Source organism: Pseudogemmobacter faecipullorum, assembly GCF_020539525.1.
Classification (GTDB): domain Bacteria; phylum Pseudomonadota; class Alphaproteobacteria; order Rhodobacterales; family Rhodobacteraceae; genus Pseudogemmobacter; species Pseudogemmobacter faecipullorum.
Map to the genome: position 1 here is coordinate 1 of NZ_JACDXX010000020.1, position 52786 is coordinate 52786.

Consider the following 52786-nt stretch of genomic DNA (forward strand, 5'->3'; position numbering starts at 1 on the left):
CGTAGCCTTTGAAGTCACCAAAATATTTGGTGATCGCAGCGGTCAGCGTGGTTTTGCCGTGGTCAACGTGGCCGATGGTGCCGATGTTGACGTGCGGTTTGTTCCGTTCAAACTTTGCCTTTGCCATTTGGCAACTCCTTCAAATCATTCGCCGCGCCTCGCGCGGCAGCGGTGGGGGAAGGTGGGCGTTCCCGCCCACCGCCAGATCAGGCGTACTTCTTCTGGATCTCTTGCGAGAGATTCTCAGGCACTGCGTCGTAATGGTCGAATTCCATCGAGAACACGGCACGACCCGAGGACATCGAGCGCAGAGTGTTGATGTAGCCGAACATGTTTGCCAGCGGGACCATAGCGTTGATCACATTGGCATTGCCGCGGGTGTCCTGACCCTGAACCATGCCCCGACGCGAGGTCAGGTCGCCGATGATGCCGCCGGTATATTCTTCCGGGGTCACCACTTCGACTTTCATGATCGGCTCAAGCAGTTTCGCACCTGCTTTACGCAGGCCTTCACGCATACCGGCGCGGGTCGCGATCTCGAAGGCGAGCACCGAGGAGTCGACGTCGTGGAAAGCACCGTCGATCAGAGCGACTTTGAAGTCGATAACCGGGAAGCCTGCCAGCGGGCCCGAGTCCATAACGGACTTGATGCCTTTTTCGACGCCGGGGATGTATTCCTTCGGAACCGCACCACCGATGATCTTCGACTCGAACGAATAGCCTTCGCCCGGCTCGGTCGGGGTGATCACCAGCTTCACGCGTGCAAACTGGCCGGTACCACCGGTCTGTTTCTTATGCGTGTAGTCGATCTCGGCTTCCGTCGAGATGGTCTCGCGGTAAGCCACCTGCGGAGCACCGATATTCGCCTCGACCTTGAATTCGCGACGCATACGGTCGACGAGGATATCGAGGTGAAGTTCGCCCATGCCCTTCATGATGGTCTGACCGGATTCGAAATTGGTCTCGACGCGGAAGGAAGGGTCCTCAGCAGCCAGGCGAGCCAGGGCCATGCCCATCTTCTCCTGGTCAGCCTTGGTTTTCGGCTCAACAGCGATCTCGATCACCGGCTGCGGGAAGGTCATGGTTTCGAGAACCACCGGCTTCGCCACGTCGCAGAGGGTGTCACCGGTGGTGGTCTCTTTCAGACCGGCCAGCGCGATGATGTCGCCTGCGAATGCCTCTTCGATCTCTTCACGCTGGATCGCATGCATGACCATCATCCGGCCCACGCGCTCTTTTTTGCCTTTGGTGGCATTGAGCATCGTGTCGCCTTTTTTCAGCACGCCCGAATAAATGCGCGTGAAGGTCAGCGAGCCGACGAAGGGGTCGTTCATGATCTTGAACGCGAGCGCCGAGAAGGGATCCTCATCGCGCGCATTACGCTCGATGTTGCGGGTCTCGGTCTCATCGCCCGGAGCGAAGCCGACATAGGCCGGAACGTCGGTCGGTGCCGGCAGGTAATCCACAACAGCGTTGAGGACCATCTGCACGCCCTTGTTCTTGAAGGCCGAGCCAGCAAGAACCGGGAAGAAGGCCATCGACAGCGTACCCTTACGGATCAGCCGGCGCAGCTCGTCCTGCGAAGGCTCATTGCCTTCCAGATAGGCTTCCATGGCAGCATCGTCCTGCTCAACGGCAAGCTCGATCATTTTGCCACGCCATTCAGCGGCCAGGCCCTGCAGCTCGTCACGGATCGGCTGACGGGTCCAGGAAGCACCGACGTCTTCGCCGTTCCAGACCCATTCTTCCATGGTGACGAGATCGATTGCGCCTTCGAGGTGATCCTCAGCGCCGATCGGCAGAGCCACCGGGCAGGGAGTCCCGCCGGTGCGGTCTTTGATCATGCGAACGCAGTTGAAGAAGTCTGCGCCGATCTTGTCCATCTTATTGACGAACACGATGCGCGGAACTTTATAGCGGTCAGCCTGACGCCAGACGGTTTCGGTCTGCGGTTCAACGCCGGCATTGCCGTCGAGAAGGCAGATCGCACCATCGAGAACCGCCAGCGAACGCTCAACCTCAATGGTGAAGTCAACGTGGCCGGGGGTGTCGATGATGTTGAAGCGGTGCTTCTTCGAGGCATCCGGGGTATATTCAGCGTCGACGTGACGCTCCCAGGTGGTCGAGGTTGCAGCCGAGGAGATGGTAATGCCGCGCTCGGCTTCCTGCTCCATGAAGTCCATAGTGGACGCACCGTCATGCGTCTCACCCATTTTGTGGTTCTTACCCGTGTAGAACAGGATGCGCTCAGTCGTGGTCGTCTTGCCAGCATCAATGTGAGCCATGATGCCGAAGTTACGATACATTTTGAGCGGGAATTCGCGTGCCATCGGGCCCCCTTACCAGCGGTAGTGGCTGAACGCTTTGTTCGCGTCTGCCATCTTGTGGGTGTCTTCGCGCTTCTTCACTGCGGTACCGCGGCCATTGACGGCATCGGACAGCTCAGCAGCCAGACGCTCTTCCATGGTGTTCTCGTTGCGCTTGCGCGCAGCGGTGATCAGCCAGCGGATGGCGAGGGCTTCGCGGCGCTCGGTGCGGACTTCAACCGGAACCTGGTAGGTAGCACCACCGACGCGGCGCGAGCGCACTTCGACGGAAGGCTTAACGTTGTCGAGCGCTTCGTGGAAGGCCTCGATCGGAGCGCGCTTCAGCTTGCTCTCAACGCGGGTCAGTGCACCGTAAACAATGCCTTCTGCGGTGGATTTCTTGCCATCCAGCATCAGGTTGTTCATGAACTTGGTCAGAACGCGGTCGCCATATTTGGCGTCCGGGAGAATTTCGCGCTTCTCTGCGGCGTGACGACGTGACATGTCTCTTTACCCTCCCAGGATCACTTCGGACGCTTAGCGCCGTATTTCGAACGACGCTGGCGACGGTCTTTAACGCCCTGGGTATCCAGCACACCGCGCAGGATGTGGTAACGGACACCCGGAAGGTCTTTTACACGGCCGCCGCGGATCAGAACAACCGAGTGCTCTTGCAGGTTGTGCTTCTCGCCGGGGATGTAGGAGATCACTTCGAAGCCGTTGGTCAGGCGAACCTTCGCAACTTTACGCATAGCCGAGTTCGGCTTCTTCGGAGTGGTGGTGTAAACGCGGGTGCAAACCCCACGCTTCTGCGGGCAGGATTCCAGGTGCTGCGACTTGGATTTGCTCGGCTTCGCTTCCCGGGGTTTCCGGATCAGCTGCTGAATCGTCGGCATTAACGTTCCTCGTTTCGATACTCGCTCCCTATGCCTGGGGAGCGCTGCTTCTCGAGTGGATTGCGCGAATCGCAAAACACCAAATTGCCGCCGATATTCCCGGAGAAATATCGCGACAAATCCAGAGGATCAGGGGCTTATGACCCGGACCGTGCCAATGAAGGTTCTCTGATCCCGGGGTGAGGACGGACCTCTCCCATGAGATGGAGCGGGCTATAGGAGGAATTGGCGGAAGTGTCAACCTGCGCGGCCTGCCCGGACCCGGGCGCGGCCCGGCGCAGTCCCTGCCGGAGGCCAGGAAAATAAGGGCTTTAGCCCTGCCTCTCGTGTCCGGCTCGGCCCCCGCGCCTGAGCCCCCCGCCCCAGCGTCGCCGCTCTCCGGGGAGGCCGCCCCGGGGGGCACGCTGCCTCAGCGGCTGAGCCGCGCCTCGCGCAGCAAGGTGAAGATACCGGAGGCGACGATCAGCGCCGCGCCGCCGAGCGTGATCAGATCCGGAAAATCACCAAACAGCAGCCAGCCGAACAACAGCGCCCAGAGCAGCTGCGCATAGCGCAGCGGCGCCGTCGCCGACACATCCCCCGCCTTCAGCGCATTGACGAGGCTGAGAAAGGCCAGTGACATGAAGACCGCACTGACCGCGATGCCAGCCACCGCCTGCAGCGGGACCGGCTGCCAGACGATCGTCAGCGACCAGATGCCCGCAAGCGTTGTCACCATCCCGGCCGCGCCGAGCGCCACCAGCGGCGCCGGAATATCGCGCGGCAGCCGGCGGGTCACCAGATCACGGGCCACGACGAAGACCACCGAGACCAGGCCGATCAGGGTATAGTGATCAAATCCCGAAGGCCCGGGCCGGATCACGATCAGCACACCGATAAAGCCGACAGAGACGGCCAGGGCACGCCGCCAGCCCACTGTCTCCCTCAGAATGAGCGCCGCAGCAAAGGTGGCGACCAGCGGCACCGATTGCAGCACCGCGGTCAGATTGCCAATCGGCATATGCTGCATCGCGGTCAGGAAGCTGAGGGTCGCCATCACCTCCATCAGGCTGCGCAAAGCCAGCAACCGGCCATGCGCAGGCTGCAACCGATAGCGGAAACTGCCATCAATCGCGGCAATGCTGAGCATAAACAGACAGGCCGGAATTCCGCGCATCACCAAAGCCTGGGGCAGAGGCAGGCTTTCCAGCGCCATTTTCATAAACGTATCGCTCAGCGCGAAAGAGAACATCGCCACCAGCATAAAGCCGATCGAACGCTGACGCAGGGTCCGGAACATTCTGAAATTCCAACTGTCCCAGGGCCGACCTCGGCCATGGCTCCCCCCTCCCTATGCCGGGGCGCGGCAAAGAGGAAGATCACGCATGACGAGGGCGCGCTAAAAGAAAAACCCGCCGGAGCAAACCGGCGGGTTTTAAGGCAGTCACTGCGGAACCCGGTCCTGCCCCCCCAAAGAAGGGAGGCAGGGATCAGATCAGGCGCGGCTGTCGGTGTCGTCGCTGACCGGGCTGGCCAGGTTCGGCTCGCTCACCGGCGCCGGAGCGGCCAGCGTCACGGCAACCTCGGCCTCATCGCGGCGGGCCGCGATCACGCTCTGGTCACGCTCGGTCGCAATCGCCTTGACGCGACGGGTCGCGCCACCGGTACCGGCCGGAATCAGACGGCCGACGATGACGTTTTCTTTCAGGCCCACCAGCTTGTCGCGCTTGCCCTGAACCGAAGCCTCGGTCAGCACCCGGGTGGTTTCCTGGAAGGAAGCCGCCGAGATGAACGAGCGGGTCTGCAGCGAGGCCTTGGTGATCCCGAGCAGGACCGGCTCTGCTTTCGCTTCGCGCAGACCGCGGCCACGGGCCTTGAGGTTTTCTTCCTCAAGTTCCTGACGCTCGACCTGCTCGCCTTTCAGCAAAGTGGTATCGCCCGAATCCAGCACTTCCAGCTTCTGCAGCATCTGACGAACGATAACCTCGATGTGTTTATCGTTAATCTTCACGCCCTGCAGACGGTAAACGTCCTGGACCTCATCGATCATGTAGTTCGCCAGCGCCTCGACACCCATGATGCGCAGGATGTCGTGAGGAGCGGGGTTACCGTCCATGATATAGTCGCCCTTCTGGACGAAATCGCCTTCCTGCACCGGAATATGCTTGCCCTTCGGCACCATATATTCCGCAGCCTGAAGCGTTTCATCCACCGGCTCGACGGTGATGCGGCGCTTGTTTTTATAGTCCTTGCCGAAGCGCACATAACCATCGGCCTCTGCGATGATTGCGTGATCTTTCGGGCGACGCGCCTCGAAGAGTTCCGCCACGCGGGGAAGACCCCCGGTGATGTCCTTCGTCTTGGTGCCTTCGCGCGGAATACGGGCAACGATATCGCCCGGGCGCAGCTCCTGACCATCTTCCAGCGACAGAACGGCGTCCACCGACATCGGGTAGAAGATCGGATTGCCATTGTCGCCACGCACCGGCTCGCCGGTTTCCGGATTCACCAGAATGATCTCGGGCTTGAGATCCGAGCCACGCGGGGCCGAACGCCAGTCAGAGACCACTTTCTGCGTCATGCCGGTCGCATCATCGGTATCTTCACGGATCGAGATACCGTTGATCAGGTCCTTGAACCGCGCCACACCGGCCTTTTCAGCCACGATCAGCAGGTTGAAGGGGTCCCATTCAAACAGCTTATGGCCACGCTTGACCTGCTCGCCGTCCTGGACGTGCAGTTTTGCGCCATAGGTCAGTTTGTGCGAGGCCCGCTCGGCACCATGCTCATCGATGATCGCGATGGTCATGTTCCGGCCGATCACCACCTGCTCACCTGCCACATTATGCAAGATGTTGGTGTTGCGGAACTCAATCCGGCCCTCTTGCGAGGCTTCGAGGAACGACTGCTGGCCACCCTGAGCAACGCCGCCGATGTGGAAGGTCCGCATCGTCAGCTGCGTGCCCGGCTCACCGATCGACTGTGCGGCGATGATGCCGACAGCTTCGCCGATATTGACCTGGGTACCGCGGGCGAGGTCGCGACCATAGCACTGGGCGCAGACGCCTTCCTCGGCCTCACAGGTCAGCGGGCTGCGGATCCGGACCGAAGGCACGTTCGCTTTGCCGACCAGGTCAGCCTTGCGCTCGTCGATCAGCTCGCCTTTGGCGACGATGACTGCTTCGGTGGCCGGATCGAGGATATCCTCAGCCGCCACACGACCCAGCACGCGCTCGGCGAGCGGTGCGGTTTCGGTGCCCTCTTTGATCGCAGCCGAAGCGGTGATCGCATTCTCGGTGCCACAATCATGCACGCGAATGATGCAATCCTGCGCCACGTCAACCAGACGACGGGTCAGGTAACCCGAGTTTGCGGTCTTCAGTGCGGTATCCGACAGACCCTTACGGGCGCCGTGGGTCGAGTTGAAATATTCAAGAACGGTCAGACCTTCCTTGAAGTTCGAGATGATCGGCGTCTCGATGATCTCGCCGTTCGGCTTGGCCATAAGGCCGCGCATCCCGCCGAGCTGTTTCATCTGAGTGACCGAGCCACGCGCCCCGGAGTGAGCCATCATATAGACCGAGTTCGGCTCTTTCTCAGCGCCATCTTCGGTATATTTGACTTCCGAGATCGTCGACATCATCGACTCGGTGACCTTGTCGTTGCACTTCGACCAGGCGTCGACAACTTTGTTGTACTTCTCGCCCTGAGTGATCAGGCCGTCGAGATACTGCTGCTCAAAATCGGCAACCTGGGCTTTCGTCGAATTGACGATTTCCCATTTGTTGTCGGCGATGACCATGTCGTCTTTACCGAACGAGATACCGGCACGGAATGCTTCGCGGAAGCCAAGCCCCATGATCTGGTCACAGAAGATCACCGATTCCTTCTGACCGCAGTAGCGGTAGACGGTGTCGATGACGGTCTGCACGTCTTTCTTACGCAGAAGACGGTTCACCAGTTCGAACGGCGCTTTGGCATTCTGCGGCAGCAGGTTGCCAAGACGCAGACGGCCCGGGGTGGTCTCGTAGCGCTTCCAGACGATATTGCCTTCCTCATCGACCTGCTTGAGGCGGGCGGTGATTTTGGCATGCAGATGCAGCTCGCCGGCGGCGAGAGCATGTTCAACCTCGTCGATATCGCGGTAGACCGACCCCTCGCCCTTCATGCCGTGACGCTGCATGGTCACATAATAAAGGCCAAGGACCATATCCTGCGACGGAACGATGATCGGTGCGCCGTTGGCGGGCGACAGAACGTTGTTCGTCGACATCATCAGGACGCGGGCTTCCAGCTGGGCTTCGAGCGACAGCGGCACGTGAACGGCCATCTGGTCGCCGTCGAAGTCAGCGTTGAACGCCGAGCAGACCAGCGGGTGCAGCTGGATCGCCTTGCCTTCGATCAGGATCGGCTCAAAGGCCTGGATGCCCAGACGGTGCAGCGTCGGCGCGCGGTTCAGGAGCACCGGATGTTCGCGGATCACCTCATCGAGGATATCCCAGACTTCCGGACGCTCTTTCTCCACCAGCTTCTTGGCCTGCTTCACGGTCGAGGACAGACCCTTGGCTTCCAGACGCGAGTAGATGAAGGGCTTGAACAGCTCGAGCGCCATCTTCTTCGGCAGACCGCACTGGTGCAGCTTCAGCTCCGGGCCGGTCACGATGACCGAACGACCCGAGAAGTCGACGCGTTTACCCAGAAGGTTCTGACGGAAGCGGCCCTGCTTACCCTTCAGCATATCCGACAGCGACTTCAGCGGGCGCTTATTGGTCCCGGTGATGACGCGGCCACGACGGCCGTTGTCGAAGAGCGCATCCACAGCTTCCTGCAGCATCCGCTTTTCGTTGCGCACGATGATATCGGGCGCACGCAGTTCGATCAGGCGCTTCAGACGGTTGTTGCGGTTGATCACCCGACGATAGAGGTCGTTGAGGTCAGAGGTCGCAAAACGACCGCCATCGAGCGGAACCAGCGGACGCAGTTCCGGCGGGATCACCGGCAGAACGGTGAGGATCATCCATTCCGGACGGTTACCCGACTCGAGGAAGGACTCAACGATCTTCAGACGCTTGATGATCTTCTTCGGCTTCAGCTCGCCGGTGGCTTCTTTCAGCTCTTCGCGAAGCTGCTCGGCGGTCTGCTCGAGATCGATCGCAGCCAGCATCTCACGGATCGCCTCAGCGCCGATATTGGCGGTGAAAGCGTCAGCGCCATACTGGTCCTGAGCGTCGAGATATTCATCCTCGGTCATCAGCTGACCATAGGTCAGATCGGTCAGACCCGGCTCGATAACCACATAGTTTTCGAAATAGAGAATGCGCTCCAGATCCCGCAAAGTCATATCGACCATCAGGCCGATCCGGGAGGGAAGCGACTTCAGGAACCAGATATGTGCGACCGGAGCGGCCAGTTCGATATGGCCCATGCGCTCACGGCGGACTTTCTGCAGCGTGACTTCGACGCCGCATTTCTCGCAGACAACGCCGCGATATTTCATCCGCTTATATTTGCCGCAAAGGCATTCATAGTCTTTGATCGGCCCGAAGATCCGGGCGCAGAACAGACCGTCGCGCTCGGGCTTGAAGGTCCGGTAGTTGATGGTCTCAGGCTTTTTGATCTCGCCATAGGACCACGACAGGATGCGCTCGGGGCTTGCGAGCGAGACCTTGATCTCGTCGAAAGTCTTCACCGGAGCGATCGGGTTGAACGGATTATTCGTCAGTTCCTGGTTCATCTTGCTTCCCAAATCAGGAGGTTGCGGTCAGAGGGCGGAGAGGCGCGAACGCCTCTCCCGAGCGGTTTCGCTGCCGCTCACTCCTCTTCCGCATCCAGGAGTTCCATATTCAGGCCGAGGCCGCGGACTTCCTTGACGAGAACGTTGAAGCTCTCCGGAACGCCTGCTTCGAAATTATCCTCGCCCTTGACGATCGATTCATAGACCTTGGTCCGGCCTGCCACGTCATCCGACTTAACGGTGAGCATCTCCTGCAGGGTATAGGCGGCGCCATAAGCCTCGAGAGCCCAGACCTCCATCTCCCCGAGACGCTGACCACCGAACTGCGCCTTACCACCCAGCGGCTGCTGAGTGACGAGCGAGTAGGGACCGGTCGAACGGGCGTGCAGCTTGTCGTCCACCAGGTGGTGCAGCTTGAGCATGTATTTCACGCCCACGGTGACCTTCCGCTGGAACTTCTCGCCGGTACGGCCGTCGAAGACGTCAGACTGACCCGAAGTGTCGAAGCCTGCGCGACGCAGACTGTCATTCACATCGGCTTCTTTCGCGCCGTCGAAGACCGGGGTGGCAATCGGAACACCGCGGGTAACGGTCGCTGCCGATTCCAGCAGACGCTCATCCGACGCATCGCCGAAGGCCTCGTCATAGGTCTCATCGCCGTAAGCCAGACGCATCGCTTCCCTGACCGGGGTCAGGTCGCCATGACGACGATAGTCCTGCAGCGCCTCGTCGATCTTCAGACCAAGGCCGCGCGCAGCCCAGCCCATATGGGTCTCGAGGATCTGACCAACGTTCATCCGCGACGGCACGCCGAGCGGGTTCAGCACGAGGTCAACCGGGGTACCGTCAGCCAGGAAGGGCATGTCCTCAACCGGAACAACCTTCGAGATAACACCCTTGTTGCCGTGACGGCCTGCCATCTTATCGCCCGGCTGCAGCTTACGCTTCACCGCCACGAAGACCTTGACCATCTTCATCACGCCCGGAGGCAGATCGTCGCCGCGACGCACCTTCTCGACCTTGTCGTCGAAACGGGCATTCAGGGCGCGCTTCTGCACTTCATACTGATCGTGCAGTGCCTCGATGTCCTTGGCGACCGATTCCTCGGCAACCGCCAGCTGCCACCACTGACCACGCGACAGCGTGCCGAGCAGTTCCTCATCAATGGTCGAGCCGGCGCGGACGCCTTTCGGACCTTTGACCGCCTCACGGCCGCTGATGAGAGCCTTCAGACGCTTATAGATGTTGCGCTCAAGGATGATCATCTCGTCGTCGCGGTCCCGCGCCAGACGTTCGACTTCCTCGCGCTCGATCTGCAGCGCCCGCTCGTCTTTATCGACGCCGTGACGGTTGAAGACGCGCACCTCAACGATGGTACCATAAGCCCCCGGCGGCAGACGCAGCGAGGTATCGCGCACGTCCGAAGCTTTCTCGCCGAAGATGGCGCGAAGCAGCTTCTCTTCCGGGGTCATCGGGCTTTCACCCTTGGGGGTGATCTTACCGACAAGGATATCGCCCGGCTGCACTTCGGCGCCGATGTAGACAATGCCAGCCTCGTCGAGGTTGCGCAGTGCTTCTTCACCGACGTTCGGAATGTCGCGGGTGATCTCTTCCGGCCCCAGCTTGGTATCGCGGGCGGCGACTTCATATTCCTCGATATGGATCGAGGTGAAGACGTCATCCTTAAGGATACGCTCAGAGATCAGGATCGAGTCTTCGTAGTTATAGCCGTTCCACGGCATGAAGCCGACGACCACGTTACGACCCAGAGCCAGTTCGCCCATATCGGTGCAGGGACCGTCAGCCACGACTTCGCCGCGGATCACGGTATCGCCCACTTTCACCAGCGGACGCTGGTTGATGCAGGACGACTGGTTCGAGCGCTTGAACTTGCGCAGACGGTAGATGTCGACGCCCGGCTCGCCCGGCTCCAGCAGTTCGGTTGCCCGCACAACGATACGCTGTGCATCGACCTGGTCGATGATCCCGGCGCGGCGCGCCATGATCGCCGCACCCGAATCGCGGGCCACAACGGCCTCGATGCCGGTGCCGACGAAAGGTGCGTCCGACTGCAGCAGCGGCACGGCCTGACGCTGCATGTTCGAGCCCATCAGAGCGCGGTTAGCGTCGTCATTCTCGAGGAACGGGATCAGCGATGCCGCCACCGAAACCAGCTGCTTCGGCGAAACGTCGATCAGATCGATCGCATCCGGCGGGTTCAGCATGAATTCGCCCGCTTTACGCGAGGAGATCAGCTCATCCTGGAACTGGCCGGCTTCGTTCTGCGTCGCGTTTGCCTGAGCAACCGTATGACGCATTTCCTCGGTCGCGGACATATAGACCACGTCATCGGTGACGGCGCCGTCAACGACCTTGCGATACGGGGTCTCGATGAAGCCGTATTTGTTCACGCGGGCGAAAGTGGCCAGCGAGTTGATCAGACCAATGTTCTGACCTTCCGGCGTTTCAATCGGGCACATCCGGCCGTAATGGGTCGGGTGAACGTCGCGCACCTCAAAGCCGGCACGCTCACGGGTCAGACCGCCCGGCCCGAGCGCCGAGAGACGACGCTTATGCGTGACTTCCGACAGCGGGTTGGTCTGGTCCATGAACTGCGACAGCTGCGACGAGCCGAAGAATTCGCGGACAGCCGCGGCTGCCGGTTTGGCATTGATCAGATCCTGCGGCATGATCGTATCGATCTCGACCGAGGACATACGCTCTTTGATCGCGCGCTCCATGCGCAGCAGGCCGACGCGGTACTGATTTTCCATCAGCTCGCCGACCGAGCGCACCCGGCGGTTGCCGAGGTGGTCGATATCGTCGATCTCGCCCTTGCCGTCGCGCAGTTCCACCAGCGCTTTGATGCACTTGATGATATCGTCGCGGTCCAGCGTGCGCTGGGTGTCGGGCTTGTCGAGGTCGAGACGCATGTTCATTTTCACCCGGCCAACAGCCGAGAGATCATAGCGCTCTTTATCGAAGAACAGGGTGTCGAACAGCGTCGAGGCGGCCTCGACAGTCGGCGGCTCGCCCGGACGCATCACGCGATAGATATCCATCAGCGCGGTGTCGCGGCTCCAGTTTTTATCCGCCGCCATGGTGTTACGCATGTAGGGGCCGACATTGATATTATCGATGTCGAGAACCGGGATTTCGAGAATGCCCTGGTCGAGGATGGTTTTCAGGCTGCCGCCCTTCACCTCGCCGTCACGGTCCAGCTCCCAGGTCAGCTCTTCGCCGGCCTCGGCCCAGATCGCGCCATTCTCTTCGTCAACCATATCATTGGCGACATAGCGGCCGACGATGTGATCGAAGGGCACCAGCAGTTCGGTGATCTGTGCTTCGTCGATCCACTTGCGCACCATGCGCGGCGTGGCTTTCTCGCCGGCTTTGAGGATGACCTCGCCGGTGGCCGCATCGACCAGATCCCAGGTCGGACGGGTGCCGCGCACACGCTCGGGGAAGAACTTGGTGACCCAGCCCTTGTTGCGCAGATATTTGAACGTGACCGTGTCGTAATAGGACGACATGATCTGATCCTGGGTCAGACCCAGAGCATAGAGCAAAGTGGTGACCGGCAGCTTACGGCGGCGGTCGATACGCGCGAAGACGATGTCTTTCGCGTCGAATTCGAAATCGAGCCAGGAGCCGCGATAGGGGATGATCCGGCAGGCGAACAGCAGTTTGCCCGAGGAATGGGTCTTGCCCTTATCATGATCGAAGAACACGCCCGGGGAGCGGTGCATCTGCGACACGATCACCCGCTCGGTGCCGTTCACGATGAAGGTACCGTTCGGGGTCATCAGGGGCATATCGCCCATATAGACGTCTTGTTCTTTGATATCTTTGACCGAGCGGTTGCCGGTGGTCTCATCAATATCGAAAACGATCAGACGCAGCGTGACCTTCAGCGGCGCAGCATAGGTCAGATCGCGTTGCATGCATTCATCGACATCGTACTTCGGCTTTTCCAGCTCATAGCGCACGAATTCGAGAACTGCCGTCTCGTTGAAATCCTTGATCGGGAAAACCGACTGGAACGTGCCCTGGATGCCTTCGCCATCCAGCGGCTTGTCACTGTCGCCCGATTGCAGGAACAGGTCGTAGGAAGATTTCTGAACCTCAATCAGGTTCGGCATCTCGAGAACTTCACGAATCTTACCGTAATAACGGCGGACTCGCTTCTGGCCAACGTAAGCTTGCGCCATGCTCGTGGTCACCTTTCATCGTTTCGCCGGCGCGCGTCCCGTCGGGGCCGGGCACACGCCAACTGGCGAGAGGGGAGGGAAGGCTCCATACCTGCCACCTGTCCCGTCAGGTGGCTCCCGAGCCTGTCATCGCACCCGGAAAGAGGATTTCACAAAATCATCTTTCAGGACGCGAATGGCAGGAGGCGGAAAAATCCGCCCCCTGCCTGATTTTCAGCGCTGCGGGAAGACCCGCACCGGAATTACTTGAGCTCGACTTTCGCGCCAGCAGCTTCAAGCTTCTTCTTGATTTCTTCAGCGTCAGCTTTGGTGGCGCCTTCTTTGACTTTGCCGCCAGCTTCAACGAGGTTCTTAGCTTCGACCAGGCCGAGACCGGTGATGCCGCGAACTTCTTTGATCACGTTGATTTTGTTAGCGCCGGCTTCGACGAGAACGACGTCGAATTCGGTTTTCTCTTCAACTGCCTCAGCTGCAGCAGCCGGGCCAGCCATGACAACAGCGCCGCCAGCAGCCGGCTCGATGCCATACTCATCCTTCAGGATGGTTTTCAGTTCCTGAGCCTGCAGGAGGGTCAGGCCAACGATTTGTTCGGCGAGAGCTTTAAGATCAGCCATTTTTCACATTCCGTTCAGTTAAGATGGGGTCCAACGACGATTGGATCAACCCTACGAAAGACATTGGGCAGAGCGTACAGCCTGATCAGGCTGCTGCTTTGTCCTCGATGGTCGACAGGATGCCAGCGATGTTCGAAGCAGGCGCGCCAATTGCACCAGCGATGTTCGAAGCCGGAGCGCCAATCATCGACGCGATCTGAGCAAGCAGCTCTTCGCGCGACGGCATAGCGGCAACGGTCTTCACACCAGCCTGGTCCAGCACAGTGCCGCCCATTGCGCCGCCGAGGATAACGTATTTATCGTTTTCCTTGGCATAGGCGTCGGAGATCTTGGCCGCAGCCACGGGATCTTCCGAGAAGGTCAGCACAGTCATGCCCGTCAGCAGGTCAGCCATCTTAGCAGAGGACTTTCCTTCAAGGGCGATTTTGGCGAGCGTGTTCTTGGCAACGCGAACGGACCCGTTAACGCCACGCATACGCGCGCGAAGGTCCTGCATCTGTTTAACCGTCATGCCTTCGTAATGGGCAACCACTACGACGCCAGAGCTTTCGAAGATCTGGCCGAGTTCCTCGACCATTTTCTCTTTCTGGGCTCTATCCACAGTTTCACTCCAAGATTTGGGGTTTCCCCCGGCTCATCATTCTCCCGGTCCGGGGATAAGCCCTGACCGGAAGGTCGGGTCCGATAAGGTTCCCGAGAAAATCGCCCGAGGAAAACCCCGGAATTCGTCTCAGTTCCCATCTCAGGCAGGAAATTAAGCCAGAGGCACCCACCGTCTCGGACGATGCACGGAACTCCGCGAGAATCGCAGCGCTCTGTACAGAGGCGTGCTATAGGCCGCGGCGCAGCAATTGCCAAGAGCGGTTCCGCCCGATCACAGCAGATTTATGCTGCGACAGGCCTTTAGCCGGAAACCAGCCCCTGAACCGCGCCCCCTGCCCCCTCTGGCCGCGCCTTCGTCATGCGGCCCAAAAGAAAACCACCGGCCCCTTTCAGGGCCGGTGGCAGATTTCAGAACCGCAGCTCAGGCTCAGGCAGTTGCTGCCGAAGCGAGGTCGAGCGAGACGCCCGGACCCATGGTCGAAGCCAGCGAGACTTTTTTGACATAGGTGCCTTTGGCGCCAGCCGGGCGGGCCTTGGTCACTGCGTCAACGAAAGCGCGGACGTTCTCAGCCAGCTTCTCTTCCGAGAAGGAGACCTTGCCGATACCAGCATGGATCACGCCGGCTTTTTCGACTTTGAACTGCACTTCACCGCCCTTGGCGTTCGACACTGCGGTCGCAACATCCATGGTCACCGTGCCGACTTTCGGGTTCGGCATCAGGTTGCGCGGGCCGAGGACCTTACCCAGACGGCCGACCAGCGGCATCATGTCCGGGGTTGCAATGCAGCGTTCGAAATCGAGCATGCCGCCCTGGATTTTTTCCAGCAGGTCTTCTGCGCCAACGATCTCTGCACCAGCCGCCTTGGCTTCATCAGCCTTGGCGCCACGGGCGAAGACAGCAACGCGCACGGTTTTGCCGGTGCCGTTCGGCAGCTGGACAACACCACGAACCATCTGGTCAGCGTGACGCGGGTCAACGCCCAGGTTCATCGCGATTTCGAGGGTTTCGTCGAACTTGGCCGAAGCTGCCGATTTGATCAGCGCCACAGCGGCTTCAACAGCAAGCAGATCCTTGCCGGCGAAAGCTTCCTGAGCTTTCTTCACACGTTTTGCGAGCTTTGCCATGATGTTCAGCCCTTCACTTCGATGCCGCAGGATTTAGCCGAGCCAAGGATGATCTGCATCGCCGCTTCCACGGAATTGGCGTTCAGATCTTTCATCTTGGTTTCAGCAATCTTGCGCAGCTGAGCCGCGGTGATCGAACCGGCAACGGTGCGACCCGGCTTGTCCGAACCCTTGGCGCGGTTACGCTTGCCAACCGGCTTCAGGCCAGCAGCTTCTTTCACCAGGAACGAAGCCGGCGGGGTTTTCAGCTCGAGGCTGAAGGACTTGTCCGCATAATAGGTGATGACGGTCGGGATCGGGGTTCCAGCCGGGAAGTCAGCCGACTTCGCGTTGAATTCCTTCACGAACATCATGATGTTCAGACCGCGCTGACCCAGCGCCGGACCAACCGGCGGCGACGGGTTCGCCTGTTGTGCTTTCACCTGCAGCTTGAGGCTGCCCATGATCTTCTTGGCCATCTGGCCTTCTCCTTTTTCACGGCGCCTTCCTCATGAAGACGCGGTTTAGCGGTCCGGCTTGTCACCTTCGGGTCAGTGCCCGGGGCGCTTGCCTCCCGCGCGATGCACGCAGATCAGCGAGGGCGGGCTCAGAGCCCGCCTTTGACAACCTGGGTGAATTCCAGTTCCACGGGCGTTGCGCGCCCGAAGATCGAGACCGAAACCTTCAGGCGGCTTGCGAGCTCATCAACTTCTTCGACCATACCGTCAAAGCCCTCGAACGGGCCGTCGGTAACTTTAACCTTCTCACCAATCTCGAAGCGGATCAGGTTGCGCGGCGCGACCTCGCCCTTCTCGGCGGTGCGGTTCAGCATATTGTTCACTTCGGCATCGCGCATCGGCATCGGCTTGCCCTGCGGGCCGAGGAAGCCGGTCACCCGGTTGATCGACGAGATCAGGTGATAGCCGCGCGAGGTCATTTCCATATGCACCAGCACATAGCCCGGCATGAAGCGACGCTCAGAGGTCACTTTCTTGCCACGACGAATCTCGATCACCTCTTCGGTGGGGACCAGAACTTCGTCGATTTCTTCCTGCAGACTGGCCTCTTCCACAGCCGTGCGGATCTGCTCAGCCACCTTTTTCTCGAAATTCGAGAGGACGCTCACAGAATACCAGCGTTTTGCCATGGTCTCGATTCCACTTTCTGCCTGGGGACGGCAAGCCGCCCTTTATGCACCTTTTCCGGAGTGTTTTCCGGAACAAAAAACAGCGCGCACCCCGAATCGATGCGCGCCGGTCCTGCTGCTCTCCGCGGGGATTACCGGCTAGGCCGCTGCGGATCAAGCCTAAACCGAGCCGCAAGGCCGGTCAGGCCCCCTCCTCCGGCGCCCTGCCCCACCCGGGACAGACCTGCAACCTCAGGCCGGGGAGAGGGGCAGTTACGCGCCGATGACCAGATTCAGCCCGGTGCGGATCGCATAATCCACAAGGCTGAAGAAGGTCGCAAACAGCGCTGCCAGGATGAACACCATGACCGTCGTCAGAACCACTTCGCGGCGCTTGGGCCAGTGGATCTTCGCGACTTCGCCACGAACCTGCTGAATGAACTGAAGAGGATTAATCGCGGCCATTTTGCCTGTCCGTTGTTCTGGTCGGGTGCTGACCGAAGCCAGATACGGGTTTACCCCCGGAAACACAACCCCGCACACCCTGCCCTGCGGCATCGGCCGAAGCAAGGCATCCGGTGACGCAGCCCGCATTTGCGTGCACTGGTCAGATCCGGCAATGAAGTGAGAAATGGCAGGGGCAGCAGGGCTCGAACCCGCGACCTACGGTTTTGGAGACCCCTGTCCGCCATTGTTTTTATTAAGTTAATCCTCCAAACGGATCATAAATCACTAAAGCCGCATCAATGGGTTATGGCTATTTCCCCAACTGGTTTTAGCGCCCCATCTCGGCCTGCAGCCGCTCCAGTGCCTCGATCCAGCCGTCATAATTGCTGCCAGCCTTCGGGTGCTCATCCCTCATGCGCCGATAAAAGGCGAGCCAGTGCTCAAACTCAGCAACCGGATAGGTGTTCGACCATTGGCTGCCGGTCAGCGTGAAGGTCTGTGTGTCGGGATTGTATGTGGCAGTCTTTTTCATGGCACCGCTCTATGCCCGATTGCCCCCGGCTGAAACGTAAAAAGAACGCCCCCAGCCGAAGCCAGGGGCGGGTGATGTGCCGGGGGCCTACTGCCACCAACCCCAGAACCGCAGCCGGTAATTCGGCGCCAGACGCTCACGCCACGCCAGCACGACCGAGACCGCTCCGACGATCTGCATGATGCCCTCGATGGTCTCAGGCTCACCCGCCCAAGCCACCGGCAGGCCGAGCTGCGGCCCGACCATGGCGACGATTGCGAGCAAGGTCAGCCAGAACGAGCGCGCGGCCCAGAACGGCAGAGCGGGCAGCACATCGCCCATGTGGAGGTTCGTTCCATTGTTCGCCATGATCAGGCCTCCTTGAGCCATTTCGGGACATTGAAGCCGGGGCACGCCTTCGCAGCGTACTGGTTATGCCCCGAGATTTTGGTGATGCCGGTCCGGCCACTGATGGCCGCGATCAGCTGGCGCAGCGCCAGATCCTGCGCTTTGGTGAAGTGCCGGGCGAACAGGTCGCCCTCAGCCGAGCCGTGACCGCCGATCAGGCAGATGCCGATGGTTCCGGCGTTATGGCCAGAGACATGCGAGCCGATCTCATGCTCGCCCCGCCCGGCCGTGACTGAGCCGTCGCGGTCGATGAGCCAGTGATATCCGATGTTTTTCCAGCCATTTCCCTCGACGTGCCAGCGGCGGATCTCGGCCCGCTTTTCGGCGAGGCTGCGGTCTTTCATCCACTCAGGCCGGGTGGCGCTGCAATGGACGATGATCTCGCGGACAGGATGCCCGGCGCTGCCCTGATGGATCATCGCGCCGGGTCTGGTCTGCGCTGGCTTCACCGGTGCAGTGACAGGCTTGCCAGCTGCCGCCAGCAGGCTCTGAAGCGCGCTGGCAGTCTTCGGCCCCCAGAGGCCGTCAGCGGGGCCAGGGTCATGCCCCAGCCCCTTCAGGCCGGTCTGTACCAGACTCATGCTCTCGCGGCTCATTGCGCAACCCCCGCAGCAGCCTGCCGGGCGGCGTCGGCGGCGATGGTCGCCAGATCGGCGGCGCGGTTGATCTGCTCAGGGGTGAGCTGGTCGCAGGCCGAGAGAGCGATCAGGGCTGCGAGAATGGCGAGTGCTTTCATGGCGGTTCTCCATATGAAAAAGCCCCGCACGCTGGCGGGGTCATAGGCACGATTGCCTAACGGGTTTCGGGGGATTGGCCGGGCTCAACCGGCGGGGTAAATCTGCTGGCCGCGGGCGAGGGACGCCCTGCTTTTTTCATCCGTACATTTTAACGAGTGCGCCCCGGGTAGAGCGAGCCCGGGGCGTTTTTACTTCGTCTCCAGCAGCCGCTCGATCCGGGATAGGGTTGCAGAAATGGACCGCAGATCGGACGCCTGCCCCGCGATGGTCAGCTCGGCGGTGCGCAGGCGGCCCTCACGCCCGGCGGCATCAGACCGGATAGCTGCGACCTCGGTGGCGAAGAAAGCCTCGATCCGCTGCTGGTCCGCCGCGAGCTTGCGCAGATCGGCCTGGATCCAGATCACCGCGCAGAGGGCTGAGACAAACATCGCCCCGGCTGTGAGGAAATGGCCCGCGTTGATCGTGCCGTCATATTTGAGAGCCATAGCGCCTCCTGCGCATGAAAAAGCCCGCGCGAGGCGGGCTGAGATGGTGCGGTGAGCCAGTCGTCAGGCGGGAAGGCTGACCCCAAGAACGACCAGCGCCGCGGTCACATCGCCACCGATCACAACCGCGATGCGATCTGGCATGGCGTAGGGCTCTGCCTCCAACTCGGTCGGCTGCCAGACCGCGACCAGCGCCTGTGCTCGGGTGGCCGCTTCCATGTCAGCGCCCCATTCCGGCTCATGCAGGGGAGCGAGGGCAGCCTCCGCATAGCCATCAGCGACCATCCCAGACGCAACGCGGTAGAGCGCGCCATCACCGCCTTGCATCAGCGCCCCATCGTGGAAAGTCTGCTCATCTGCAGGGCCATATCCAGTAGCGCGGGCGAATTGGGAGGCATCCGCCAGATGCGCCACCGGGCAGGCAATGGTGATCCTGATCATTTATAACGCGCCTCCCAATAAGCGGTAATGCTGGCAATTTCTGCCGCCGAAAACGCGCCCTGACGCAGGATCATGTCGGCTTGACGGGTGGTCATCAGCGCGTTGACAGGGTTGACCACTGTATCCACCGTCACCGCGCCGAGATGATCGACAAAAGCGCGACCGTATGTTCCGGTGGGAAGCGTGACCGGGAGGCTGTCGCCGCCATCGTTGAACAGGTGCCAAACGTCCGGAACGCCCGGTTCGGTCACATCGTTTGCAGACGTGACTAACTGCCCACGCGTGGCCATCCCCCCAATTTCAAGCTGTAAAAAACCAGCCAATATTTGCCCGGGGGAAACTCCTTGACGCCAGAACTGTACCACAGTGCTCAAGGCCTCGGTAAAGGTCAAAGTCGTGGTCAACTCTATGCGCCAAATGCTCCCGGAAACGTGCGTAACTCTGTAGGAAGGCATAGAGAAATAGGCGGCAGACGTACTCGGGGATGTGATAATGGGGGCTTGCCCGGGAACGGGGACATATACTCGGACCGAGGCTCTGTATGACCCAAATACTCCTACAGAAAACTCTATGTTTACATCAAAAGGTGTATTGGTATCTATGAGCGCCGACCCAGTAACCGTAGTTCCGGGCGTAATGGACGCACTAATCGTTGCGACGCGTGCCCCATGTGAAGGCAGGGAAACGCTAAACCACCCGGGGTCTTCCGCCACGGGGGTAGCCACCCCCGAAGATACCGCGCTTAAGGTTGTGTTTATAGCCACGTTCCGCCGCCCGCCCTTCGGCCACCTCACCAGCGTCGGCCGCGACAGGGCCGTGGCCTGGCTGGCGTCAACAGTCCCAGCCGCCCGCCTGATCAGTCCGACCGGCTGACCCGGCAGGGTTGCAGGGATAGTGCCAGCCGCGTCTTGAAACATGTGGGTCATGATGAAACTCCGTATCCGCCCGACCAGTGCCCGGCCTGCCCCATCGAAAAAAGCGCGGCAGGGCTCCATGCGGCGCCAATCAGCCCCGCAGAAGTCAGGGAAAGCATGAGCCCCAGCATCACCACCACCCCACGACGATTGCCGTGGTGCCGGTCGCATTGATCCGCCGCGGCGAGAACGGCAGGATCTGACCGGCGGCCATGGTGTAGCTGATCACCGTACCAGCATCATCGACCAGTGCGACGCTACCGGCAGCCTGGCACATAATCACGCGCGGACGCTCGCCGGACACGGCCAGGTCAATCGTATCGCTGGGCGTGATCGTGCGGTGGCGCATGCCGGGCGCAGTGCGGCCAACGGCATGCGAGCGGAAGGGATCGGACATAGCGTTCTCCGTCGATCAAGGGTTGCCTGTGAAAGTGGGGGCGTATCCGCCCGACCAGTGACCCGGCTGCCCGCCGGCAAACAGCCTGGCCGGCGACCAGTCCCATAGGAGCGCCTCGCCGCGATAAATCCGGGACAGAGGCTGCGCGCCGATGAGAGCGGCGGATACATGGGGCGGGATCATGCCTGCACCACCAGATAGAGGTTTGCAGGATCAGGCGGCGTCAGAGCGTCATACTGCGCCTGTGTCAGCACCACAGTTGCGGCGAGGCCGGGCGGCGGCTTGATCAGCAACAGATCCGGCAAGGCGTAGCTCGGCTGATCACCGATTACGAAGTCACCCAGCACCGCATCCCGAGGGATAGTGCCCTGGCTGCGGCACACCTCGGTCCATCGCGCTGTGGCCCTATAGCTCGTTCCGCGCAGGCCCTCGATATTGGGCCACAGGCCGAAGTCGTCCGGCAGAGACCCATCCTGCTTGAGGGGCGCTCGCTCTGTTGCTGGCAGCACCACGTCAGCGCCTTCCGTATCAAAGCCGGAGAGCGTGAATGTCACCTCGGCTGCTTTGGCCGGCGCATCGGTCGGCAGCACCACGCGCCCGGTGATGATCGATTTCGTCAGAGCCATGCGGTCGCTCCAAATGCAAAAGGCCCGCACGAGGCGGGCGGGATCGGTGAAATGTCGGGGGGATCAGGCTGTGATCAGCGCGGCGGCCCGAAAGAGGTCGTCCACTTGATCGGAGGTCAGATCGAGGGCCTCGGCAATGGCCGCGATGGTCGGGCTGTCGCGCCGCCATTCGGTGGCCTTGTCCCAGGCGATGACCGCGGCGGGGCCGAATGCGGCAACGGCAAGCTCAGCATCTGCGAGCAGGCCGGCATCGAGCAGCGCCATGTGCGCCTGATATGGGGAGATGACCGCCGGGACCGGCTGCGGTTCCACCTGCTGGCCCGGCAGGATCTCTGAAAGATCAGCCACTCGCGGCAGAGGGCCAGCAGCCACAGCCGCGTCAAAAACCGCACCGCGCCGCAAGACCCGGACATGGGGGCCGATCACCTCAATGACGGCGGTGCGCTCGTCGTTCGCCCAATAGTTCACAGGGCAGCCCTCCTGTATGCGCTGACCGGGGTGTAAGCGTTGGATGCCGAAAGAATGATATCGCTCGTCGAGCCTGTGGCAGCGGATCCTGAAACCCGTGTCTGCAGCTCAATTACGTCATCAGGATCAATGTCCAGGTCCACCGAACGATTCGCCCCTGCTCCTCCAGTACTGACGGTCCATGCTGCAACTTCCGCGCCATTGATCATAACGCGCGAATACACCGTGGCGGTGCCAGATGATGTGCTGCCTGCATGTTGAAATTTAAGCCGGACCGATCCAGAGAAGGTTTTGATCGTCCAGCGTTTAGCCATGACAAAGCTGGTTGATGAGGTCGAAGAGACTCCCGCGACGGGCCGCGCCCCATAGGCAATCTCATGAGCATCGCTGGCGACGACTGCCAGAACCTCCAGCCCCTCATTGTCTGTGGCTAAGGCTTCTCCGGTGATCCTGGGGGCATTGGGGGCGCCTTGGGCGAGCGCAACCACGTTGCGGAACCAGCGCTCAAAGTGGCCCGAGGTGGCAGCTGCGCCAACCTCATATTCCTCAGGGGTCCAGCCGCCCCAGTCAGTAGGTGGAAAGCTCATCAGATTGCCTCATAAGGTGGGTCGCCGTTCGGCATGAGTTTCGTGGTCGGGTCAGCGGCGAACATGCCCGGGTCGCGCTGAGCCTGGGTGGCGCCCAAATAGCCCGGGCTGTCGTTAGCTGTGGCAAATCCGAACCGGCCATCGAACTGATAGGACTGAGCAACGATTTTGATACGCTCGCCCGGCTTCGGCTCGCTGCGACTGATCACCTGGTAGAGCGCGGCCGGGGTCTGACCGGTATCATCCTGCAGGCCATGGCTGGTGACCCGGATCACATCCGTGAGGCGAATTCCCGCAAACTTCGCCGCATCCAGCTCCACAGTGACTTTCTTCGGGGTCTTTTCAAATCGGCGCAGCAACCGGTGTGCGGCGACCCGGACAACAGCGTCAGCCCCGTTTTCCAGCCAGGGGCAGAGGAAATTCTTGATCGCGCCAGAGCCATAGCGCCAGTTCTCCAGCGCTGAAGGGTCGCCAGCGGCCCATGTGCGGGCATAGTTCTCCGAGCTGGTGGCCGATTTCGTAGGGTCTTTCTGAACAGTCCAGAACAGCACAGCGGCGGCGCGCTGCTTGTCGTCCTCATCGATCGACACTGACAGGTTGGTGTTGCGGTCGCTCAGATCCCAGATCTGATCTCCATCCACGGGGCGGTTAGCCTTGAGTCGGATCTGCTTGTCCGCAGCCTCCCACCAGAGACTGAAGCCGAGCGGCACGATTGAGGACATGAGCGCCTTGATGCCGGTCGGCTCGGTGATGTCGCGCGTGATGCGGGTGCCACTGAGCCAGCGATCAACCTCTGCTTTCCAGGCAGGCAAGGGGAGATACGACGCCGCCACTCCCGCCTCAGTCAGCAGATCGGCAATCACATCATCAGCGCGCGCGCCGACATAGCGCTTGACGCGCTGGAAGGTGGAGAGCGCCTTGTGGGCGGCAGCCGTGGTGCGGTTCACGCCGCGCGCGGTCAGGGTGAAAACATCACCGCTCCGGGTGTAATCGACCAGCTCAGAGCCGATCCGGGCCCGGCCTGCCGTCTCATATTCCAGATCGCCGATGCCCTCGGGGGTGAGGGTCAGGACCGTGGTGTTTGCCTCAATGTCTGCCAGAAGCTTGCCGCTGGACGCCTTAGGCACCCGGGTGCGCTTATCGTCGGCGAGGTCGAGCACATCGCTGCCGCTGATCGTCACCTTGCCGCTGTCGTCCGGCCCATCGATATTGGTGATGATGTAATCTCGGGTCGTGACGCCGGTCGGAACGCCATCGACCAGATAGCCATGCTTCACGCGCAGGGGGCGTCCAGCGTAATAGGGCCAGCGGGCCTTCAGCTTGCCGAAATGAGTGCCCCGGGCGCGCGGGTCGTATCCGATGCCACTGAGTTGAGCCGCGCCAGAAACGCGCTCTGCCTGATAGGGGTCCATGAAGCGGTCGTGATCCGGAAAGTCGGTCAGGGTCACCGATACGGTCGCGCGCCGGCCAAAGGCTGACAGGTCACTGTCAGAGCCAGCGATATTGACCGTGGCGGATTGCTCGCTCGGCTGCCCCTGCATCACCGGGAACCATGTCGCGCCCTTCGGGGTGTTTGACCGGGGCTGACAGTAGCGCAGGGTGCGGAAGGTCTTCAGGTGCTGGAACGCCGAGCGCAGCTTGCAGGTCTCATAGGTGCGGAAGCACTTGCGATCCACGGTCCCGGCCAGTGTTGCCGTGCAGGACCCCACGCCGAAACTGCGCGAGCATCCGTCCACATCGATCTCGATCCAGATAAAGGGCTCACGAGACATAGGCCGACACCTGCATGGTCAGATCGCCGCGGCGGGCCCCGGCGCCAAAGCTCGCAGCCAGCGTGTTGCCATCGCGCCAGCAATAGTGGGCATCCTCGGGCAACTCATCGGGACAGCTCATCCAGAGGAAAGGCTTGCCCGCGTTGTAATGGGCGATGAATTCCGGCGCGTCATAGCGCAGCCATTCGCGGTCCTGGGTGGCCAGCGGGATCGAGGTGCCGCCGCCGGTCCGCTTGGTATAAGCCCCGACATACTGGCCTTTGACCGTGATCGAGGGCGACAGCTCAACATCGAGCGCCATATTCAGCGGCACATAGCCCGCCTGCACACCGCCCGGTATCAGCATGCGCGGCCCGATCCACGCGATGCCAATGGATGGCGGCGTGGTGCCGGTGATCAGGATGCGCCAGCGCGGATAGGCCTGTTCTGCAGAGAACAGCACGAAGATATCGCGATCATCCTCAGGCGTGAGGGTCGATAGCGTGACCCATGAGCTGCCGGTGGCGCTGGCCTGGATCATGATCGTGGCTCCAGCGCTGCCCAGCGTGTGGGCGATGATAGCCGCGCAGTCGCATTCGACAGGCTCGGGCAGCAGCGAGCTGATGGCGGCGGGAAGCGCAGATGGCACCCATGCGTCATAGGTCTGCGGGCCCAGGGCATTTGCCGCGAAGCCGTCTGCGGTCTGGTTTGTCCAGAGCAGCGTGCCTTCCGCAAGAACATTGCGATATGAGATCGCGCTGGCGTTGACTGCTGTGGCAGATGGCTCAATGTGGATCATGGGCTCACCGCCATTCAATCAGAGGGATATTTCATGAGAATTTTTGCTGCATTTGCTTTGGTTGCTGCATTGGCGCTGCCGCCAGCTGCCTCAGCGAATTCCAAAGGAGATTGCGACACGATAAGCTTGGTCGCTGAACTTGTTATGAAAAGTCATCAGGTTGGTGTGCCTATGACCGATATAATGGGCAATCTTGGGGAGCATTTCTCTGAGATTATTATAGCCGCCTATGATACTCCGCGCTTCCAAACGCAGGCGCAGAAAGACCGTTCCGTCGCCGAGTTCCGGGACAAGATGACCGTTGCCTGCTACAAAGGGGAGATCAGTGTTCCTGACGGTGCCAAGCCCTAGTTCTCACACCGGTACCCACTGAATACCACGGTTTCCAGCCTCTTTCTGGATGGCATCGAACCACTTCTGCACGGCCTCGCCGGTATAGAGCTGGTTCGTGTCAAAGGCATCGGCGCTGACCCGCAGTGGGGTTTCCGGCGCTGCGGCAGCGGCCGGGGCAGCGGTGGCCCCGCCCCCTCCGGCGCTACCGCCACCTGCCCCGCCGATCTTGCTGATCTGGGCTGCAGCACCAGCAGCCATTCCGACGAATTTGACATAGGCTGCGATCCGCCCAGGAATGGTCTTCGCTTCCGCAGCAGCCTTCATGGCGGCCTCATAGCCTGCGATCATTGTTGCGGCTGACGACAGGACAGCCTGGGTCTTCAGCATCTTGTTTCCGCCTGCAGCGGCGATAGATGCCAACCCAGAGAACATGTCAGACATTTCGGTGAAACGGGTGTGGCGCTCGGCATCGGTAATCTCACGCAAGCGGCGCTGGTATTCCTCCTCCAGAGCGACCTTGGCGGCATTGTGCGCTTCGATACCGAGGATTTCCTCGGCTCGGCGATCAAATAGGATCGTTTTGCTGCTTTCGTACCAGGCATCGACTGTCGCCTGCTCGGTCTCCAGGCTTTCAATGAGGCTCTGAAGGTTGCCGCCAAACTGGTCAGAGGCCCCGCCACCCCCGCCGCCGCTCGACCCTGCCCCGAGCCAGTCGCCATAGCTGTCCACGCCAGGCTGCTGCGGGCGGATACCGCGCGACAAGCCGGGCACAACCGGGTTTTCAGCATCATCGACCGCCGTCGCGCTCAGTGCGCCCTTGGCGCGGACCGCATCCCAAAGCTCGGTCGCCAGCGCGGCAGCCTTGCCTATTGCCGTTGAGAGCCAGCCCTCGCCCGGCTGGGCGTCGCGGATTTTCACCAGCCAGTCATAGGCGGATTGCAGCGGCGGGGGCAGCTTTCCGAGCTCCACCTTCCAGCCTTGCGTGCGAGCCTCGATGCGCATCATCTCGTCATACTGGGCGCGCAGGGCGGTTTTCTGCTGGTTGCTGATATCCAGCGAGTTGATCTTCGCGTGCTGGATCGCGCGCTCCTGGCTGAGCTGCTCAGCCATGTATTGAGCGCTGTCGCGGCCGTACTGGGCTTCGGTCTGCGCGAGGGCGGCCCGGTCGCGATAGCTTTGCTCCATCGCCTGAGCCTGCAGGACAGCCTTCTCCTGTTCAGCGGTGAGCATGACCACGCCATTCGCGGCCACGACCGTGTTGGCAGCGAAATCCTTCGCGGCCACTGCTGCAGCCTCCTGCGAAGCCTTTGCCCGGTCCAGCCCTGCCTCAAGCTGAGCGATAGCCGCCGAGGCCTCGGCCATCCGGTCGGTCTCCCAAAGGCTGATCCCGAAGAAGTTGGTGTAGAATTCGGCGTTTGCCAGCTCTTGCTTGGCTGCCTCAAGGGAGGCCTGCACCATGCCGACCTGAGCCTCAGCCATGGTCTGCCACGAGGTCAGGGCCTGCTGGGTGCGCTCGCGATAGAAGGTCTCCATCGCTGCATCGAGGTCGATCTGCGCGTCGTGCATCGTGTTCAGACTGTCGCGCACCGCGTCGATCTGACTGCGTGTGTTGTAGAGGGCCACGCCCAGAGCCGCAGCGCCCGCGACCAGAAGACCAATCGGCCCGCCAGCCAAGGCCATTGCGGCACCGAGAGCCCGCGCGCCTGTGGCCTGAATTGCCATGGCAGCAGTGGTCGCGGCGCTGGTGTAATTGAACGTCACCAGCGCCGCGATGGCGACAGGAATTCGGGTCGCGGCGAGGATGAGGATCGCCTGCCCGAGGACCGTGGCGGCACCGGCAGCGGCCTCCATCCAGCCTGCGAAATCAGTCTGCGAAAGCAGGGTGATCCATTTCGACAAATCATCGAGCTGTGTCGCAAACCACTTCGACGCCCCGGTCGCCTGATCGAAATTGCCGACCAGCGCTTGCATCGCATTGCCGATCTTCATGAAGCCATCAGACACCGTAGTGTCCATTTCCCCGGCAACCGACCGAACATCCTCCAGCGGCTTAATGATTGCATCTGCAATGACTTGCCCGGTTATTTTGCCTTGTGATGCCATATCGCGCAGGCCGGATACAGTGGTGCCAAGTTCGTTTGCCAAGGCCTCAGAAACGCTCGTAGAATTGGCAAGAACAGTCTCCAGCCCATCAGCTTGCAGCTTCCCGACCGCCATCGCCTTGGAAAGCGCGTTCTGCACCGAGGCCGCGCGCTCCCCCTTCGTGGCCGTGATGACCAGCATGTGGTTGAGGCTCTCGGTGAAATCTGCAGCCTGGTCAGCTGTCTTGCCCAGATCGCGCAGCACCGAGACGTTGCGGGCATAGACCTGAACGGTCTGATCGAGCGGCGAATAGGAGGCATTCGCGATATCGACCATGCGCTGCATCATGCCGCTGGCTGAGCCCATGTCACCGATAGCCGCGCCGAGCTGGCTGCGCAGGTCCGACCAGCTGTCTGCGAGCTTCACATAAGCCCCGACAGACAAGGCCGCCGTCGCCATAGCCACCAGTGCCCCAGCCACAGTGCCTACGCGGCTGGCCAGCGAGTGCAACGCCCCTTCGGTGGAGCGGCTTTCGTCGCCCACCTTCTTGATGCCGTCGCCAGCTTTCTTGCTCGCGGGGGCCAGCCGGTCCGTCGCCTTCTCGGTCTTCTCGGCCGCAACAGTCAGGACGCCGAGATCATTGGCGGCCTTGAGTGCCTCTTCGCTTTTGATGCGCAGGCCGAGAACAGCGATATCGGTCATTTCGTCGGTCCTTTGCCCATGCCTACCCGGAACGCATCGCGGGCGGGGTTGTCGCTCTCCGGCAGATCCGGCTCGTTGCGCTGAGATTTAAGCCAGGCTGCGTCCATGGCCCGGACGCAGGTGCGGAAGGCTTCCTGCTCATCCTCTGGCCAGCCGATGCAGTGGCGAGCGATCGAGCCTGCCGGGATGGGGCCTGAGCCATGGTCACTGGTTGGGCGATCTGTGCTCAACTCAAAGAAGGCCGCAAACCAATCCTCATAGCCGGGCAGGATCTCCGGCGGCCAGAGGTGAGCGGGGATAGGCTTTCCCCGCTCTTCAAACCGCTTGCGCCGGATCTCGGCCTGCGCTTCTTCCTCAAGCGCCCACCGCAGCGCCGCGGTTAGTTTCCCGCGGCTTCCTCGACCTGATCAGCCTGCCCGTTCGCCACGATCTTCGACGCCCAGGCCACGGCATCCGCGAAGTCCTGAAAATCGGGATCGGTGATCCACTGCTTTGCCAGTTCGGGATCATATTTCACCGGCTTGCCGCCATTGGTCAGGCCATCCCAGTCGAGCAGCACAACCTCGTGCAGCACTTCGGTGGTGACGCGCAGCACCTCCTCATAGATCGGCATGCCGTCGCGGCCGCGTTTATCCTTCGGAACGGCGCGCAGCTTGCGGGCGCGCAGCGCTGCAACCTTCGGGCTGTTCTCGCCACGAACGCGCAGGCGCAGCTGGCCCATCTCGGGGATATCACCAACCCACTGACCTTCGGTCGAGGCGGCAACGTCTTTCTTGAGGCTCTGAATATCCATGTCATTTCTCCGGGTCTCAGGGGGTTCATGGGTGGGGCCGGCGCGGAAACCCCGACGCGCCAGCCCCGTATCCGCCGCCGAGGGAACAGGCGGCGAATTCTTAGACGGTGACAGCTTCAGCGATGGGCTGGATCGGCAGGTTCAGGAGCCGCGAGGCCGAGGCATCGCCGCCGGTTTTCGTGCCGCGCATTGCGAAGCCGAAGAACATATCGGTTTCGTTCACCGGGCTGGCCGTGGCGGTGTGAGTGCCGGAGCCAGCAGCGGTGGTGGCAATCGCCGTGCCGCCCGGGGTAGCCGCCACACTGAAGGCATTGGCCGTGAGGCCCGAGGAGACCACATAATAGGTCGTGCCGGCCGTCAGGCCGGTGGGCAGGGCGCCGGTGGTTGCGAACACCACAGGGGTGCCGGCGACCAGGCCGTGGTTGTTCCAGGTGACAACACCGGGGGTTGCGCTGCTGATCGTAACCACGCCTTCCTCGGCGCAATCGGCACCCCATTCGATCTTGAAGGCGAAGGGCTTGCAGGACTTCTGGGCAGCGCGGAACGCGATCTGGCCCGCATCATCCAGCATCGGAACAAAGACGTTTTGCATGATCGGGAATGAGATCACGCCTTTGTCGTAGATGGTGACGTTACGATTGATCAGCGTCTGGGTCATCGTCTCCTGCTCTGCGCCGAGATCGCCGGTCTGCTGCCAGCCATCGACCTCAAGCCACGACTGCTGGCTCGAAAAGTCAGACGCCGTGATGATGGATTTGTAAGGAACGCGGCCGCCGATAAAGAGCTTGCTGCCCGCCACTTTGGAAAGCGCCATGATTTTCTCCATGTGCGAAAAGCCCCCTGAGGGGCGGTTGAAACCGGCGGGGCCGGATGCTGCGGGGGTTCAGTAGGAGGCGAGGTAATCCACGATCACCGGCACGCACCAATGCGTGTCACGGTTGAGGAAGCCCTCGCGAATGTCTGCGGGTTTGGTGATCAGGATGCACCCGCCCGGGAAGCTTATGCGCTCCGGGAATGGGAACAGAGCGGCCAGAGTGTCGGCATGGCCATTCGCTCGAGCAGCAACCCCGGTACCGCGCTGCATGACGATCTGCAGGTTCAGCGCGCCCCGGCTTTCGATCTTGCCGCCCGCGATGGTGGGATCGCTCCGGCCATAGCGGACGGGGCGAAACTCGATGTGGTCTCCCACCGGCGCATCGTCGCCCGGCCAGCGCACCGGCAGGCCTGTGGTTTGGGCCGACGCACGCGCGCGCAGGGCAGTCTCAAGAGCGCGTTCGGTCATTTCAGCCTCGCAGCGTGCTTGTTGATCAGATCCTGCCACTGAGCCGCAGCAGCATCGCGCCACATGCCGCCGCCCTGGCCGAAGTCCTCAGGCTTGTAATGGCGGGCCCGGGCATATTCAGCCGTCCAGACCGCCTCGATGGTGTCGCCCAGCTCAAAGCCAGCGATGGTAAGCTCGTAGCTGTTCACGTCGGGCTTCCCAAGCGTTCCATTAAGGCCGGTGGCAAGGCTGCCCCTCAGGAAGCCATCATCAACCGGCATCCGGCCACCCTGCGCGACCGGGGTTTGCGCGATCTCCAGAAGCTCCTGAGAGGCGGCACCGGTCACCGCCTCGATCTGTGCCAGAGTTTTGTCGGCTAGGTCAGCCATCTGTGCGGCAAAGGATTTCATGGCTCATCCCGCAGCAGGTCGTTTTTCACTCTGTACGAGGCATAGCAGCGGCACTGGATAACCTCAGCCGCCAGCGCCTTCCGGTCGCTGCTATGGCGCAGATCGCCCGGGTACTGCAGGCGCACGCCGGGGGCCGGCTCAAAGAACTCGCCGATCCGCACCTTTTTGCCGTTCAGGCCTCGGTGGCTGTCGCGGGTCCGGCTATCCATGGTGGCGGACCATGTGATTTCGATCTGATCGTCACGGACCTTGCCCCGCTCGACCAGCTGCATGAAGCCCTCGTGTCGCCCTGCGCGAAGCCCGTTCAGGCTCTCGGTCCGGCCAATCGTGTCGCCGCGGTCCTTCAGGAGCTTATTCCACAGCTGCTTGCGGCTGATCTCGATATCTGCCGGGGCTACAGCGGTACCGCGATGATAAGCGGCCAGAATGCGGTTCGCGGTTGCCCGGTTCACGCTGGTATAGCGCACATAGGGCTCACCACCGCCGCGCGGGACCACGACCAGGCCGCGCACGCCCTTCGCGGTCTTCATCCCCTCCATAACGGCCAGATGCACGTCACGCCGCGCCACATCGAGGCCGAGAATGCCGCCCTCGCGCTTGCCGGTCACCGCATTGACGAAACCGACGATTTCGCGGGCCGTGTCGCGCGGGTGCTGGCCGATCTCGAGCGCCTGCCGCAGGACCACGCGGGCCATTTCCTTTTGGTCCTCGATCACTTCGGTGATGAGGTCCGACGATGCCACCCGCAGCCATTCCTCGGCGCGGTCGTGGCGGCCATCAAAGCCGAGAATGATGCGACGACCGGTAAGCGGATCGCGCACCGGAATGCTGGTAGCAGCCAGCGCACCGCCCGACATGAACGTTTCGCGTTGGGCGTCCGCGAGTGGCCCGAAGAAGCCCTGCTCAAGCCGCAGCGCCTCGACGGCTCCTTCGATATCTCCCGCGCGGATCATCGCGATCAGCTCGTCAATGCGGATCGCACTGGTGACGTTCTCGATAGAGGCGATGAAGGCTGCGCGGATGCGCGGCTCCAGGATATCGAGCTGATCTTGAATGTCGCGCGGCAGGCGGGTTACCATCAGATCAACTCGACAGTTACCGTGCCACAGAGGCGCTCCGTCTCGAATTCATCGCCGCGTATAAGCGGCTCCCCGTCCTCACCGAGCTTCATGCAGATTACCCACCCCTCTCCGGTATGGGCCTCAGTCACATTTGCAATCTCGCTACCGTCCAGAAAGACGCGGCAGGGCGGCACTTTACCGCTCACAAGGTGGTCAGGAAGGTTCATGTCAGGCCCTCAGCAGCACTTCATAGAACAGATCCACGCCACCGGGGGCGAAGGGCTCGACCCGCACGATGGTCATGGCCTTGCCGCCCAGCGTGATCTTGTCGGCCGTGGTCGGCACCGTGCCGTCAGCTGCCATCATCACCAGCTTGTCGCTGGCGCGGATCGCGGTGCCGTCGATCAGGCCGAGGCTGATGGTGTCCTGCATCAGCGTGACAGTGTGGGTGGTCGGCGTGCCCGGCTGCGGGTCATAGCTCGGCCCAGTGGGCGCGCCTGGCCGGATCAGGGTTGCGGTGAAACCGACCTCAGCCAGCGCGGCGGTGACCTCTTCGGCGATCTGGCCCCAGTCTTCACTCATCGACGCACCCGCTTTTTCTCACAATAAGGGCGGCTGCCTGCTGCAGCTTGCTCTCGGCCCATGCGATCTGCTCGTCTGTCTCTGCCGCGGACCATGCGGAAATACCGCCACAATCACGCGCCACGACTATCAGCGCCACAGAGGGCTCTTTCGCGCGCTGCGCGACCCGCTGCCGGGCGAATTCAACCGAGCCATTGCCCTGCACATCTTCGAAGGTCTCATCAGGCTTGTGAGCCGTGACTTTGTCCTGCGAGCGATCCAGCCAGCCGGAGCCGATGCCCTCGTGATCTTTGTCACAGGCCGCACATACGGCAGTGCCGTCTGACAGGAGGCGGAACGTCGAGCAGCCGCATGCGCAGATCCAGAGCTGAGGCTCCGCGCTAAAGAGCGATATCACCTTGCTCATTCATCTCCCCACCATTTTGGTGGCGTCACCATTATGGTCACGCCCTCGCCAGAAAATGCACGCCGCCGGTGGAGCTGCGCACCAGCCCGGCCAGCAGCCCCTCGACAATCGACAGGCGCGGCACATAGCCGTCCGGACCGCCTGCGCCCTTCACGCGCTCCCACGCCAGCTTGCCAGCCTGCACCAGCACCTTGTCGGTGGAGGGCGTGCTGACCGGCGAGAGCGAGCCGGGTTTCACCGCCTCGGCCAGAGCGGCCTCGCAGATCGCGTATTTTACAGCCTCGGGAGCCTCATCATTCGCCCACTCGGTCAACCAGCGCTGGTTGAACCGAGCGGCGATATAGCGCTGGCCGCGAATGATGGCCGTCTTTTGGTCAGTCTCCGTCGATGGCCAGCCGGTCGCACCGCCTGCCGTGAGGTATGCCAGCGCCTCGGCGGGCGTCACGGCGGGGGCGGTGAAACTCAGCATGGGATCACTCCGACTGGACCGCAAACGGCAGGGCCAGCTCGATCAGGTCTGCATTGGTGGCTTCCGCCGGGGCATCGACCACTTTGGTAGCGAGGAAGGCGATCAGCGCGGCTTTGTTCAGCCGGCGGATCTGCGCCTCGGTCAGGGCTGCATCCGGGGTGGGTTCACCCACGGGCAGGCCGGTTTGCCCGTCCATGATGCGCTCGCCCTTGGGGGCGAAGGCGGCATCGATGATTTTGCAGCCGTTCGCATTGGCCTCACGCTTCAGCTCGGGCCGCAGGGGATGGGTCGCATAGATGACCTTCTGGGTGGTGACTTCTTCGCTGTCCATGGGGAGCCTCCTGATTTCAGTGAGAGGGGCAGTCGCCCACCCCTCCTGCAGAAATCAGGCTTGGCCGACTGCCAGCACACCGGCGGTGTGCTTATTGTCGGTGGCCACCTTGTCCCAGTTCCCGCCGGTGGCGAGTTCCGCGTCGGTCGGGGATTTGCCGCCATTGGTGACATCCCAGGTGTAACCCTTCAGGCCCAGCCCGAAGGTGTAGTCCGACTGCATCGTGGTCTCGATGCGGGTCTGGCCGTTTTTGGTCTCGATATTGGTGATCACGTCACCAGCATCAGAAACCGTGGCAGCGCCTGATACGAGGCCGAGAGCGCGGGACTTGGCGGGTACGGGCGTCTCGCCCGGCACTGCCGCGACCGACAGCGCCGGCGCATCAGTGATGACCACCCGCTTGTTGAGGATATCGACCACGGTCACGCCGCCAGCCTGGAACAGATGCTGGCCGTTGGCGAGGTTCTGGTCGATCAGCGAGTGATAGGCCGCGCCGGTCATGACGTTCGCGACGATATCGGCCGAGCGGTCGCCAAACTTGGCATGTGCGCCGTTCAGAGCGCGATAGGTCAGCACGCCAGTAGCCGACACATCGTTGACCATGGCCGAGTTGTTGCCGATGGCCGCCACCAGCGCCGCAATCGCGGTGTTGATCTGATCCTGCAGCAGTGCCTCGGCATAGTTGCGCGATGCGACCTCGATGCCCTCAGCAGTCGGCTTTTGCAGCCACGTCATCTGACCCGGCTCAAAGCGGATCGGGCCGAAGCCTCCGGCCACCTTGACCGACGCGATGGAACCCTGCTGCAGATCGGTCGGAGTGACCGCAGCCTGGGCGGCATAGCGATCGACACGACGCTGAGCAGTGTGGATGGCCTTCCAGAAGCTCTCCTGGAAGAAGTCACCATCGAAGCCAGCGGGCGACAGCACGATGGTGCCGCCCGAAGCCGCGTTGAACTTCTGGATATCCTGGCCCAGCGTCTCGATGATCGCGGGCATGAAATACTGGTTGAACACAACCATTTGCGCCTGAGACATGGCTCAAAGCTCCTTATGTGAGATCGGGGAATTTGGCTTTCAGGGCTGCCACGCGCGCTGCTTTGTCGCCGCCCATATCGCCTGCTGCTTTGCCTCCGTTCTGGCTCTCGCTGCCCTTCGATCCGCCGCCCGCAGGGGGAGTGACGAACGACTTACCCTCAGCACCTGCCCAGCCGGTGATGAAGCCCGGCACGTCCTTCGGCCCCATTGGGGTATCGAAGGAAAGGGCGCCATCATCGCCGATTTTGATCTTGTCCCGGTGGATCGCCAGTGCGCCTGCCTGCAGGCCAGGATCTGTCACGCCAGCCTTAGCAAGCGCAGCAGTCAGTGCCTGATCAATCGTCACACCAGAGAGCTTGCCCTGAGCATCGCTCAGCTTGCCATTCAGCTCGGCAATGGTCGCCTCATAGCGATTGCGCTCAGCGACCAGAGCTGCCTCATCGGGCTTGCCCTTCATCGCTTCGGCCAGATCATTCTTGGCTTTGTCCGCCTCAGTTTTGAGCGAGACCTTTTCAGCCTTCACCCGCTCATAGGCGGATTTCAGGTTTGCGACTTCCGGGTGGGTATCGATGCCGTCGAGGTCGAGAATGTGCTTCCCGTCCTTTTCGACATAGAGGGCTTTCACAGCCTCATCGAGGCCGTCGAGAGTTTCGACAACGGTCTTAAGAGCCATCGGCTCGATCCTTTCGGGTGGAGTTAAGCGGCCTCGCCGCCGGGCTTGAGGCCATCGGCCCCGGTGTCGTCTCCGCCTTCATCGCCAAGCTCGCGCCGTTCGCGCTCCTTCTCGGCCAGGGCGAATTCCTCCTCTGCCTTGCGCTCGGGCGATGCGATGCCGCCGCGCTGCAGGTTCTCGTAATAGGTCTCGTAGCTGATCGCGCCCTCCAGCCAGAGCGCCATCAGCGCCTGGGCATCAGCCGGGCTCAGGGTGCTGTCCATCAGGCTCTCAGGCACCGGCACAGTGACGCTGGCCGGATCGAGGCCCTTCATGCGGGCAATGAACCGTAGGCCAGCCTCCAGTAGCGCGCAGCCCGAGCGGACGATGCTCTGCAGGGTGGCGGTCTCGCTCTGAAAGCGCAGCTTGCGGGCCTCGCCGCTCTCCTGCGCCTTCTCGCTTTGCTCCAGCAGCTTTGCGCCGGCATGGGCGGCTGCCCTGCGCTTGTCCTCGATCGCTTTCAGGTGGGCATCGATCCCGGCACAGGTCGGGCCGACATATTTCACATCAGGCGTGGCATCTTCGCCGCCCTGGAGAGCGATGCAGGCCCCGGCACCGACAGCCTCTGGGGGCTCGCCGTTGATCACCACCAGCGTTTCCTGCCCGGACCAGTACAGCTGGTGCCGATAATCAGCGTCGAGCTGGTAGATCGAGAGCGCAGCGCGGGCCACGCCGATCAGCGGCGGGGTGCGAATATCGGGCCGCAGATCGACCGCCGAGGCGACGGCAAACGGGATGAAATCGAGCGAAACGCCACCGGCGCCAGACGGGCTCGCCCATCCTTCCATGGCCTTCGCGTCTTTGCCGTAGACCTCTTGCACATAGCGGCCATCATCAAGGCGCAGGACGCGGAAGCGGGTCTCATTGACCCACTCGAACCCATCGCGAACCGGGCCGCTTTCGTCCAGGACGTAGAAATCCCGATCCCAGTTGATCAGGCTCTCGCCGACATAGCTGGCAAGGTACGGCTCGCCACCGGCGGCCGGAGCATCTGCCAGCACGGCATGGCGACCGGAGACCAGCAGCTCGCGCGTGATCTGGCGATGAAACTCCTCCAGCGGCATTCCGTCGCCGTTGGCGTCCTCCCAGAGGTACTCCAGTGCAGTCGGCAGCTCGATGCTGATCTCTTTGGCGTGAGCAACCCCAGCCATGCCGGAGACGGCCGGAGCGACCAACTCGGGGAACTCAGCGCGCTTGCGGTATGCGTCATAGGCAGCGGTCCCGCCGTCGCTCAGAGCGGCATAGCCAGACGGTTTCGGCAGGTACGTCTCGCCACGCGCCTTGACCGCGCTCTCGCCGTCCATGGCATCGCGCATCAGCCGCCAGTCGGCCTGCCGCGCGGCGGTGTATTGCGGGTGCTTGCTGTCTACGCCTGGCATGTCGCCTCCGGTGCATCTTTCACATTGAAGAAGGCGCCATGGTGCATTCGTGCAGCATTCGCGTAGGCAGCTCGGGCCGCCTCTTTGCAGTCAAACAGGCCCAAGTAGGTATTCTTGCCGTTGATAGAAATACTCACCTGCCATTTGCGGCGGGCCTTGTTCCAGCAGACACCCTTCGACCCAACCCTTGCGCGGGTATTAAGGGAGTTTTGCGAACGCGTTGCCTCACGCAGGTTTTCTATCCGATTGTCCTGGGGGTTGCCGTTGATGTGGTCAATTTCTTGGGCGGGCCACCGGCCATTATGCATCGCCCAGATTACCCAGTGGGCACTCACTGGGCGCGAAAACAGCGCCCCACGCAAATACCCATCCTTATCGGCGGTCTTAAGCGCCTCGCGTCCCGCAAATGTGGCGTTCCATGTCCGGTATCCGCTATCGGAGGGAAAGAACTCACGGGGGCGATGCTTCCAGTATAGGCGCCCGGTAGTGGCATCATAGCGCAGGATCGCGTGTAGCACATCGGGCGAAGGAAGGGCTGCTCGCGCCATATTCGGATCTCCTTCGCGGGCACCTAGTAGAAGCCCTTGATCGTGCCGGTGCTGGTCTTCGGTTGCTTCCGCCGAGGCGCATTCGCCATGACAAAGCTGTCCGCGAGGTTCGGCGAGGCGATATCGCGCTTGCCGAGGTCTTTCTTGCTCTCAACCTTGACCCGCCCGGCATTGTCGAAGTCGCGGCGCGGGGTCGAAAGCTCATCAATCAAGCGGTCGAGGTGGTCGCAATCCGGGCTGATCGAGATCAGATCCTCGACCGGATAACTCATGCCCTTGGTCACCGCGTTGAAGGTGTTGCGGAAGCGCTTAGCCACCAGCCACCATGTCTGGGCTTTCAGGTTGGCGTAATAATCGCCGTTGGTGGGTGATCCCTTGTCTTGCGGGTCGATCCGCTCACCCGGGCTGATCACACCGTCAGAGGCGTTGAAGCGGTGGTATTCGATGGTGGTCTTGAACTGGCCATTCAGCGCCTGGAAATGCGACCCAGCGAAAGCGCCAACCCCGATGCTATCGTAATCGATCACGGCCCGAGCTTCTCGCGCCACGGCGTGAACCCTGCCGGCCGATTTCAGCAGCTCGTCCTCGCCGCCCTTCCATTCCTCGATCCTGCTGGCCTCGATCCCCTCCATCAGGGTGAGCGCGTTCTTGTCGTCGCCACTGTCAGCGACGTCGAAGCCGACCCGGCGGCCCGGCCCCTTGCTCAGGCCAAGCTTGCCGCAAGCGTTGATCGCGGCCATCACCCACGAGCGCTTGATGACCACAGCGTCATCATCCTCGCGCGGCTGGCCGAGGTAGATATGGGCGAAATCCTCCTCATCCTCAGCGCGCTTGGCCTCGATCACGTCGAGGATGGTCTGCGAGAGGAAGGGGTTCTCGTTGAAGTTGATATGCCGCTTAACCGTGCGCGGCGGCGTGTTTGCGATGAACCTGCGCCAGACGAAATCCGTTACCAGGCGCGGGTTGAACAGGATCCAGAACTGCGACCCCTCTTTGCGCAGGGTCGGTTCAAGGATCTCCCACTGCTCCTCGGTGAGGTTGTGCGCCTCCTCGATCCAGCAAATGTCGATGCCCTCGAGCGATTTGATTTCGTCAATGTGGCGCCAGAGGCCGTAGAACAGGAACTCGCTGCCGGTGCGGTTATGGCGGATCGAGTTATCGGTGATCGTGAACTGATCGCGCAGACCGAACCGATCGATCTGGATTTTCAGCAGCGTATAGACGCTCTCGGCGATCTTGTTCTGGAACTGTCGGGCGCAGAGAACGCGGATCTTGCACTTCGTGGCGAGAAACACCGCAAAGCCTGCGGCATCCCATGATTTTGACGACGAGCGACCGCCATACAGGACGCGATTGCGAGCAGGCGTCAGCCAAAAGGACTGTAATGCCGGGTTAAGTGTCGGTCGATTGGCCTGCATAGAAGTCAGCAAGGGTCATGACCTCCATCGGGCCGCCGCCAGCGCCGGTCAGCTCCTTCTTGTCAGCCAGCCCCAGATCGCGCGCGATGATCGAGCCATTCAGCAGATCTGCCGCCGCCCCCTCAAATTTCCACTGGTAGATCGTGTCCTCGATCTGCCTCATGACCTCGGCCAGATGCGGCTTGTGGATCTCATCATCCTCAACCTGCCAGCGCCGCCACGCCTCGTGAGACACGCCGAGAAATAAGCACAGGCCCCGGATCGTCATAGCCCGCATGGCCGCGACCGGCTCATGGGTGGCCGAGCCCTGGAAGGTCACCAGCTGGTCTTTGTAGAGCGGGTTCTCATGCACCCACTCGAAATATTCGCAGGCAGCATCCCAGAGCGCTTCCGCGGTCTCAAACTTCGGCTTCGGGCCGGAGCTGGCGCGGGCTTCCCAGATGCGGTTGCCGGGGAGGAAATGGCCGGTGGCCGGATCGCGGTCAGCCATCGCGGTTACTCCGAAAATATGCCGGGGCTCTCACTCTAGCCAGTCCAACAGGGAGGCACCCATTGACCCAAGGGCGGGGAACTGAGCGCAGAGGGATAATATGCAGGTGAGGCCTTTTAAACCCGGCGGTACCTGCTCCACATTGAGCCGGGATCAGGTATTAGCCCTATCTATTCGGCTACATACGTCTACCCTGCAAGATTGGCCGATCTTGGCCTGCAGATCTGAAAGGTGTGCATTATGGCAAAAGGCATGGAAAAACGCGGGCGCGATACGAAAAAGCCCAAAAAGGTTGTTCCAAAGACCAACGCCTCAAACCCGAGCCTAAAAAATACGGTCTCGATCAGCTCATCGGCTGGATCATCTTCGAAGTCCGGTACGAGGTAAGGTCCTATGAGACCTGCTGTCACATCTGCGGTTTTCACCATGAACAGTGACCTATAAATTCGAAACGCCCGGAGGCTGTAAAGCTCCGGGCGCTTGTCTGTTATCCGACCTTCCGCTTCCTAACCGCAGTTGCGATCCGGCCCGACGGTGCACATCCATTTTGAGGATGCAGGCTCGGCTATATCGGCAGTACAGCGTGCCGCTTAGGATGGACCGTGGTTCGTGAAGCGTGATCTGCATTATTTGTGCAGACCGAATTCGAATTATGCGAGTTTGAGGTCGATGGCAGACTCGCGACCGTCGCGACCAGACTCGATATTGAAGGTCACAGCCTGACCGTCGTCCAGACTGCGGATGCCTGCGCGCTCAAGTGCGGTAATGTGAACGAAAACGTCGTTACGACCGCCTTCAGGAGCGATAAAACCGAAACCCTTGGTTGCGTTAAACCATTTCACGGTGCCATTGGCCATCGTGTTAATCCTTTTTGGAGAGTACCGCCCACAAGATGCGACGGCTCGGCACAAGCGGTGATCGAAGACTGTGCCGGAAAGGACCAGGGCCGAAAAGCGTAAATGCAAGGTACTCGTAACTCATCAAGCCGTAAGTTGAAACAACAAACTACCACCTCGATGAAATTTCCAGCCACGGGTTACTTCGAAACCCTTTGACGCCTCTACCTGCGGTGGCGCAGGGTGGCGGGATTGGAGAGGGAGAGAAACATGCCAGCAATTGGTGCAAATGAAAGATCATTCTCAGATAGTGATCTGAAGCAAGCGATTGCGGTGGCAGCCGAGGTCGAGGGATTGAGCCCGACAAAGGCTGCGTCGTTGGCAGATCGTGCCGTAAAAATTTTGGGCGAACTCAATGAGTTTGCAGAGGACTGAAACGAAAACGCCCGGCAGGATTTCTCCTACGGGCGCTCTTCTGCGTTCAGCATGATACTAAATTGTTCACCCCGAATGTCAAGCCTTAGCGTCCGCGGCGCAGATCGACCACATGACCCAGGGCCAGCACCATCGCGGCGGGGTCGCGGGCGCGATGGTCATCGACCACTACGCGCATCACCTCTGCCATGGGGCCCGGGCCGGATCGCCCGATCCGCTCCTCGATAACCTGCATTCCGAGAACGGCCTGATCCTGCTTCTCCTCGTCACTACGTCGGTCAGCCGGGGGTGTGGTGCTGTCCGCGCTCAGTTCCTCCAGTGGCAGCAGAAGGCGCAGGCACTGAGCGTGCCGGTTCGGCGCTCCGATTGCCCGGTCAAAGGCGATGATTGCCGCGCGGACATGCTGGATCGCCTCCCAGTATTCCTGCCGGTCCTTATGCGAGGGAATGACTGAAGCCATCGCGCCGCCGGCTTCGCATCCCCACCACGGATCGCGCATCTCGCGCCATTGGCCTTCAGGCTTACCCCAGCGCCGCGCCCGCGCCTTCAGCATCGCCTTTTGCGGATCCTGCTCGACCCGAATTTCGCGCATGCGGGCCTTGCCGCGCTTGGCAGGGCGAGGCGTGGCAGCCAGGGCCACCACCGGAGCCGCCGTCACCCTGCTCGCCTTTTCCGCCGCCCGCTTTTTCGCCCGGTCTGTTTTGCTCATCTGTCCCTCGTTGGTCTTCTTGTTGATATTCACAGCCAGCCAGCGATGGCCCATGCGAGTGCCAGCGCGGAGGCTGACAGGCTGAGCAGGTCCACCATTGTCCGCCTTAAGATCTTGTCCCGCCTTTCTTCTCTGGCGGCGTGGTCCGCACGAAGGCTCATCACGGCATCCTGCGCGCGGATAACTGCTTCCTCTCGCTCCATCATGCGGACCAGCCAGAGAGCGCTTGCGCGGTCGAGGGTGAGCCTTGCCTCGCCGTTCAGGGCGGCTGCCACGCGGAGCCGTTGTGCCAGGGTCAGCTCGGATCCCATCCCTCAGCCCTCCCCTGCCTGTGCGGGCTGTGAGAGGGCGGCGAGGGCGGCGCGCAGTTCCTCGGCGGCGTCCTGCGAGTTCTGGAACACCTTGCGAGGCGTCGAGCTGCGCACTTCATCCTCTTTGCACAGGAACGCATCCATCCAGCGAAGGTGGGATTGCACAGCGTCAATCAGCGGCTTCACCGTCACCCCGGCGCTGGCGGGGGCGGGATCTGCCCGCAACACGAAATCCGGCACATGGACGCGCTTCGGCCCAAATCCTCCACTCGTAAACTCAGCCTCGGGCCATTCAGAAATGGTCTGCGTTTTACCGTTGCAGTAGCGGGTCCGCACTTTGCCGCCCTCGACGGATACCACTTGATAAAGCTCAAGATCTGCGCGGCTTGTCGTGTAATAGTCGCCGGGCTTTGGCTCCCACATCATGCCCTGATAGAAGCGAAGAGACAGGGCCGCCAGCTTCTGGCGCATCGTCAACTCGGTCAACTCCGCCTGCACATCTACGGCAAAAGTCGGGGCGCAGTAATTCGCGCTGAAGAGATCCCCCTCATTCGCCCAGACCAGAATGCAATCGCCATTCGCCCACAGGGACTGCCCTTCTGGCGTGTCGCGCAGCCAGGCCCGCATTTCATCGCGGGTAGCGCCTGCAGGCGCCGCAAAGCGAACTCGGCCACCTATCGGGGTATCGCCCACCACCGGCTCCCCCTGCGCGGCCAGTGCGGCCTGCACCCGGGCCTCTACGGCGCGCTCAAAGGCGGCGGTTGCATCGGCGGGGGTGAGGGTGCGGATTGCTTCTGCCATACCGGCACCATCATGACCATCACCCAGCGCAGCAGCCTCCCTTGCAGCCGCCTCATACGCCCCGGCCACCTGTGCCAGTGCTGCGTCACGCTCTTCCAGCGCCATTCTATATTTTTGCGACACCCGGACATATCTGGATTTTTCGTTCTCGATCGCCGTGTCGCGCTCGGCCTCCAACTCGGCAAGGCGGGCCTCGGCGCGTTCGGCGCGAGAAGTCGCTTCAATCAGAGCGCCACGCATAAACACCCGCGACAGGTTGCGCTCCCCTGCCTTCTCTACGCCCCTTCGGACTGCAGCGACCAGTTCATCGTAACCAGCCGCCTTCTTGCGCCATTCGTCGCGGCGGCGCGTCATCTCCTTGAGTTCAGCGACCAGGTTGCCTTTCTCCACCTCCCCCGCTTCCGGGGCGGCAGGGAGGGCGCGGAGCAAGTGGGCGGCATGATACTTGTCGCCGCTATCGATCTCGGATGATCCCAGTATTTCAGCAATCGCCGCCTCCCGGCTGATCAGGCCGCCCGCCGGTGCTGCCGCTATCGCGCCCGAGATGTGGCAATCTCGGCCTAGAATGCCGCCATCCAAAAGGTGGGGTTGACCATCATATTTACCGGGGTTGCGCGAATCACCAGATGAGAGCAGCGTCACACGCTCAGGGAGTAACGAGTTATCGCGTGCGGGGCTGCTGGCCCTGTCCCCAACTCCGCCAGTGGCCCTTGCGATAGCCGCTGCTCCTGGCTCGCCCGTAATACTGGGGGGCGACGGGCGAGCATTTGCAGCGTTCAAATTCATTTTGTCAGTCATTTGTGCTCATCCATGCTAAAGCGCGGCCACTTGCCCTTGAAACCCGAGGGCGGGCCGACATCGTTTGGGTCAATTCCTTCGGAAATCATGCGGGCCAGCGCTTCGGCCTGCCGCGCGTCGTAATCGGCCCAGATCGCAGCCTGACCAACCTCTCGGGCGCACCAGCCCCAGTGCTCCCGGGAGCGGTCTGCAAAGCCGTGATACGCCAGCGATTGCTGCCACTGCGTCACATAGCTGGGCCACCAGCGTTCCAGCTTGCCGCCGAGGCCAGATTTCGCCGCTGGGGCATCGATGTGCTCCTCGACCAGCTGGATCACCTCATCGACCGAAGCGCCACCGGTGGCCATGCTGCGAAATCCAGTGCAGGACCAGAACAGCGAGCCGGGCGGCTGAACGGTATAGGTCGATGCGCCGAACGCGCTGACGATCAAGCAGGGGATGCCCCGGATTTCGATCTCAACCGGATCAGGGCTGTCCTCGTAGATCTCCATCGAGTACGCGGCTTCCCCATAGGCGCGGGTCAGCACCGTGCGGCGTGGGCGAGGCACATAGACCACGGGTTCCGGCTTCGGCTCCCAGAGGTCCAGCATGGAGAGTTGCTCGCTCATGCCTCCCCCTCGCGAGTGATGGCAACGGTATCCGTGGCGCGGGGCCTCAGCGCCTCAAGCACCTCCTGCCGGGAGAACCGGGCGGGCATCGTGCCCTTGCGCCCGACCAGCAGCTCGAAGCGCATCTTGATGAACTGGGGCGACCAGCCATTGATATCGGCGATCTGCATCACGGTCTGGCCGTCGAGCGCGCGCTCCAGCATGTCGACCTCGAGTTCGACACCCCACCCGGCCGGATACGGCAGCGCCCTCAGGTGAGCGGCAATGTCACTCCCGGATACCCCGTCCTGCCCCGCAGCTTGCGCAGAAATGGCCCCTGGCGCTTTTTCCACATCAGGGGTGCGGGCAGTGTCAGGCGCGCCGTGGGCGGCCTTCTTGGCGCGAGCAGCCGCAAGCGCCTCCACCTCGGCTGCGATCCGGGCCTTGAGGGTCGTCTGCATGCGATACCGGACCGCCTCGACGGTGCGGCCAGTCAGGAGCAGCGAGGCGGCAGCGGCCTGATCCTTGACGGTGGCGCCGATCATTTCGATGGCGCTGGCCACAACCAGATCGTCTTCATCGCGGGTCCAGACCTGCGGAAGCGCGGGCTTGCTGTTCGCCGGGCGCGGCGCGGCCTCCGGGGCAGCATGCATTTTTTGCATATTGCTCGAACCGGTGCTCACCCCCGAGGAAATCGGCTCATTCCCCTGCGCTGGAAAGGCTTTATGGGTGGCGCCAGGCTCAAAGGAAATCGGTCCAGCGACAACCGCCCGAACCGTTACCGCCGGAATGAGCGTGGCCGTCAGTGTGACCGGCACATCCTCGCCCAGCTCGGCACAGCGGCGGGCCTCCGCAATGATCATGTCGCGGATCAGATCGGCCGAGAACTCACATTCGATCTGGCGGACTTCGCGGATAATCGGTGTCATTTGCATCAGATCTCCCCTGTCGGTCTGCGCCACGCTTTCGGGCGCTTGATGGTGTGGGTCAGGTGCCAGAAGCCGCAGTGCGGGCAGCGAAACGTCGTGTTGCCCTTCCGCTTGCTGGCGACCTTCTGGGCGGTCTTCGGGCTGCCGAATGGGTGCTTGCCCAGGCAGGCGGCTTCGACCGTGGTGTGGCGCGCGGGCTCAGCCATGGGGTCACTCCGCAGCGAAGGCATCAGCGCTGTACGGCGCGCTCTTGTCGGGGATCGAGGCATCACGGTGCTGACGCTCGTCATTCCGCTGGCCCCAGACCTGCCGGGCGGCCTCGTGACGCTCTTTCGCCTCGGCCTCCCAGCGGTGGGCGGCGTTGAGCGCGGACTGGCGGGCCTCATCAGTCGGGTGGTTGCTGCCAACCCGGTTCCAGAAGGCGCCCTTGCGGTATCGCTCCATCGTCTCCCGGCTGACCAGGCGCTCGGCGATCAGCTCGACCGCGCCGCGACCCCAGAGCCAGTCCTCGCCGACCGGCTCATTCGCGGCCATCTTGCGGGCGGTGATCGCGACCTCCCGCATGTCGGCTCCCGAAAATGCCGGGCCGGTGGGGTTTGGCGCTTCCTGTGTCGCGATCTTCGCCGCGTCCCGGATTTCCTTCTCGGTCGGCCACATCGAGCCGCAAATCTCACCGAGGCGGGCCTCGAAGTGGGGCCACCACGCGGTTAATGCCTCCATGTGGCGGGGCGCGTTGCGGATCAGGACCGCCAGCAGAGCGCCGATCTCGTCGGCCTGGGCGGCGGGCTTATCCTCAAACCGGCGCGGCATCTGCTTGCGGCTCAGGAAGCGGGTCAGGCGGGATTTCAGGTCGGCTTCGTGGAGGCTCATCAGGCGCGTCCTTCGGCTTCGAGTTGAGACATGATCGCGGCGATATCGGGCTGGACGGATCGGGTCGGAGAGGCGCGAGGCCCCTGCCCGGCGGTCGGTTGGAGCGGGGCGGCGGTCAGCTGGCCGGAGAGGCGCTGCATGGCTGGCGTGAAATATTTGAAGCTGCTGGCCGGCCCGTCTGGCTTACCGGCGGTGATGCGGCGCAACTCATCGAGGACCGCTGGCAGCGTCAGGCCGGGCAGCTCCAGCCAGCGGCGCGCCTCGGCCATGTCACCTTGGCCACCGATGAATTTTGAGGGACCGACGACGCCGTCCGGACCGACGCCCATGGCGGCGAGGATCTGCTCCCGGTCGGCCGGGTCTTGCTGGGGAAATTTGGGATCAGGAACAGCCTCGCGCTCGCACGCGCTACCACCACCACCCTCTTTCTTATCTGTATCTGTATCTGTATCTGTATGGTTGAACGCCTGTTGAACGGGCGTTGCATCCGCCTGTTGATTTTGTTGCCTTTTTTTGGCGCTTGCTTTTCCGGCCTTGGATGCATTTTTCAGATCGTTCGCACGACTTGAAATTTCGATTTCGGCACGATCATTCGAGAGCATGCCTTCAGCGAGGTTCAGCTTGCCCAGAGCGATCAGTTTTTCGACCGTTTTGGTGAAGGTGGCCTCGCGCATCCCGCAATAGGTCGCGAGACGCAGAACGTTGAACTCGACCGGCCCGTTTTCCTCATAGATCAGGCAGAGGAGCATTTGATACAGACCCACTTCCTGCGCGGACATGCCTCGCACGCCGTTCATGAAGTCAGCCGGATAGAACTTGAACCAGGGGGCCGTGCGGTCTGACATTATGCGATCTGCCTCCAATGCTCAGCGGCGGCGCGGCTTTCAGCGGCGGCCGTGCGGGCCATCGCAGCCGCCAGCTGGAACTCGCGATAATCGGCAATCGTGCGGCCAGGGCGATGCCTGCTGATGCCACGCCCTGCAGCGCTCATGCCCATTCGGTGAGCCTTCATGTGGACCGCGGCCACCGTCACGCCGTAGTGCAGGGCAATTTCCTCAGCCGTCACGCCAAAGACCCAGAGCGCCGGGAATTCGCTGTCAAAATGATCGCGTGCGGCGCCTCGCAGGACGCTGCGAGATGGCAAGCCTCTGGCCTTGGCGCGCATCTGGACAGCCTTCGCTGATATGCCGAGGGCAGCGGCCAGATCATCCATCTTAAGGCTCATATCGTGCCAGAGGCGTGCGAACTCTGCCCGCGTGACCTCTTTTCCACGGTGAGGGCGTGATCCCTTTCGGTCCTGCTGATAAGCGATCAGGTGCTCGATCATGGCAGCACCACCTTCCGGGCGCCCGGCTGCTGCCAGATCCCCCATTCGTCCAGCTTGGCAGCCACATCTTCAGGCGAGCGCACCACGGCGACCCGATAGCCCAGCGTGGTGAGCCGCTCGTGCAGCTCGCGCTGATCCTTGTCCGGGTAATTGCCGGGGGCTTTGACCTCAAAGAGCATCGGCCCGATGTTTGCCCAGGGCAGCACGATCAGATCGGGGAAGCCTTTAACCGTGCCATTCTCGCGGTTCTCGGCGATCTGCCGCGACAGCTTGTATCCGGAGAGGCCAATCGCATTCGGGCTGTGATGGATCAGAGCATCAGGCAGCGCGAGGCGCAGATAATCGAGGATGCTCCGATGGATCGGGCCCTCAATGTCGCGCGGCTTTGCGCGGGATTTTCGCAGGTTCACTGGCATGGTCACTCCATCCCCAGCGCGTTCATGTAGGTTTCAAGGATGGCCTCGGCCTCAGCCCGCACTTCCGGATCCTGCCGGCGCATGACGACGATCTTACGGACCGCCTTGGCGTCAAAGCCCCGGCCTTTGATCTCCGCGAAGATCTCTTTGATCTGGCAAGCAATGTCGCGCTTCTCGGCTTCCATCTGCTCGATGCGCTCGATGAACTGGCGCAGTTCGTCGGCAGTGACGCTGAACGCCCTGTCCCGCACAGCCAGATCGGCCTCGGTGTTTTTCATGGGGGTTTCGCCCTTGAAGTCGGCCGCGCCACCGATGCGGATTGAGGCAAAATCACTCATCCGGATATGTGATGGATCGGCATCCTCAATCGGCCGGATGATTGACCTGATGAGAGCGGTTTTATCCTGCGATGCTGCGATCTCATCCCAGCGGGGTGTGAGGCCTGCCCAGTAGGCATTGACCTCAGCCATCCGTGACAGGTCGCCGCGCAACTGCGGGTAGTCGGCGAGAAACGCCTCGCAGCGCCCGAAGTCATCAGCATCATGCGGGTAATCCCCGCCTTGCTTCCCGATGCCAAGCAGGTGGGCCGCGATGCTCTTTGCGGAAGCACCGCGGATCGAGATGGTCTCTTCCGGTGAATGGTCACGCATCAGCGCTGCCCCTTATCTTCCGGCCCGCAAGCAAGGATCGCGCGGTTGATCCGCTGCAGCTCCTCGACGGCCTGTTTGAACGCTTGTGAATTGCCGCGCAGAAGCGCGCGGTGCTTGGCAGTGAGCCAAGTCAGGCGCTCGGCCCCGAGGTGTGCAAGGAGCCGGGCGCGGTCGGTCATGGGGTGGCCCGTATCTTTTCGCCAGGGACCGTTTGTTGAGCGGGGGACAAGTCAAAGAAATCGTCCGGTGACAGATCAATTTCACCACGTTGCGCAGCCGCCATGAGGCGCGCTTGGGCATCAGTGGGAACTAGCCCGCCGGTGCCGCCCTTCTGTTTTGGGTGGCGCCATTTGTGGATACTTGGCGCCGCACGACCAGTAATCTTCGATACAGCAGCAACGCCGCCACACTTCTCGATTACGCGCGCGGCGACTGGGGAGACATGAAATGTGATCATGCCGCACTATCGATTTTCAATAGTTTTTAGTCAAGCCTCTTCTATCGATATTCGAAATTACTAACTATCGAAATTCGACATACCTTTTGCGGATGGATATGGACTGGCTCAGGACACAAATGGAGGCCCGCAACATGTCGCAACGCGACCTTGCGGCAACCATCGGCATAACAGAACAAATGTTTACGAACGTCATCGCCGGTAGGCGGCAGTTCAAGGCATCCGAGGTGGACGCAATACGCCGCACATTTGGCTACCGCCTGCCGGAAGACCCCTCCCCAATGATCGCGGTCGCTGGCCATGTCGGCGCTGGCGCTCATGTCGATCTGGTTGATGCCTATGAGAAGGGCGAAGGCCTGTATCGCGTAGCCTGCCCTCCTCAGCTTTCACCGCGCGGGATCGTGGCCGTTGAGGTCGAGGGCGACAGCATGGCGCCGATCTTCACGCCGGGCACAGTTCTGTTTTACAGCCGCGAAACCATTGGCGTTCCGGTCGAGGCTATCGGCCACATCTGCGTTTGCGAGGATGAAGCTGGGAAAGCCTGGGTAAAGGTGGTCAAGACGGGCAGCCAGGAAGGCACGTTCAGCCTGATTTCGATAAACCCTGAGGCCGAGAACATGCACGGCGTCCGGCTGAAATGGGCGGCGCGAGTTAAGCTCAGCTTGCCGCCGGAGATGGTTGAGCGGGTGGACGCATGACCAAGGGCGACAAAATCACCGCCGAGGCCGCCCTAGACGCCGGAGCGCGCCTCATCGCCGATCTTGTCGGCGGCCTGGTGACGACGCCGGAGGGCCGCGAGGATGTGGTGCTGGATCTGATCGCGCAGCTTTCGCGGTCACGCGATGGGCGCGAGGCCGAGACGGAGATAATGCGTCGGGCCGTGGAGAGGTTGAGGGGAGAGGGATGAAGATTGGCTTCAGCCACGTCAGGGATGATTTAGCGATCAAAAAGCAGGTGGTTCGCGACACAGGATGGAAGGCTGACGATTTACCCCCACGCTATAGCGCCTTTCCGAACACGCGCCCGGCTTCCCCTCGATGGGAGTGGAGGTGTTTCATTTTATCCTGCGACGATGGCAGGAAGTTTAAGCTCCTGATCGAGGCATCACCAGCCTATGGAAGATGGAAAGCATGCCTCATCAAAGTCCCGGATTCCGGCCCGCCTGTAGCCATCATGCGATTTGAGGATCAGCCAGGTAAGAATGGAGGCGGTGTGCACATCCACGCTCACTGTGATCAAATTTCTGACCTATGTGGTGCGGATTCCATAAAAATGCCCTATACTCTGCCAGACCATAGGCGGTATCGGCGGCGTAGAGCTGGATGGACCAAGGCCCTGTTCTGCAAGGCTGCTGGGGCATTCTTCAGAACCGACCCGATTGTTGACCAAGAGGAGATGGCGCTGTGAGCGCGATCAGTGGCGTGAGTGCTGCACTTAAGGGCGCGATGTGTGGCGCCCTGGAAGTTACCCCAGTGCCGATTGGCTATGCCATCAGCACCGGCTTTGTCATGCCTGACGGTGATTTACTGTCCTTCTACCTGATAGATAACGAAGACGGCACGTTTTCCCTTGAGGATGATGGCATGACCTTGCCAACCGCAATCGCAAGCGGGCTTGATCTCAAATCTCCCGTTCGGGAGGGCCTCCTGCGAGGAATGCTGACCGACGAGGGTGTTCGGTATGATGACGATCTGACAATCCGGTCGGAGCCAGTTCTTGAGAGCGAGATAGGGGCCGCTGCCCTTCACTTCATTTCAGCCCTAATCAGGACGCGCGATTTGACGCTCCTCAGCAGGGAAAACGTTGCCGCCACCTTCGCGGATGATGTTCGGCGCGAACTCAGCACAAAACTGCCCCCCGGGCTCACAATTTCGGATGATGGCAAGCCAACCGATTCTAGCGGCCCCGACATAGTGATCCGCCAGGCGCAGACTGGCATCACGGTCGCGAGGGTTTTTGCGGCAGGTGGAGATCTGCGACTTATGGACGCCTTGGTAGACTACCAAGCCATGGGTGACGGCGATTCACCCATCATTGCCGTGGTTGACCGCCGGAAGGGCCGAGTGACGGACAGGAGGCTCAACACCGCGACCAATCGAGGGCTTCCGATGGCCGTACTCGATGGGGCGAGTGATGAGTGGGCTGGCCGCGTCCTCGGGCTGATCGGGAAATCAGACACAGCGATAACTGCCAGAGCACACTGATCACTGAAACATAATATAGAAGCCCGCTCCGGCGGGCTTTTTGCTGTCCGCCAGCTGGGTGCTGGCGAGGCGCCGGCGGCACCCGGCTATCGACTACAGCAAGCTTCATCAGAAAAACTATCTGAAATCGATATTTACTCCTTGACTAATCGCTATCGTTTTTCGATATTCATCTCAACGGCAGCGACATAAGGGCCTGCCGGATCCACGAGATGGAGTGTAAAATGCCCGTAGTGATTGTTACCCCGGCCGGTCTGGCCGCTTTCGCCTCTCAGCCGCCCTCGGTCGGCCTGAATGTTGAGGAATTGCAGGACTGGCTCGCCTCTCTTAGGGTGAGCCTGCCTCTGCCCCCTGCGCCGGTTTGTGCCGCTCGTATCTCGCAGAAACATGGCTGATGGGTCTCTCTTTCCCATCGCCGACCTGAACGCTCCTGTCCCTGGGGCGCCGGGAGTGACCACCCGAGACCTCCTCGGACGCCGTGCCGATCTGGCGCTGGGTGACGCGGAGAAAGACGCCTGGTGCGCAAAGTGGGGCCGCTGGCACAACGGCCGCCTCATCTTCCCCCAGATGATCGACGGAAAGACCGTCTACGACCTGACCGATTAACCGCAGCGGGGCCGCCTGTCCCCTGCCTCACTGGCCCCGGTTCGCCGATGGCTCCCGCATTTGCGGGCCGGGGTCGCTTTTTCTGAATTCTGGAGAACCCGCCATGTGCGACGAATGCTCCTACTGCTGCCGCCCGGCCTTTGAGGCTGGAGAGCTGCGGCTGCGCCCGACAAATGACCTGATCTGCAGCGACTGCCATTCGCAGATGCTTGGCGCGAATGACACTGACTGGCCGAGCCTGCTGACCGCCGACGACCTCGCCGCGATGAACGAGGCTGCGCAGGACGACAAGGCCCACGCCATTCGTGACCGGAGGGCCGGGCTGTGAGCGTGATCGATCCCCGCGAATTCTCCCGCGCTGCAGGACGCCACCCTGTCCGCAAGGCCGCCATCGGCCCGCTGCACGTGGCGATCATCACCTGCTGCGCCGCAACGCTCACCGGCCTGATCTGCCTCGATCCGATGAATATCGTGGTGGAGGCCCTGCACCCGGAATTCAGCGATGAGGCCTGGCCGTGATCGCCCGCCCTCCCCTGACCGACACCCAGATCCGGGCCGCCTTCTGGCTCTCGTACCTGCTCGGCGGCGACCTCGCGCTCATGATCTCCGTCGCCTGGCGGGCGATAGCATGATCCGCCGCCCCTCGACCTCCGCGCAGCTTTACGCTTGGCACCGTTCGGCGCTGATCAACCCTGATCTTCCCCGTCAAGACGGCCTGCCTGAATGCGGCTGGTATAAAACCCGCCTCATCCGCGGCGGGCCGTGGGTGCCGGTCGAAATCAGCATTCAGCGTGAGATTGATCCGGAAACCGGCGAACTGACCGGCCCGGAGCGCATGGCTTGCGAGGTTGATGGCGTCCGCCGGGAGCCGGCCTCGATCTGGTCGCACCTCACCCCCATCACCCGCGCTGAGTTTTTGGCGCTGACAGAGCGCCGCGAGGCGATCCCCGCAATGGCGGCCACGATGGCCCGCCTCGATCTGACCGAAAGGGCAATCAGACCATGAGACTGCAATCGCTCAATATCAGCCTGAAGCACCCCTATTCCCAGCCCAGTGAGAGCAACCCCTACGAGGCGAAACTGAGCGTCAGCTACAACGATAACACGATGCAGGTGGCGCTCTCTTCTGAGACCTGCTTCCGCATCCTCCAGTTGGCCGGCCCGGAAATCGTGGCCGCCGCTCAGGTGCAGGTCGATGACTTCGTACGCACCGCCATCGCTGTTTCCACCACCCCCGCAATCGAAGGCGTCGCGCAGCGCCCCGACTATCCGATTGGTTTCTGAGGAGCGCTTAGCATGAACGATATGAGCCCTATCGCTGGCCTTGGCCACAATCACCCGCCCGGGCCGAGCCTGCCTGAGGATCTGCAGGCGAAGCTGCGGGACTTCCTCGACGCCGGCGGCGCCTGGCTCGATCTGAAAGAGATCGAAACGACCGAGCAAAGCCAGAAGGCCGCCGATTTCGTGACCGGCGCGCGCACTGTCTTCAAGGCCATCGAGGCTGAACGCGTTGCCCAGAAGAAGCCGCACGACGACGCAGGCAAGGCGGTGCAAGCCTTCTTTACGCCCTTCCTCGACAAGATCGATCGCACCGCCGACGCAGTGAAGAAGCTGCAGGCCGCGTTCCTAAAGAAGCAGGAGGCCCGCGCCGAGGCTGAGCGCCGCGAGCGAGAGCGCAAAGCGCGCGAGGAGG

At 61.7% G+C, this 52786-nt stretch carries 69 protein-coding genes (1 of these 69 cut by a window edge); 13 read left to right on the top strand and 56 right to left on the bottom strand.

The window, feature by feature from the left end; translation table 11 throughout:
• The 26 genes from H0485_RS17330 to H0485_RS17455 all read right to left on the bottom strand — a co-directional run.
• A partial coding sequence (locus H0485_RS17330) for a GTP-binding protein (protein ID WP_255613781.1) occupies positions 1-127 on the bottom strand: 127 nt, incomplete at its 3' end.
• A 79-nt stretch (positions 128-206) separates the two neighbouring features.
• The gene (gene fusA / locus H0485_RS17335) at positions 207-2330 is read right to left on the bottom strand and encodes an elongation factor G (RefSeq protein ID WP_226937203.1); all 2124 of its coding nucleotides are present in this window, start codon (positions 2328-2330) and stop codon (positions 207-209) included.
• Positions 2331-2339: 9 nt separating this feature from the next.
• Positions 2340-2810, bottom strand: a complete 471-nt coding sequence (gene rpsG / locus H0485_RS17340) for a 30S ribosomal protein S7 (protein WP_226937204.1) — start codon at positions 2808-2810, stop codon at positions 2340-2342.
• Between the two features lie 20 nt (positions 2811-2830).
• Entirely contained in the window at positions 2831-3202 is a 372-nt protein-coding gene (gene rpsL / locus H0485_RS17345; protein WP_124085211.1) for a 30S ribosomal protein S12, read from the bottom strand.
• 409 nt (positions 3203-3611) lie between these two features.
• The gene (locus H0485_RS17350) at positions 3612-4481 is read right to left on the bottom strand and encodes a DMT family transporter (RefSeq protein WP_226937205.1); all 870 of its coding nucleotides are present in this window, start codon (positions 4479-4481) and stop codon (positions 3612-3614) included.
• Between the two features lie 195 nt (positions 4482-4676).
• Positions 4677-8915, bottom strand: coding sequence for a DNA-directed RNA polymerase subunit beta' (gene rpoC, locus H0485_RS17355; protein ID WP_226937206.1), 4239 nt, complete (start codon positions 8913-8915; stop codon positions 4677-4679).
• Positions 8916-8992: 77 nt separating this feature from the next.
• A complete protein-coding gene (rpoB, locus tag H0485_RS17360) occupies positions 8993-13126 on the bottom strand; it encodes a DNA-directed RNA polymerase subunit beta (protein ID WP_226937207.1) in 4134 nt (1377 codons plus the stop codon).
• Between the two features lie 242 nt (positions 13127-13368).
• Positions 13369-13740 carry a 50S ribosomal protein L7/L12 gene (gene rplL / locus H0485_RS17365; protein ID WP_226937208.1) on the bottom strand — a complete coding sequence of 124 codons (372 nt, stop codon included), beginning with the start codon at positions 13738-13740 and terminating at the stop codon, positions 13369-13371.
• 85 nt (positions 13741-13825) lie between these two features.
• Positions 13826-14341: a 50S ribosomal protein L10 gene (gene rplJ / locus H0485_RS17370; RefSeq protein ID WP_226937209.1), complete on the bottom strand. Its 516-nt coding sequence runs from the start codon at positions 14339-14341 to the stop codon at positions 13826-13828.
• A 429-nt stretch (positions 14342-14770) separates the two neighbouring features.
• The gene (gene rplA, locus H0485_RS17375; protein WP_226937210.1) at positions 14771-15469 is read right to left on the bottom strand and encodes a 50S ribosomal protein L1; all 699 of its coding nucleotides are present in this window, start codon (positions 15467-15469) and stop codon (positions 14771-14773) included.
• A gap of 5 nt (positions 15470-15474) precedes the next feature.
• Positions 15475-15927 carry a 50S ribosomal protein L11 gene (gene rplK / locus H0485_RS17380; RefSeq protein ID WP_226937211.1) on the bottom strand — a complete coding sequence of 151 codons (453 nt, stop codon included), beginning with the start codon at positions 15925-15927 and terminating at the stop codon, positions 15475-15477.
• A 128-nt stretch (positions 15928-16055) separates the two neighbouring features.
• Entirely contained in the window at positions 16056-16595 is a 540-nt protein-coding gene (gene nusG, locus H0485_RS17385) for a transcription termination/antitermination protein NusG (protein WP_226937212.1), read from the bottom strand.
• Positions 16596-16847: 252 nt separating this feature from the next.
• Positions 16848-17039 (bottom strand): preprotein translocase subunit SecE, encoded by a 192-nt coding sequence (secE, locus tag H0485_RS17390; protein WP_226937213.1) that lies wholly within the window; start codon positions 17037-17039, stop codon positions 16848-16850.
• 310 nt (positions 17040-17349) lie between these two features.
• A complete protein-coding gene (locus H0485_RS17395; RefSeq protein WP_226937214.1) occupies positions 17350-17553 on the bottom strand; it encodes a hypothetical protein in 204 nt (67 codons plus the stop codon).
• 87 nt (positions 17554-17640) lie between these two features.
• Positions 17641-17901: a hypothetical protein gene (locus H0485_RS17400; protein ID WP_226937215.1), complete on the bottom strand. Its 261-nt coding sequence runs from the start codon at positions 17899-17901 to the stop codon at positions 17641-17643.
• 2 nt (positions 17902-17903) lie between these two features.
• Positions 17904-18521: a peptidoglycan recognition protein family protein gene (locus tag H0485_RS17405; RefSeq protein ID WP_226937216.1), complete on the bottom strand. Its 618-nt coding sequence runs from the start codon at positions 18519-18521 to the stop codon at positions 17904-17906.
• Between the two features lie 11 nt (positions 18522-18532).
• Positions 18533-18676, bottom strand: coding sequence for a hypothetical protein (locus tag H0485_RS17410; protein WP_226937217.1), 144 nt, complete (start codon positions 18674-18676; stop codon positions 18533-18535).
• A 189-nt stretch (positions 18677-18865) separates the two neighbouring features.
• Complete coding sequence (locus tag H0485_RS17415; protein WP_226937218.1) at positions 18866-19162, bottom strand: hypothetical protein; 297 nt, start codon at positions 19160-19162, stop codon at positions 18866-18868.
• Between the two features lie 63 nt (positions 19163-19225).
• On the bottom strand, positions 19226-19603 hold the full coding sequence (locus tag H0485_RS17420; RefSeq protein ID WP_226937219.1) for a hypothetical protein: 378 nt from the start codon (positions 19601-19603) through the stop codon (positions 19226-19228).
• Complete coding sequence (locus H0485_RS17425; RefSeq protein ID WP_226937220.1) at positions 19600-20007, bottom strand: hypothetical protein; 408 nt, start codon at positions 20005-20007, stop codon at positions 19600-19602. The genes H0485_RS17420 and H0485_RS17425 overlap by 4 nt, the downstream gene beginning before the upstream one ends.
• A 640-nt stretch (positions 20008-20647) precedes the next feature.
• The gene (locus tag H0485_RS17430; protein ID WP_226937221.1) at positions 20648-20914 is read right to left on the bottom strand and encodes a spike base protein, RCAP_Rcc01079 family; all 267 of its coding nucleotides are present in this window, start codon (positions 20912-20914) and stop codon (positions 20648-20650) included.
• A 179-nt stretch (positions 20915-21093) separates the two neighbouring features.
• A complete protein-coding gene (locus H0485_RS17435; RefSeq protein WP_226937222.1) occupies positions 21094-21540 on the bottom strand; it encodes a phage upper tail fiber protein in 447 nt (148 codons plus the stop codon).
• Between the two features lie 63 nt (positions 21541-21603).
• Positions 21604-22008, bottom strand: a complete 405-nt coding sequence (locus tag H0485_RS17440; protein ID WP_226937223.1) for a hypothetical protein — start codon at positions 22006-22008, stop codon at positions 21604-21606.
• Positions 22005-22595, bottom strand: a complete 591-nt coding sequence (locus H0485_RS17445) for a hypothetical protein (RefSeq protein ID WP_226937224.1) — start codon at positions 22593-22595, stop codon at positions 22005-22007. Before H0485_RS17445 ends, H0485_RS17440 begins: the two co-directional genes overlap by 4 nt.
• A complete protein-coding gene (locus H0485_RS17450) occupies positions 22595-24367 on the bottom strand; it encodes a hypothetical protein (RefSeq protein WP_226937225.1) in 1773 nt (590 codons plus the stop codon). The genes H0485_RS17445 and H0485_RS17450 overlap by 1 nt, the downstream gene beginning before the upstream one ends.
• A complete protein-coding gene (locus H0485_RS17455) occupies positions 24357-25145 on the bottom strand; it encodes a hypothetical protein (RefSeq protein ID WP_226937226.1) in 789 nt (262 codons plus the stop codon). The genes H0485_RS17450 and H0485_RS17455 overlap by 11 nt, the downstream gene beginning before the upstream one ends.
• 33 nt (positions 25146-25178) lie before the next feature.
• Between H0485_RS17455 and H0485_RS17460 the strand changes: the two genes are divergently transcribed.
• On the top strand, positions 25179-25496 hold the full coding sequence (locus H0485_RS17460; protein ID WP_226937227.1) for a hypothetical protein: 318 nt from the start codon (positions 25179-25181) through the stop codon (positions 25494-25496).
• A 3-nt stretch (positions 25497-25499) separates the two neighbouring features.
• On the opposite strand, the gene H0485_RS17465 is transcribed toward H0485_RS17460, so the two are convergent.
• From H0485_RS17465 to H0485_RS17545, 18 genes are all read right to left on the bottom strand, one after another.
• Entirely contained in the window at positions 25500-28262 is a 2763-nt protein-coding gene (locus H0485_RS17465) for a tape measure protein (protein WP_226937228.1), read from the bottom strand.
• Complete coding sequence (locus H0485_RS22030; RefSeq protein WP_435531518.1) at positions 28259-28633, bottom strand: phage tail assembly chaperone; 375 nt, start codon at positions 28631-28633, stop codon at positions 28259-28261. The genes H0485_RS17465 and H0485_RS22030 overlap by 4 nt, the downstream gene beginning before the upstream one ends.
• 8 nt (positions 28634-28641) lie before the next feature.
• Positions 28642-29055 carry a phage-derived protein YdaY family protein gene (locus H0485_RS17470; RefSeq protein WP_226937229.1) on the bottom strand — a complete coding sequence of 138 codons (414 nt, stop codon included), beginning with the start codon at positions 29053-29055 and terminating at the stop codon, positions 28642-28644.
• 100 nt (positions 29056-29155) lie between these two features.
• Complete coding sequence (locus H0485_RS17475) at positions 29156-29869, bottom strand: hypothetical protein (RefSeq protein WP_226937230.1); 714 nt, start codon at positions 29867-29869, stop codon at positions 29156-29158.
• A gap of 69 nt (positions 29870-29938) precedes the next feature.
• Positions 29939-30337: a phage tail terminator-like protein gene (locus H0485_RS17480; RefSeq protein WP_226937231.1), complete on the bottom strand. Its 399-nt coding sequence runs from the start codon at positions 30335-30337 to the stop codon at positions 29939-29941.
• On the bottom strand, positions 30334-30726 hold the full coding sequence (locus tag H0485_RS17485; protein WP_226937232.1) for a hypothetical protein: 393 nt from the start codon (positions 30724-30726) through the stop codon (positions 30334-30336). The genes H0485_RS17480 and H0485_RS17485 overlap by 4 nt, the downstream gene beginning before the upstream one ends.
• Entirely contained in the window at positions 30723-31805 is a 1083-nt protein-coding gene (locus H0485_RS17490; protein ID WP_226937233.1) for a phage minor head protein, read from the bottom strand. The genes H0485_RS17485 and H0485_RS17490 overlap by 4 nt, the downstream gene beginning before the upstream one ends.
• A 210-nt stretch (positions 31806-32015) precedes the next feature.
• Positions 32016-32369, bottom strand: coding sequence for a hypothetical protein (locus H0485_RS17495; protein ID WP_226937234.1), 354 nt, complete (start codon positions 32367-32369; stop codon positions 32016-32018).
• Positions 32362-32775: a hypothetical protein gene (locus H0485_RS17500; RefSeq protein ID WP_226937235.1), complete on the bottom strand. Its 414-nt coding sequence runs from the start codon at positions 32773-32775 to the stop codon at positions 32362-32364. Before H0485_RS17500 ends, H0485_RS17495 begins: the two co-directional genes overlap by 8 nt.
• A 37-nt stretch (positions 32776-32812) precedes the next feature.
• Entirely contained in the window at positions 32813-33244 is a 432-nt protein-coding gene (locus tag H0485_RS17505) for a hypothetical protein (RefSeq protein WP_226937236.1), read from the bottom strand.
• Positions 33245-33248: 4 nt separating this feature from the next.
• Entirely contained in the window at positions 33249-33575 is a 327-nt protein-coding gene (locus H0485_RS17510) for a hypothetical protein (protein WP_226937237.1), read from the bottom strand.
• Positions 33576-33629: 54 nt separating this feature from the next.
• Complete coding sequence (locus H0485_RS17515; protein ID WP_226937238.1) at positions 33630-34610, bottom strand: major capsid protein; 981 nt, start codon at positions 34608-34610, stop codon at positions 33630-33632.
• Between the two features lie 13 nt (positions 34611-34623).
• Complete coding sequence (locus H0485_RS17520) at positions 34624-35283, bottom strand: phage scaffolding protein (protein WP_226937239.1); 660 nt, start codon at positions 35281-35283, stop codon at positions 34624-34626.
• A 23-nt stretch (positions 35284-35306) separates the two neighbouring features.
• Positions 35307-36701, bottom strand: a complete 1395-nt coding sequence (locus tag H0485_RS17525; protein WP_226937240.1) for a DUF4055 domain-containing protein — start codon at positions 36699-36701, stop codon at positions 35307-35309.
• Complete coding sequence (locus tag H0485_RS17530; protein ID WP_226937241.1) at positions 36689-37249, bottom strand: HNH endonuclease signature motif containing protein; 561 nt, start codon at positions 37247-37249, stop codon at positions 36689-36691. Before H0485_RS17530 ends, H0485_RS17525 begins: the two co-directional genes overlap by 13 nt.
• A 23-nt stretch (positions 37250-37272) precedes the next feature.
• Positions 37273-38679: a PBSX family phage terminase large subunit gene (locus H0485_RS17535; protein ID WP_226937242.1), complete on the bottom strand. Its 1407-nt coding sequence runs from the start codon at positions 38677-38679 to the stop codon at positions 37273-37275.
• Complete coding sequence (locus H0485_RS17540) at positions 38642-39157, bottom strand: DNA-packaging protein (RefSeq protein WP_226937243.1); 516 nt, start codon at positions 39155-39157, stop codon at positions 38642-38644. Before H0485_RS17540 ends, H0485_RS17535 begins: the two co-directional genes overlap by 38 nt.
• A 650-nt stretch (positions 39158-39807) precedes the next feature.
• Entirely contained in the window at positions 39808-40014 is a 207-nt protein-coding gene (locus tag H0485_RS17545) for a cold-shock protein (RefSeq protein WP_226937244.1), read from the bottom strand.
• Positions 40015-40263: 249 nt separating this feature from the next.
• Here H0485_RS17545 and H0485_RS17550 point away from each other — a divergent pair, with 249 nt between their 5' ends.
• Positions 40264-40428: a hypothetical protein gene (locus tag H0485_RS17550; RefSeq protein ID WP_226937245.1), complete on the top strand. Its 165-nt coding sequence runs from the start codon at positions 40264-40266 to the stop codon at positions 40426-40428.
• 85 nt (positions 40429-40513) lie between these two features.
• On the opposite strand, the gene H0485_RS17555 is transcribed toward H0485_RS17550, so the two are convergent.
• From H0485_RS17555 to H0485_RS17610, 12 genes are all read right to left on the bottom strand, one after another.
• Positions 40514-41137 carry a hypothetical protein gene (locus H0485_RS17555; RefSeq protein ID WP_226937246.1) on the bottom strand — a complete coding sequence of 208 codons (624 nt, stop codon included), beginning with the start codon at positions 41135-41137 and terminating at the stop codon, positions 40514-40516.
• A 29-nt stretch (positions 41138-41166) separates the two neighbouring features.
• Positions 41167-41448, bottom strand: a complete 282-nt coding sequence (locus H0485_RS17560) for a hypothetical protein (RefSeq protein WP_226937247.1) — start codon at positions 41446-41448, stop codon at positions 41167-41169.
• Positions 41449-41451: 3 nt separating this feature from the next.
• The gene (locus tag H0485_RS17565; protein ID WP_226937248.1) at positions 41452-42891 is read right to left on the bottom strand and encodes a hypothetical protein; all 1440 of its coding nucleotides are present in this window, start codon (positions 42889-42891) and stop codon (positions 41452-41454) included.
• A 152-nt stretch (positions 42892-43043) separates the two neighbouring features.
• Entirely contained in the window at positions 43044-43655 is a 612-nt protein-coding gene (locus H0485_RS17570; RefSeq protein WP_226937249.1) for a hypothetical protein, read from the bottom strand.
• The gene (locus tag H0485_RS17575) at positions 43652-44563 is read right to left on the bottom strand and encodes a hypothetical protein (protein WP_226937250.1); all 912 of its coding nucleotides are present in this window, start codon (positions 44561-44563) and stop codon (positions 43652-43654) included. The genes H0485_RS17570 and H0485_RS17575 overlap by 4 nt, the downstream gene beginning before the upstream one ends.
• A 5-nt stretch (positions 44564-44568) precedes the next feature.
• Positions 44569-44769: a hypothetical protein gene (locus H0485_RS17580; RefSeq protein WP_226937251.1), complete on the bottom strand. Its 201-nt coding sequence runs from the start codon at positions 44767-44769 to the stop codon at positions 44569-44571.
• A gap of 4 nt (positions 44770-44773) precedes the next feature.
• Complete coding sequence (locus H0485_RS17585; protein ID WP_226937252.1) at positions 44774-45433, bottom strand: hypothetical protein; 660 nt, start codon at positions 45431-45433, stop codon at positions 44774-44776.
• Complete coding sequence (locus H0485_RS17590; RefSeq protein WP_226937253.1) at positions 45433-46278, bottom strand: DUF1376 domain-containing protein; 846 nt, start codon at positions 46276-46278, stop codon at positions 45433-45435. Before H0485_RS17590 ends, H0485_RS17585 begins: the two co-directional genes overlap by 1 nt.
• The gene (locus tag H0485_RS17595) at positions 46278-46760 is read right to left on the bottom strand and encodes a hypothetical protein (RefSeq protein WP_226937254.1); all 483 of its coding nucleotides are present in this window, start codon (positions 46758-46760) and stop codon (positions 46278-46280) included. The genes H0485_RS17590 and H0485_RS17595 overlap by 1 nt, the downstream gene beginning before the upstream one ends.
• Positions 46757-47176, bottom strand: coding sequence for a VRR-NUC domain-containing protein (locus tag H0485_RS17600; protein WP_226937255.1), 420 nt, complete (start codon positions 47174-47176; stop codon positions 46757-46759). Before H0485_RS17600 ends, H0485_RS17595 begins: the two co-directional genes overlap by 4 nt.
• A gap of 2 nt (positions 47177-47178) precedes the next feature.
• The gene (locus H0485_RS17605) at positions 47179-47826 is read right to left on the bottom strand and encodes a DUF2312 domain-containing protein (protein WP_226937256.1); all 648 of its coding nucleotides are present in this window, start codon (positions 47824-47826) and stop codon (positions 47179-47181) included.
• A complete protein-coding gene (locus H0485_RS17610; protein WP_226937257.1) occupies positions 47826-48005 on the bottom strand; it encodes a hypothetical protein in 180 nt (59 codons plus the stop codon). The genes H0485_RS17605 and H0485_RS17610 overlap by 1 nt, the downstream gene beginning before the upstream one ends.
• Before the next feature lie 397 nt (positions 48006-48402).
• On the opposite strand from H0485_RS17610, the gene H0485_RS17615 reads away from it, so the two are divergent.
• From H0485_RS17615 to H0485_RS17665, 11 genes are all read left to right on the top strand, one after another.
• Positions 48403-48981 (top strand): LexA family transcriptional regulator, encoded by a 579-nt coding sequence (locus H0485_RS17615; RefSeq protein WP_354002456.1) that lies wholly within the window; start codon positions 48403-48405, stop codon positions 48979-48981.
• Entirely contained in the window at positions 48978-49190 is a 213-nt protein-coding gene (locus H0485_RS17620; RefSeq protein ID WP_226937259.1) for a hypothetical protein, read from the top strand. The genes H0485_RS17615 and H0485_RS17620 overlap by 4 nt, the downstream gene beginning before the upstream one ends.
• Positions 49187-49690 (top strand): hypothetical protein, encoded by a 504-nt coding sequence (locus tag H0485_RS17625; RefSeq protein WP_226937260.1) that lies wholly within the window; start codon positions 49187-49189, stop codon positions 49688-49690. Before H0485_RS17620 ends, H0485_RS17625 begins: the two co-directional genes overlap by 4 nt.
• On the top strand, positions 49687-50487 hold the full coding sequence (locus H0485_RS17630) for a DUF1828 domain-containing protein (protein ID WP_226937261.1): 801 nt from the start codon (positions 49687-49689) through the stop codon (positions 50485-50487). The genes H0485_RS17625 and H0485_RS17630 overlap by 4 nt, the downstream gene beginning before the upstream one ends.
• Positions 50488-50711: 224 nt before the next feature.
• Complete coding sequence (locus tag H0485_RS17635; protein ID WP_226937262.1) at positions 50712-50882, top strand: hypothetical protein; 171 nt, start codon at positions 50712-50714, stop codon at positions 50880-50882.
• Between the two features lie 55 nt (positions 50883-50937).
• Positions 50938-51093, top strand: coding sequence for a hypothetical protein (locus tag H0485_RS17640; protein WP_226937263.1), 156 nt, complete (start codon positions 50938-50940; stop codon positions 51091-51093).
• 103 nt (positions 51094-51196) lie between these two features.
• Positions 51197-51421: a hypothetical protein gene (locus tag H0485_RS17645; RefSeq protein WP_226937264.1), complete on the top strand. Its 225-nt coding sequence runs from the start codon at positions 51197-51199 to the stop codon at positions 51419-51421.
• Complete coding sequence (locus tag H0485_RS17650; protein WP_226937265.1) at positions 51418-51612, top strand: hypothetical protein; 195 nt, start codon at positions 51418-51420, stop codon at positions 51610-51612. The genes H0485_RS17645 and H0485_RS17650 overlap by 4 nt, the downstream gene beginning before the upstream one ends.
• Positions 51613-51721: 109 nt before the next feature.
• On the top strand, positions 51722-52099 hold the full coding sequence (locus H0485_RS17655; RefSeq protein WP_226937266.1) for a hypothetical protein: 378 nt from the start codon (positions 51722-51724) through the stop codon (positions 52097-52099).
• Positions 52096-52377 carry a hypothetical protein gene (locus H0485_RS17660; protein ID WP_226937267.1) on the top strand — a complete coding sequence of 94 codons (282 nt, stop codon included), beginning with the start codon at positions 52096-52098 and terminating at the stop codon, positions 52375-52377. The genes H0485_RS17655 and H0485_RS17660 overlap by 4 nt, the downstream gene beginning before the upstream one ends.
• A gap of 12 nt (positions 52378-52389) precedes the next feature.
• Positions 52390-52786: the 5' portion of a hypothetical protein gene (locus H0485_RS17665; RefSeq protein WP_226937268.1), read on the top strand. It continues 347 nt past the right edge of the window; only the first 397 of its 744 coding nucleotides appear in the window; its start codon is at positions 52390-52392; its stop codon lies off the right edge, out of view.

Bases quoted from the DNA above. Each gene is read 5' to 3' on its own strand.
- fusA (WP_226937203.1), bottom strand. From the start codon at position 2,330: ATGGCACGCGAATTCCCGCTCAAAATGTATCGTAACTTCGGCATCATG.
- rpsG (WP_226937204.1), bottom strand. From the start codon at position 2,810: ATGTCACGTCGTCACGCCGCAGAGAAGCGCGAAATTCTCCCGGACGCC.
- rpsL (WP_124085211.1), bottom strand. From the start codon at position 3,202: ATGCCGACGATTCAGCAGCTGATCCGGAAACCCCGGGAAGCGAAGCCG.
- H0485_RS17350 (WP_226937205.1), bottom strand. From the start codon at position 4,481: ATGTTCCGGACCCTGCGTCAGCGTTCGATCGGCTTTATGCTGGTGGCG.
- rpoC (WP_226937206.1), bottom strand. From the start codon at position 8,915: ATGAACCAGGAACTGACGAATAATCCGTTCAACCCGATCGCTCCGGTG.
- rpoB (WP_226937207.1), bottom strand. From the start codon at position 13,126: ATGGCGCAAGCTTACGTTGGCCAGAAGCGAGTCCGCCGTTATTACGGT.
- rplL (WP_226937208.1), bottom strand. From the start codon at position 13,740: ATGGCTGATCTTAAAGCTCTCGCCGAACAAATCGTTGGCCTGACCCTC.
- rplA (WP_226937210.1), bottom strand. From the start codon at position 15,469: ATGGCAAAGCTCGCAAAACGTGTGAAGAAAGCTCAGGAAGCTTTCGCC.
- rplK (WP_226937211.1), bottom strand. From the start codon at position 15,927: ATGGCCAAGAAGATCATGGGCAGCCTCAAGCTGCAGGTGAAAGCACAA.
- nusG (WP_226937212.1), bottom strand. From the start codon at position 16,595: ATGGCAAAACGCTGGTATTCTGTGAGCGTCCTCTCGAATTTCGAGAAA.
- secE (WP_226937213.1), bottom strand. From the start codon at position 17,039: ATGGCCGCGATTAATCCTCTTCAGTTCATTCAGCAGGTTCGTGGCGAA.
- H0485_RS17395 (WP_226937214.1), bottom strand. From the start codon at position 17,553: ATGAAAAAGACTGCCACATACAATCCCGACACACAGACCTTCACGCTG.
- H0485_RS17400 (WP_226937215.1), bottom strand. From the start codon at position 17,901: ATGGCGAACAATGGAACGAACCTCCACATGGGCGATGTGCTGCCCGCT.
- H0485_RS17405 (WP_226937216.1), bottom strand. From the start codon at position 18,521: ATGAGTCTGGTACAGACCGGCCTGAAGGGGCTGGGGCATGACCCTGGC.
- H0485_RS17410 (WP_226937217.1), bottom strand. From the start codon at position 18,676: ATGAAAGCACTCGCCATTCTCGCAGCCCTGATCGCTCTCTCGGCCTGC.
- H0485_RS17415 (WP_226937218.1), bottom strand. From the start codon at position 19,162: ATGGCTCTCAAATATGACGGCACGATCAACGCGGGCCATTTCCTCACA.
- H0485_RS17420 (WP_226937219.1), bottom strand. From the start codon at position 19,603: ATGATCAGGATCACCATTGCCTGCCCGGTGGCGCATCTGGCGGATGCC.
- H0485_RS17430 (WP_226937221.1), bottom strand. From the start codon at position 20,914: ATGTCCGATCCCTTCCGCTCGCATGCCGTTGGCCGCACTGCGCCCGGC.
- H0485_RS17435 (WP_226937222.1), bottom strand. From the start codon at position 21,540: ATGGCTCTGACGAAATCGATCATCACCGGGCGCGTGGTGCTGCCGACC.
- H0485_RS17445 (WP_226937224.1), bottom strand. From the start codon at position 22,595: ATGAGCTTTCCACCTACTGACTGGGGCGGCTGGACCCCTGAGGAATAT.
- H0485_RS17450 (WP_226937225.1), bottom strand. From the start codon at position 24,367: ATGTCTCGTGAGCCCTTTATCTGGATCGAGATCGATGTGGACGGATGC.
- H0485_RS17455 (WP_226937226.1), bottom strand. From the start codon at position 25,145: ATGATCCACATTGAGCCATCTGCCACAGCAGTCAACGCCAGCGCGATC.
- H0485_RS17460 (WP_226937227.1), top strand. From the start codon at position 25,179: ATGAGAATTTTTGCTGCATTTGCTTTGGTTGCTGCATTGGCGCTGCCG.
- H0485_RS17465 (WP_226937228.1), bottom strand. From the start codon at position 28,262: ATGACCGATATCGCTGTTCTCGGCCTGCGCATCAAAAGCGAAGAGGCA.
- H0485_RS17470 (WP_226937229.1), bottom strand. From the start codon at position 29,055: ATGGATATTCAGAGCCTCAAGAAAGACGTTGCCGCCTCGACCGAAGGT.
- H0485_RS17475 (WP_226937230.1), bottom strand. From the start codon at position 29,869: ATGGCGCTTTCCAAAGTGGCGGGCAGCAAGCTCTTTATCGGCGGCCGC.
- H0485_RS17480 (WP_226937231.1), bottom strand. From the start codon at position 30,337: ATGACCGAACGCGCTCTTGAGACTGCCCTGCGCGCGCGTGCGTCGGCC.
- H0485_RS17485 (WP_226937232.1), bottom strand. From the start codon at position 30,726: ATGAAATCCTTTGCCGCACAGATGGCTGACCTAGCCGACAAAACTCTG.
- H0485_RS17490 (WP_226937233.1), bottom strand. From the start codon at position 31,805: ATGGTAACCCGCCTGCCGCGCGACATTCAAGATCAGCTCGATATCCTG.
- H0485_RS17495 (WP_226937234.1), bottom strand. From the start codon at position 32,369: ATGAGTGAAGACTGGGGCCAGATCGCCGAAGAGGTCACCGCCGCGCTG.
- H0485_RS17500 (WP_226937235.1), bottom strand. From the start codon at position 32,775: ATGAGCAAGGTGATATCGCTCTTTAGCGCGGAGCCTCAGCTCTGGATC.
- H0485_RS17505 (WP_226937236.1), bottom strand. From the start codon at position 33,244: ATGCTGAGTTTCACCGCCCCCGCCGTGACGCCCGCCGAGGCGCTGGCA.
- H0485_RS17510 (WP_226937237.1), bottom strand. From the start codon at position 33,575: ATGGACAGCGAAGAAGTCACCACCCAGAAGGTCATCTATGCGACCCAT.
- H0485_RS17515 (WP_226937238.1), bottom strand. From the start codon at position 34,610: ATGTCTCAGGCGCAAATGGTTGTGTTCAACCAGTATTTCATGCCCGCG.
- H0485_RS17520 (WP_226937239.1), bottom strand. From the start codon at position 35,283: ATGGCTCTTAAGACCGTTGTCGAAACTCTCGACGGCCTCGATGAGGCT.
- H0485_RS17525 (WP_226937240.1), bottom strand. From the start codon at position 36,701: ATGCCAGGCGTAGACAGCAAGCACCCGCAATACACCGCCGCGCGGCAG.
- H0485_RS17530 (WP_226937241.1), bottom strand. From the start codon at position 37,249: ATGGCGCGAGCAGCCCTTCCTTCGCCCGATGTGCTACACGCGATCCTG.
- H0485_RS17540 (WP_226937243.1), bottom strand. From the start codon at position 39,157: ATGGCTGACCGCGATCCGGCCACCGGCCATTTCCTCCCCGGCAACCGC.
- H0485_RS17545 (WP_226937244.1), bottom strand. From the start codon at position 40,014: ATGGCCAATGGCACCGTGAAATGGTTTAACGCAACCAAGGGTTTCGGT.
- H0485_RS17550 (WP_226937245.1), top strand. From the start codon at position 40,264: ATGCCAGCAATTGGTGCAAATGAAAGATCATTCTCAGATAGTGATCTG.
- H0485_RS17555 (WP_226937246.1), bottom strand. From the start codon at position 41,137: ATGAGCAAAACAGACCGGGCGAAAAAGCGGGCGGCGGAAAAGGCGAGC.
- H0485_RS17560 (WP_226937247.1), bottom strand. From the start codon at position 41,448: ATGGGATCCGAGCTGACCCTGGCACAACGGCTCCGCGTGGCAGCCGCC.
- H0485_RS17570 (WP_226937249.1), bottom strand. From the start codon at position 43,655: ATGAGCGAGCAACTCTCCATGCTGGACCTCTGGGAGCCGAAGCCGGAA.
- H0485_RS17575 (WP_226937250.1), bottom strand. From the start codon at position 44,563: ATGACACCGATTATCCGCGAAGTCCGCCAGATCGAATGTGAGTTCTCG.
- H0485_RS17580 (WP_226937251.1), bottom strand. From the start codon at position 44,769: ATGGCTGAGCCCGCGCGCCACACCACGGTCGAAGCCGCCTGCCTGGGC.
- H0485_RS17585 (WP_226937252.1), bottom strand. From the start codon at position 45,433: ATGAGCCTCCACGAAGCCGACCTGAAATCCCGCCTGACCCGCTTCCTG.
- H0485_RS17590 (WP_226937253.1), bottom strand. From the start codon at position 46,278: ATGTCAGACCGCACGGCCCCCTGGTTCAAGTTCTATCCGGCTGACTTC.
- H0485_RS17595 (WP_226937254.1), bottom strand. From the start codon at position 46,760: ATGATCGAGCACCTGATCGCTTATCAGCAGGACCGAAAGGGATCACGC.
- H0485_RS17600 (WP_226937255.1), bottom strand. From the start codon at position 47,176: ATGCCAGTGAACCTGCGAAAATCCCGCGCAAAGCCGCGCGACATTGAG.
- H0485_RS17605 (WP_226937256.1), bottom strand. From the start codon at position 47,826: ATGCGTGACCATTCACCGGAAGAGACCATCTCGATCCGCGGTGCTTCC.
- H0485_RS17610 (WP_226937257.1), bottom strand. From the start codon at position 48,005: ATGACCGACCGCGCCCGGCTCCTTGCACACCTCGGGGCCGAGCGCCTG.
- H0485_RS17615 (WP_354002456.1), top strand. From the start codon at position 48,403: ATGGAGGCCCGCAACATGTCGCAACGCGACCTTGCGGCAACCATCGGC.
- H0485_RS17620 (WP_226937259.1), top strand. From the start codon at position 48,978: ATGACCAAGGGCGACAAAATCACCGCCGAGGCCGCCCTAGACGCCGGA.
- H0485_RS17625 (WP_226937260.1), top strand. From the start codon at position 49,187: ATGAAGATTGGCTTCAGCCACGTCAGGGATGATTTAGCGATCAAAAAG.
- H0485_RS17635 (WP_226937262.1), top strand. From the start codon at position 50,712: ATGCCCGTAGTGATTGTTACCCCGGCCGGTCTGGCCGCTTTCGCCTCT.
- H0485_RS17645 (WP_226937264.1), top strand. From the start codon at position 51,197: ATGTGCGACGAATGCTCCTACTGCTGCCGCCCGGCCTTTGAGGCTGGA.
- H0485_RS17655 (WP_226937266.1), top strand. From the start codon at position 51,722: ATGATCCGCCGCCCCTCGACCTCCGCGCAGCTTTACGCTTGGCACCGT.
- H0485_RS17660 (WP_226937267.1), top strand. From the start codon at position 52,096: ATGAGACTGCAATCGCTCAATATCAGCCTGAAGCACCCCTATTCCCAG.